Below are 57671 nucleotides of genomic sequence, written 5' to 3'. Positions count from 1 at the left end.
TCAGACTCGGGAAATAGGACCTTAGACAAGCTCTATTCTTCCTGGTCAGAGGGGCATTTCTGCGTTACGACGCCAACTCAGCAAGCCTCCCCATCGGTGGATCGAGGCTAAGGGAGTAGGGCTTGGACTTCACCGGGCCGCGCGCGTGATGCGACATGTGGCGGCCGGTATTGATCGAATCCATGCAGCGGGCATGATTCACCGCGACATCAAGCCGGGAAATGTACTCGTGGACGGTGACGACGTGCGCGTCTCTGATCTCGGTTACTGCGCGATCCTGGACGACCACGGGACGGCATCGCCGAACGGCACGTGGCAGACGGTTGCGCCAGAAGCGGCCTCGGGGAACAGATGCTCGATAGCGTCTGATGTCTATTCGCTTGGCGCGACAGCCTTCTTCACCTATAGCGGCGAGTACCCAGTTTCGACCTACATGGGACTGGAAGACCAGGTGGCGCGAATTAAGGCGGGCCACCTTCGGGAGCTTCGCGACCTTGCTCCACACGTTCCTCAGTCGGTTGCGAATGTTATTCGGAAGGCGCTTCAGTTAGATCCTAAGGATCGGCACCAGTCGGCTGACGAGTTCGGTAACGCTCTTGTCGGCGCGATGGAGGGGCGGCGCGACTGGTCAAGGATTAGCCATGCAGGCCATGTGCTCTGCGTCCGTGGTGAGCGGTTTAAGACGAAAGCTAGCGTGGTCATCTGTGGTGAGCCTGATGGTCCGAATGTGCGTCTGATCGCCCGTCACCAGGCTTCGAATCGGCGCGTGCAGGGGCTCAGTGACCGTGTGGTTCCCCATGATCGCGTGCCAACAGAGCTCCGCACGATCGTGGCTACTTTGAGCTAACCGCCCCCCGTAGCGTGATCTTTAGCCTGCGGGGGCGGACACCGGCCGGTTCCTGCGCGTCGGTTCTGACGCGTTTGCTCACGTGCGGCGCGGTGCGGTGCGAATCGGGAAGGGTGCGAGCCAGTGTGAGTTCTCTTCCAATCTTCACTGATGCAGGAGCTTGGCGTGCGGTTTCCCGCCCGACCTGTCCCCGACGAAGTCTAAGCAAGCCGTCCTGATCCTTCGATATCCCACACATCGTGGCCATCCGTCAATGCCGCAGCCGGCGGAGACGTAGACGTGGCGCCGCACTTGAACGAGGACCTGGGGAACGTGACGCTCTCGACGAGGATTTCCGGTGCCATTCAACCTCGATCCACCGATGGGGAGGCTTGCTGAGTTGGCGTCGTAACGCAGAAATGCCCCTCTGACCAGGAAGAATAGAGCTTGTCTAAGGTCCTATTTCCCGAGTCTGAGAGGCATCTCGTAGGTGCAATTCAAGCATGCTCCCGTTGCCGTGTCGGCTGTGTTCGATGATCCGAATCTCGTGTCGGTCGCGGGGCTGGTCCCGATGCTCCGTCTTGCCCGTTCTGCGGGGCTTGATGAGCTCGCGCAGTCGCGATTGAGCGTCCCGACGGACAAGGGTGCGAACGCCGGCGGCAAGGTGATGGCGCTGGTCGCGGGGATGCTCGCTGGCGCGGACTCGATCGACGACATGAATCTGCTGCGTCATGGCGGGATGGGCCGGTTGTTCGATCGGACGTATGCACCGTCGACGCTGGGCTCGTTCCTGCGGGAGTTCCGGTTCGGGCACGTCCGCCAGCTCGATGCCGTCGCCTCACGGACGCTGGTGAACCTCGCATCGGCCGCGCCGCTGCTGCAGATCCGGGACGGTGAGCGGGTGATGGTCGACGTGGACGACACGATCATCGAGGTCCACGGGTACCAGAAGCAGGGAGCGTCGTTCGGGTACTCCGGCGTCCGCGGCCTCAACGCCCTCGTCGCGACAGCGTCGACGACGACCTCAGCGCCGGTGATCCTCGCCCAGCGGTTGCGGCAGGGGAAGACCGGTTCCCCGAAAGGCGCGGCCAGGATCGTCGCCGACACCCTCGCCACGCTTCGCCGCATGGACCTGGGCAGCAGTGTTCGGCCGTTGCTGCGGGCGGACTCCGCGTTCTACGGCCACGCCACCATCGGCACCGCGATCAAGGCCGGCGCGGACGTGTCCATCACCGTTCGGATGGACCCCGCGGTGAAGACGGCGATCGCGACGATCCCCGAGGACGGGTGGGAGACGATCGAGTACCCGAACGCGATCCGTGACGAGGTCACGGGCCGGTGGATCTCGAAGGCCGAGGTCGCCGAGGTGCCCTTCGTCGCGTTCCGTTCCCGGAAGATCGCCGAACGGGTTGAAGGACGACTGGTGGTCCGACGGATCCCAGACCTGAACCCCAAGCAGGTCGAGCAGCCGACCTTGTTCGACAGCTACCGGCACCACGCGTTCTTCACCACCACCGACAAGCAGACAATGGGAACCGTCGCGGCGGACAAGACCCACCGCGGGCACGCGATCATCGAGCAAGTTCACGCCGACCTGAAGGCGGGCCCGCTCGCTCACCTGCCCTCGGGAGTGTTCACCGCGAACAGCGCATGGCTCGTCCTCGCCGTGATCGCATTCAACCTCACTCGCGCCGCTGGACTCATCGCCGACCGAGGCGGGCGGCTCGCCCGGGCAACGACCGCGACGATTCGCCGCACCCTCATCTCAGTGCCGGCACGACTGGCACGGACGGCGCGCCGCATCATCCTGCACCTGCCGGACGCCTGGCCCTGGCAGACCGCGTTCGACCGACTCTTCACCGCGACGCACGCACCACCACCACCGGCCGCGGCCAGCTGACCACCGCCGCCACCAGCGGCACGACCGAGAACGAAGTGGACAACCGGGATGAGACGCCCGGAACTCACCCCTGCCCGCAGCCGATCACGCCGCGCCCATCACGCCGACGCCACCCGCCGAAGGCTCATCGGTGGATCGAGGTTCAATCTGAGGCACGAGTAGGGCCCTGAGCTTCGTTCCTCAGAAATGTGGCACGACGGCTCGTTGATGTTCGTGCCAGGTTCTTTAGGCACTTGGACGTCGGGCGGTGACGATGATCTCCGAAAACACGCAGGTAGATCGACGGTCCGACTCAACTTGATGGCACATACGCTGCATTTGCCTCAGGTGCTCTGGTGTGAGACGACACGAAAGTGTCAGTAGGTAGTCGACACGAGAATGTCAGCACTTCTGGTCTTCTTACCGACCGGTACGTGGTCGAATTTTCGGAGGACGTGGTCGACGGGCTCACGGTGTTGGGATGCGGCCCGGGGATTGCTGGAGGCTGTTGCCGTGGTCGACGCGAGCGTGCGGGCCCTGCGGCAAGCTGCGATGGACCGGTTGGCGCAACTCGATGCGTCCGATGCGTTGTCCAGCGATCACGTCCGGTTGACCTCGCAGACTCTGGGTGTCGCCGAGCGGACGGTGTGGCGGTGGCTGGCGGCACGCCGTGCGAAATCGGTTCCGGCGCAGCGTCCTCGGTTTCGTATCGACGACCGGCTTCGGGTGCGGCTGGCCTATTGGCGGGGCAACGCGGCAGCGGTGCATCGGGAGCTGGTCACCGAGGCCGAGCACGGTGGTCCGCCGGCGCCGGATCTGCGGACGGTGCAGCGCGCGATCAAGCGGGATCTGACGGCGGGGGAGTTGGCGGGGCTGCGCGGCGGTGAGCGCGAACGCCGGAAGTTCGATGTGTTCCTGCAGCGCCCGGCGTCGTTCCGGAACGCGGCGTGGGAGGGCGACCACGTCGAGGCTGCCGTGCAGGTCGAGGTCGACGGGCGACTGGTCAAGCCGTGGGTGACCTGGTTCGTCGACGCCGCGCACGACGTGATCCTCGGCGTGGCGGTCACACCGCAGACGCCGAGCCGCGAGAGCATCCTGACGGCGTTACGGGCGTCGATCGCGCGCAGTGAGCCGTACGGTCCGGCCGGTGGCCTGCCCGCCGTGGTGCGCATCGACCGGGGCAAGGATTTCCTGTCGCGCACCGTGGGGGAGGCGCTGGGCGCGTTCGCGGTGCGCGTTGTCGATCTGCCGGGCTACACCCCGCACCTGAAGGGCACGGTGGAAACGATCAACGGCGCCGTCGATCGGATGCTGTTCGCGGGTTTGCCGCGCTACACCCACCGCCAGACCCAACGCAGCGGGATGTCGATCGATCCGGACCAGCCCGCGTTAACGTTCGGGGCGTTCGTCGCCGAGCTGCTGGCGTGGGTGCAGTGGTGGAACCGTGAGCACACCCTCGCCGAACTCGGAGACCGCACCCCGTTGGGGTCGTGGCTGGAAGATCCGACACCGATCCACGACGTCGACGAGACCCGATTGTGGATGTTCACCCTCGAAGACGACCGACGCCGACGCACGATCACGACCAAGGGCATCGGGTTCGGTCGTGGCCGCCACTATGTCGCGGACTGGATGGTGGGGCGGGTCGGCACCGCAGTGCGGCTGCGGTACATGCCGCATCACGACCACGAGGTGGAGGTCTTCGATGCCCGCACCGGTGTCCACTTGGGCACCGCCGAGCTGGCCGACCGAGCCTCGGAAGCCACCAAGGCCGCGGTCCGGCGCACCCGCAACCGCACGGCTCGGCGGCTGCGAGCGGATCTGGCGGCAGCCGAACGTGCCCGACGAGTCCGCTACGCCGCCACGACCACACCGGACCCGGCCCGGCGACTCGATGCGATGACCACCGCCGAAGCCGAGCGTGAGCGCGGCGACGAGCAGGACGCGGACCTGGCGCGGTGGGCGCGTCCCGATCTGATTCCGTTGCCGCCGCCGGCACCGGGATGGGTGCTGCCGATCGATCCGGATGACGGACACCGCCGTGGCGGAGAAAGCGGGGAACCGTCGTGACTGGACCTGGGAGCCCGGGAGGGGACATCGGCGTTCCCGGCGACCATTTCCTCGGCCTGGCCGGTGCGCACATCGTGGCCACCGACGCGTTGCTGCTGATGAAGGACAACCTCACCGACGTCATCGAGGCCAAGGCGATGATGTGCGTGCACGGCGACGCAGGAGTCGGAAAGACGCTGTCGGTCAACGCCACGCTCCGCGAGCTCGCCCCGGATACGGTGTGCCGGGTGCAGTTCCGGGCGCGGCCGACACCGCGCGATATCCGGCACACGCTGTTCGATGCGCTCGCCGTCGGCGGTGCGCCCCCGTCGAAGCCGATCGAGTTCGATCGGGTGCTCAAGGACGTGCTGGCCGAGCGGTTCCGGGTCCTGGTCTGCGACGAGGCACAGTGGATGTCACGGGAATGCTTCGAGTACTGGCGGCACCTGTGGGACGACCTGCGCACCGACATCGCGATCGTGTTCGTCGGGGGTGGGGACTGCTACCAGGTGCTTTCCCGCGAACCGATGCTCAGCTCGCGGGTCTATGTGTGGCAGGAGTTCCGGCGCATGACCCCGGAACAGGTGCTGCGGGTGATCCCTGCGTTCCATGCGGTCTGGCAGAACACCGATCCGGATCTCATCTCCTTCGCCGATGCGCACGCCGGGCACGGCAACTTCCGGTCCTGGGCCAAACTCACCGCGCATACCGTCCGCGCGCTGCAGCGCCTCGACCGCGACCGGATCGACCAGGAGGTGATGGGCTGGGTGTTCGCGAAAGTCTCCGGTCGCAGCGGGTGAGGTCGGTGACCGACAGCGGGGTCGACGACGATGCCCTCGTCCCGGTCACGGTGCTGCTCGACCGCGAGGACGACGCCCACCTCACCCACACCCTGCTGCGGGCCCACACTCTCGCGTCCGCAGTGGTGACCGTGCACCCCACCCCCGGCGCCTCGACCGCGGCCGCGCTGGCCGACGACCTGCTGCTCGCGCTCGGGCACTCGCTCGATCGGGCCGGGGCCGACGGCGCCAGCGGCCCGGACTCGGTGTGGCGGGCGGTGACCGCCTGGATCCGTGGCGACGAGATCCGGCACCTGATCGTGCTGCGCGCCCACCGGCTGTCGGCCGCTCAGCATGCCCGACTGTTTCGGCTCCGCCACGACGCCGGTGTGCACCTGGTGCTCGTCTGGCACTCCCGCGACCCGCTCGCACCCCGCCTCGCGATGCCGGCCGGGGTGCGCCCACACATCACCGACGACCTGGTCGCCCTCACCGGCCGTCTCCCTCCGCCGCGCCGCGACACCCCCGCACCGACGGACGCGGCGGAACTGCCCGCAGTGCCCGACAGCGACTGCGCCACCTTCCTCCCCGCGGCCGCGGCCGCACTCTCGCGCGCCGACTACACCCGCGTCGCCGCGGTCTACCACCAGGCTGCCGAGACGACCAGTCGACGGCTCACCGCCTGCGGCCGGGACCCCGACCTGGCCCGGCGGATGCTCGGCTACCTGCCCGCGCTCCGGTCCCACCTGCGCACGCTCTACGGCACGATCCCGCCCGGTCGGATCCACTACTGGCATGCCGCCGTCGGCCTGAGCAGGCTTCTCGGTGATCTCGTGGCCGACAGCCCCGGCCGCAACTACACCCTCACCCGGCTCCGCGGCGCCCAAGCCGCGTTCGAGCGGCACGGTGTGCCGCTGGTGTTGCCGCCGCACCTGAACCACATGGTCGGCGTGGGGCTGACCACCACCCCGATCACCGAGCAGATCATCACCCGGATCCGGACCCAGGTCGCCAACCCGGCACACGCCGCCGCACTGGCCACCCTGTTGTTCACCGGCACCACCTACCGGGAGCTGAACTTTCTCCCGCGGCGCGCCCTCATCGGCGACACCTTGGTCTTTCCCGGCACCCGCCGGGTCGACCACCCGGCCGACCTGCGAGTCTGGGTGATCCCACCACCGGCGCGACCCCTGCTGCACGCCGCCGCGCTCTTCCAGGAAGCACGCACCGTACCCACCGCTCGGTTGTTCGCCGACGCGATCGGACCGGTCGGCAGACTGAACCGGACCGCCCGGGTCTGCAGGGCACGACTTCCGGGTCTGCACCCCTGGCGCGAGGGATGGATACGCCACATCGCCGCCCTCAACCTCGACCCCGGCCAGCCCTGAGCCGCGTCCTGTCGCCCGGACGCTCCGTCCGACCAGCCTCCTTGCCGCCATCACCCCAGGTGAAAGCGCCGAGAACTCTCTGTCGCGTCCACTGACATCCGATGTCGCCTGCCGCTGACATCCACTGTCGTTTTCCCAGCTCGGGCCACTGACATTCCGGCGTCGCCTCTCATCAGATGTTCTGGCAATGCTTCGGATCGAATGGCACAGGACACCACAAATGGGATTAATACGACAAATCAGTCACCTGGGGCTATGTCACTCCTGGTTTGTGCGGAGTCGGTGACGAAAATTGCCATTAGCGCACCATCTCCCCCGAAACCCCTGCTGAGCGCGTTTTCCGGTGAGAACCTGTCCGAACGGGACGGTAGGCTCCGTGTTCGTGCCCGATGACAGATGGACGGCATCGTCTCAGCTCGCCTCGGACGTTGCCGAACTGTTCTGTCCGGGATCGTCGTGGGGGTGGCGCCGCGCATTCACCGCCTGGGCGGCGATGATCACTGCTGCCACCGCGGTGGTGATCGCCACCGTGAACCAGTCGCTGCGTGCTTTCATCATGACGAACGGCACGAGCACGAGCACATCAAGTGCGATGGCCACCGCCGGAATCCACACGGTGAACTCGACCCGGTGGCGCAGTCGGCGGATCATTCCCCAGTGGATGGCGATGTCCATCGACAGATAGAGCATCGCTCCGAGCGCCGCGATCCGGCTCAGGTCGAACAGGCTCGCCGTCACCAGTGCCAACGCTGCGGTGATGAGCAGAGACTGCCGGTTGAGCGACACCGGCACACCCGGGACTTGTTTCATCTCGCGCAGCATGTCGTACAACCTGGAGACGGAGAACAGGCTCGCCACCAGACCCGACAACGTTGCTACAACGGCCACTGCCACCGTCAACCACACCCCCCACGAACCGAACAAGGGTTCGGCGGCCTCGGCGAGGGCGTAGTCGCGGGCGGCGAGGATCTGCGGAACCGACAGGCTCCCGACGACGGCGACGGTCAACAACAGGTAGATCACGGTGCATACCGCGATCGCGATCACGATCGAGCGAGCGATATTGCGCTCGGGATGGCGGATGTCCGCACCCTGATTGGTGATAGTGGTAAAGCCCTTGTAGGCCAGGATGCACAGGGTTGTGCCGGCCAGAAATCCCCACAGTCCACTATCCGGCGGCGCTCCGCCGGGACGTCCCACCAGCGCATCCGACAGCGCCGACATCCCGGTGGCGATGATTCCGGCCACCGCCAGCACGCCGATACCGGCGATCTTGAGCGCTGCGGTGACCGTGGCCGAGCCTTCCACCCATCGGTTACCCACCAGATTGACGACCGTCGCCGCCACGATCGCCGTCACGGCGAGCACCGGCACCCACACCGGGGAGTTCTGCATCCCGAACGGGCGCAGCAGATAGGTACCGAACGTTCGAGCCAGCAAACTCTCGGCCAGGATCATCGAGACGTACATGAACAACGAGAACGACCCGGCAATCACCCCGGGACCGTAGGCGGCGGTGAGGATCATCGCGATTCCTCCCGAGGAGGGATCGGTACTCGAATAGCGCACATAGGAATACGCACTGAATGCCACCACGACCGCGCCGGCGACGAACGCCCACGGTATCGCGGAGCCGGCCAGTTCGGCGACCTGACCGACCAGGGCGAAGATGCCCGCCCCGATCATCACGCCGGTGCCCAGCGCGATCGAGCCGATCAGCGACAGTTTCTTGGTCTCGCCGGTGCTGGAAGACATCACAGATCCCCTCCGTTCCGCGTGCGCGCCTCCGGTGCGGAGATCGCCCGCTGTGCCCGTCGCACCACAGGCCGATCCGCTCTCGCGGCTGCGCCCACGGTGCCCCGATGACTCGACACTCGATCCGGATACACGAGCGCCGTCCTAGCGAAACCTTCGGCTCGGCAATCGCCTTCACGACGACCAGGGTGTTTGGGCTTCTCGCGTGTGGCCCGTAGGGTGCAGGCCCATGGCACTACCCTCCTTCGACATCGATACCCGCATGGCCTATCACGTTGCGCAACAAAATATTTTGCAACGACTCGACGCCGGCGCCGACATCGACGACGTGCGTGCACAGTGGCGGCAGACCATCGACCGCATCATCGACCACCGGATCGCCGGCGAGGATGCACTGGTATTCGTCCGAGCTCCCGAACTGGGTGCCGACCGTTAGACCTCACGGTGCGTCGGAGATCGGCGGCCGATGGGGCAGACGCACTACGTGCAGGAAGAAGTTGTCGATCGTGCGGATCACGCCCGCGAACTGATCGAAGTCGACGGGTTTGGTGATGTAGGCGTTGGCGTGCAGCCGGTAGCTGCGTAGCAGGTCTTCTTCGGCTGTGGAGGAGGTCAACACCACCACGGGGATGGCAGACAGTTCCGGGTCGGCCTTGATCCGGGCTAATACCTCGCGGCCGTCGAGACGGGGCAGATTCAGATCGAGCAGGATCAGATCCGGGCCGGGTGCCTCCCTGTACGGGCCCTGCCGGTACAGGAATTGCAGGGCCTGCTCGCCGGTACGCACCACGTGCACGACGTTGGTGATCTTGTGGTCGGCGAAGGCTTCCCGGGTCATCAACTCGTCTTCGGGATCGTCTTCGACGAGTAGAACGACGATGGGATCGGCAGGATCGGTCATCGTCTCTGCCTTCCGGTGGGGAGGACACGGCAGGGTGCACGCACGCGGTCGACGGTACGTCACCGCCGGTGCACCTGTCTTGAGTGCCCATCCCGGTGAAGACACCAATTGCGGCAATCGGGCGCGAGCGCGAGCGTTGGCTGTGTCAGACTGCGGGCATGGCTGTCGATCCGCGGGGTGCCGACCTGAAACGATTTCTTGCCGAGGATCCCGGTGGGCCGGTGGTGATGCTGAATCTGTTGCGTTTCGCCGACGGCGGACGGGAACTCTACGACCGGTACGCCGCGGCGCTGCACGAGAGGTTTCTGCCACGCTACGGCGGGGAGGTCCTCTACGCCGGGGACGGCTCGACCGCGCTGGTCGCCGAGTCGGGCCAGCAGTGGGATGCGGTGCTGCTGGTGCGCTATCCCTCCCGCAGCGCGTTTTCACAGATGGTCGCCGACCCCGACTACCAGCAGGTGACCACCTGGCGCACCGAGGCACTGACCGAAGCGGTGCTGCAGGCCACCGTGCCGTGGCCCGAGCGCTCCTGACCAGCAGCGCTCCTGAGCAGCAGTGACCCCCACCGTCCGGCTCGGCCCGGCAGCCTTCGTCGTGCAGCTGCCGGACGGCACCGACCCGTCGGGGCACCGTGATGGGCGAGGAGTGGCGCGCGGTCATCGGTGCGCACCGCCGAACCGCACACCACCCCCGCACAGCCCATTGTTACCCGCTGTCCACAGCGGTGTCCGGTGAACGACCCCACCTGACCTTTCGATTCTCCTGGGCTGGTCCACCGCGGCGGCACTTCCGGGCACCGAAAAATCTGTACGACATGTTGAGAGTGTGCTTGTTCGGGTACGCGACAGACGAAGCGGAACTTGCTGTTCCGTGAGAATCCGTCACCCGAGGAAAGGAGCACTGTCATGGGCACTGCAGCGAGCATGCTCGAGAGCTACCCGAAGAATGTGGGCGACATCGACACGGGCGTGTTGGCCGCCTGCATCGAGGCGTGTACCGACTGCGCGCAGACGTGCACCGCCTGCGCCGATGCGTGCCTGGCCGAGGACACCGTCGCCGACCTGACCGCCTGTATCCGCACCGACCTCGACTGCGCCGACCTGTGTGCGGCGACCGCCCGGATCCTCTCGCGTCAGACCGGTAACAATGCGACGGTCACCAAGGCGATGGTCGAGGCCTGCGCCACCGCCTGCCGGGTGTGTGGCGACGAATGCGACCGGCACAGTTCCCATCACGAGCACTGCCGGATCTGCGCCGAGGCGTGCCGGCGCTGTGAGCAGGCCTGCCGCGATCTGCTCGCCGCCCTCGACTGACCTGCTCACGCAGCATCGCCGGCGCCGGGTCACCGTGGTGTGGTCCGGTGCCGGTGGTCGGCGGCGTAGGCAGCGCAGATTTGTTCGATCGATCCTCCGGTGTGCAGATAGCGGCTATCGAGATAGCTGGTGAGCGACCCGAGTTGCTGCTCGAGCCGCACTGCGGCGCGGCGCACCTCCATCGCCGTCGATGCCTCCCCGGCCCGAACCAGAGAGGGAGCGTGCCCGAGCATCGCGGCCAGGGACCGATCGGAGTTGGCGTCGCGGAAGAAGTACGTTTCGCCGTACTGCCGCAGATCGAACTCCACGGTGGTCAACGCCTCGGTGAGCCCGTCGAGTAGCGCGCACGCGATGCTCGCCTCTCCACGGCGGGCAACCTCGGTCGAATCGGTCGAGATCAGCAGATGCACGGTCCGGGCAGCGGCGCGGCGGCGGATCAGCGCCGGATAGATCTGCAGGATCCACGAGATCGCCGCGGTGAACAGCACGAACCCGATCAACGCCTGCACCGGGAGCAGCAGCCGCAGCACCGGATAGACGGGAGTGATGTCGCCGTAGCCGAGGGTGGCCACGGTCACCAGCGACAGATACAGCGACGCCACCGCATCGGATGACGACTGCGGCTGCAGCGCAGAGGCGAAGAAGAAACCGCCCGGCATGTGCGGAAGGTAGATCAGCGCCCACCCGGTCACGATCAGCGCCGCCCACAGCAACACCGCGGCGATCATGCCCAGCGGTCCGGCCGAGCCGAGCGCCCGACCGTGCCGGCGGATCCTGCCGGCGACCCACCAGATACCCCGGAACACCCCTCGGCTCAGCGTGCCCAGCCCGTGCGGATGCCACAAGGTCGCATAGATATCCCGCAGCGCCACCGCGACGAGCGTCGCGCCGAGCACGCTGAAGATCCACGTCACTGGCGCCGACCTTCGGGTGTTGTCCTACGCCGATCGAGGAGCTCGAGGAAGCGGTGTCCACGATGCGATCGCTCGATCGGGTCCGGGCACGTCGTAGTCGGCGTCTGCATGGGCGGCGCGTACCCGCCTCGCCGTACGCCCAACCGCTCGTCTCCGGCGGCCCGCGTAAACCGACGTTCTCAATGGACGTCGGCCCCGCGCGAACGGTTCTCACTGCTACACGTCCGGACGTAGAGGTTGCGCCCGGCTGCGGCGGTGAGACCGAACGCCACTGTGCTCGCGGTCAGCACGAGCGTACCGGCGCCGAGCACGGCGTCGTCGACGCCGAGACGTTCGGCTTCCATCGTCAGATAGAAGAATGCGGATACCCCCACAGGCCCGAACCAGCCGAGATACACCGCGTCGCGCAGCGGTAGGTGCAGTGGCCGTCGCAACAACAGCACGATCGGGATCCGCCGCAGAAGCAGGACAGCGACCATCAAGGCGGGCGCTTTCCAGCCCAGCTCGGCCCATTGCTGCCACGGCAGGGCGGCGCCGAGCAGGAAGAACAACGGCAGGACTGCGAACCTGTTGACGGCCTCGTCGATCTCGACTTCGGAAGTCCGTTCGGCGCCGGTGCCGACGGCGTTGAAGGCCAGGCCGCCGACGAATACGGCGAGCACCCCGTCGACGTGCAGCAGACCGGCCACGCCGAGGATGCCCAGGGCAAGCACAACGGTGAATAACAGGGCCGGGCCGTGTGCGGTGGCGCCGTGCTTGTCACCCAGTCGCAGTGCTGCACCGCCGACGACGCCGAGGAGTGCGCCGGCGACCAGGGCGCCGAGGACCTGCCACAGTGATTCGGTGACCGCCGCACCGGCGCTGAGTGGGCCGGCGACCGCGATCGCGGCGACCACCAGTGGCAGCGCCAGGCCGTCGTTCGCGGCGGATTCGAGCGAGAGCAGCTGTCGGTCCCGGGCGGGAAGGTCACGTTCTGCAAGATCGCCGGTGACCACACTCGAGGCCAGCACCGGATCGGTGGGACAGATCGCGGTGCCGAACAGCAGCGCCGCGGCCAACGGTAAACCGGCCATCGCCCATCCGAGTCCGGCCGAGATCGCCGCCATCGCGGGCATGACGATCAACAGCAACACGGCCAGTGCGCGGCGGTGGCGACGCACCGCGGCGATGGGATAACGCAACGCAACCGCCATGACGGACACGGCCAGCAGGATCCGGGCGAGTTCATGGAACAGGCCGTGCTCGACCGTCACCGGCGCGATCGGCACGGCGTCGAGCAGCTGGGGGCCGAGCAGTACCCCGGCGACCAGACCGAGTAAGGGTTCGGACAACGGCAGGCGTCGCATCGTCGAGGAAATCGCTGCCACGATTACCCCGAGTCCGCCGACCACGGCGAGAACGACATCGATGTGCATGACGATCGCATTCCCGGATCGACGCATCGCAATCGTCACCCATCCGAACGATGGTGACTCGGGGGAGTGCGGGCCGAGATTCGGAGAATCAGTAGTCGTAGTCGCGGTCGGTGGGAGCGGAGCGGTGTCCCAGCCGCCGCAGATGCGTGCGCCGGCTCAGGCGGATCACGGGCCGGGCGAGAAAATCGAGCGAACCGAGCAGGAACAGCCAGGTGCCGGCGGTCTGGGTGGAGTCGAAGAAGAACAACACGCTGCCGACGGTGAAGAACACCGCGATCAGGACGTCGTTGACGATCGAGGCCGTCTCGTACCGGTTGTCGATCACGACCTGCTCCCGGCCGACGGACAGTCGCAGCGACGGATCTGCGTGGGTGCGATCGGTGGCCATGGCCGGGCGAGTACCCGTCTGCCGGTGCGGGTATGCCCGATGAATGTGGTTCGGAAGCTGGTCCGATCTGATGCGGGTGGTGCTCGTCGGTGCGGCCGCCTATCTCTGGCTGGTGGTCGTACTGCGAATCTCGGGAAAACGAACCCTGGCCAAACTCAACGCCTTCGATCTGGTCGTGACCGTCGCGCTCGGTTCGACGCTGGCGACGATCCTGCTCAGCTCCGATGTGTCGTGGTCCGAGGGCGCGGTGGCACTGGTGCTGTTGGCGGCGCTGCAGTATCTGGCCGCGTTCGTCTCCTCCCGCCGACCCCGCGTGCGCACGGTGCTCACCGCCGATCCCACCCTCCTCGTCGAGGATGGAGTGCTGCTCGACCGGGCGCTGGCGCAGCAGCGGGTCAGTCCCGGGGAGGTGCGCCAAGCGGTGCGTGCCTCCGGGTTCGGAGACCTGGCTCAGGTCGCGGCGGTGGTACTCGAAACGGACGGCAGCTTCAGTGTGATCGCCTGCGAGCAGCGCGGTGACGGCTCGGCCCTCCAGGACGTGGCCCGCCCCGCAGACGACGACCGGCGACCCGATACGCATGATGGAGACCGTCGATGACGCCCCGGAGGCTCCCATGACCGGCGAGAGCACCGGGCACACGAATCCGCTCGAGGTGCTACGTCGGCGGCGCCGCGTGCTGGCCGAGGCCCTGCGCTCGCGCCTGTGGCCGTTGCCGGCCGTGGCGGTGCTGCTCGCGGTCCTCGCCGGGATCGGCGTGCCCGAACTCGACACCGCCGTCGACGACCACATGCCCCCGGCGGTGGCCGGCTATCTGTTCGGTGGTGGCGCCGACGCGGCCCGGGAGGTGCTCGGCGCGATCGCCGCCTCGCTCATCACCGTCACTTCGTTGACGTTCTCCCTCACGTTGGTGACCTTGCAGCTGGCCAGCAGCCAATACTCGCCGCGGCTGCTGCGTACCTTCGCCGCCGACCGGGTCGTGCAACGCACCCTGGCTTTGTTCCTGAGCACCTTCATCTACGCGCTGACGGTGCTGCGGACAGTCCGCAACGAGACCGGCACCGACACCAACGAATTCGTGCCCCAACTGGCCGTGACCCTGGCGTATGCCCTGACCGTCGCCAGCGTGGTGGCGCTGGTGCTCTTCCTCGGTCATCTGGTCCGGCAGATCCGCATCGAAACCATCCTCGATCAGGTACGTGCCGACACCTGCGCGACCGCCGCGCACATCCTGCCCCGGGCCACCGCCGACAGCGGCCCTGCACAACCGCTGCCCGAACCGCCACCGCACGCCCACCTCGTCGAAGCGACCGGTTCCGGATTCGTGATCGAAATCGACGAACACGCCGTCCTTACCGCGGCGGTGCACGCCGACGCGCTGGTACGGATCGATCGTCCGGTGGGCAGCTCCCTCGTGGCGGGAACACCGATCGCGCGCTGCTGGCCTGTGCACCCACCACACCCCTTGGCCGGCGAGACATCTGACCGGCTCGCCGACCGGATCCGCGACGCGGTGCGCACCGGCAGCGAGCGGACCACCGCCCAGGACGTCGGCTACGGACTGCGTCAGCTCACCGATGTGGTGGTGCGGGCCCTGTCCCCGGGTATCAACGATCCGACCACCGCGGTGCACGGACTGGTTGCGTGCACCGCAGTGCTCGTCGAATTGCTGCCCGCCCGCCTGGGGCCGTATACGGTGTGCGACTCCGATGACCGGGCCCGCGTGGTGATCGCGCGCCCGACCTTCGCCGACCTGCTGGATCTGGTATGTACGCAGCCGCGGATCTACGGCGCCACCGACCCCGATGTCGCCGGGGCACTGCTGTCGATGCTGCACCTGTTGGTATGGAAGGCGACCACCGAGGAGCACCGCAGCGCAATCCACGATCAACTCGTCCTGGTACGTGAGCGGATCAACGCCCACGACGGCACAACCCGCCTCCATCTCGAGCGCCGTGCCCGCGATGTCGAGGAAACCTTCACACACCGTTGGGCATCCCCTGGCCCCGCACCGCAGCCGTCGGATACACACTGATGGTCCTCGACCTACGCCGTCCCCGGCGGTTTGGTGCTGAGCGACGCCGGAAAACCTATACGGAAGAAGCGCATGCTGCATCGACCGTGCGAAAGGGGGCGCATGATGACTTCTCCATCGTCCCGCCCGACTCGACGCTCACTCACCGCGACCCCGGTCCAGACCGCCGCGCTGGTTGTCGGCGCCGTCCTCCTGCTCGTCGGCATCCTCGGATTCATTCCAGGTGTCACCTCCGACCTCGACCATCTCGCCGGTGCCGGACACAGTTCCGGCGCAATGTTGTTCGGACTGTTCCAGGTGTCCGTGCTGCACAACCTCGTCCACGTGCTCTACGGCATCGCCGGTATCACCGCGGCCCGCGTTCCCTCCGCTGCAGGGATCTACCTGCTGCTCGGGGGACTGATCTACCTCGGGTTGTGGGTGTTCGGACTGCTGATCGACAAGGGCGGTGCGATCAACTTCATCCCGCTCAACAGCGCCGACGACTGGCTGCACTTCACTCTCGGTGTCGGCATGATCGGACTCGGCATCCTGCTTACCCGCGGACGCCGCACCGACGAGCGTGCACTGTCCTGAACGAACACCACTCGATCGGGTGAAAAGGTACTGGTCAATGAACATCTAGCGTGGAACGGTTCAGCGCCGGCATGCCTTCCGCGACGTTTTCCGACCCGTGGGGATCCAGAAGTGGTGGCAACTCGCATCCACCAATGAGCTCGGTCATCTCGAGTGGGGAGTGCTCCGGGCCGCAGGACGGCGCTGATTGCCGGCGCCAACCTCACACAGTTCTCCCGCAGCGATGGATCATGGATAACCCCGATTATCCATCAAGTTCCGGTGGGTAAATGCGGTCTACGAGGAGGGGCCGTCGCTGATGCGCTTCGACGAGTACTGCGGGCCGGCCGGCGCGTCCTCGGTGGCATACCGCCACCCAGATGGTTCTGTCGTCGCCGCGAATCAGGGGCCACCTGCGAGGCACACGTCCGCCCGACTGCGGCGCCAGTCGACGTCCGCCCAGGGCACAGACATCCGGTAGCTGGGGAGCCCTGGCGCGCCGACAGGCTGTGCGATCGGATCGGTCGCTGGAGCACCGTCATCCGCAGTAAGAGGGCGAGCAAAGTTGCTAGTTAACATAACGCCTGGTTATCGGTATCGCCCTGCAAGCCTGGAACTCAATCCACCGCAATCGAGTGGCTGGAGAGCTCTCCTGAATTCGGGGAGAGTGCGGCACTAGTATTGGAGGTGTCAGTCGCAGAGCAGGCGTTGTGTAGGACTACTGCGGTGACAAACAACGTCATTGACATTGTCACGATTGACCGGGTTAACGATCTTCCAGTCCTCGTCATCGTTGAGCCTCCTTTCTGTTGACGTTATTGTGTTGGCCTCGCGGTCAGCTCAGCCGAGGATCTGACGCGCCATGACCATGCGGTTGATCTGGTTGGTGCCCTCGTAGATCTGGGTGATCTTGGCGTCGCGCATCATGCGCTCGACCGGGAAGTCACGCGTGTAGCCGGCACCGCCGAACAGCTGCACCGCGTTGGTGGTGACCTCCATCGCCACGTCCGAGGCGAAAGTCTTGGACGCGGCGGCCATGAAGCCCAGCTTCTCGCCACCGGGCGCGCTGCCGCGCTCGGCGTTGGCGGCGGCGGTGTAGACCATCAGACGCGCGGCCTGCACCTTCATGGCCATCTCGGCCAGCATGAACTGGGTGTTCTGGAAATCCGAGATCGCCCGGCCGAACTGCTTGCGCTCCTTGGTGTAGGCGATCGCCGCGTCCAGGGCGCCCTGAGCGATACCCACCGCCTGCGCGCCGATGGTCGGACGGGTGTGGTCCAGCGTCTGCAGGGCGGTCTTGAAACCGGTGCCCGGCTCGCCGATGATCCGGTCACCCGGGATCCGGACGTTCTCGAAGTACAACTCGGCGGTGGGCGAGCCCTTGATGCCGAGCTTCTTCTCGGTCTTGGACACCCCGAAGCCCTCATCGTCCGCGTGGACCATGAACGCCGAGATCCCGCCGGCGCCCTTCTCGGGGTCGGTGACGGCCATGACGGTGTACCAGGTGGACTTGCCGCCGTTGGTGATCCACGCCTTGGAGCCGTTGAGGATCCAGTCGTCACCGTCGGCCTTGGCGCGGGTGCGCATCGACGCGGCATCGGAGCCGGCCTCGCGCTCGGACAGCGCGTAGGAGGCCATCTTGCCGGCGGCGATCTCGGGCAGCACCTTGCGCTTGAGCTCCTCGCCACCGGCCAGGATCAGGCCCATGGTGCCGAGCTTGTTGACCGCCGGGATCAGCGAGGACGAGCCACAGACACGGGCGACCTCCTCGATCACGATGCAGGCCGCGACCGAGTCCGCGCCCTGACCGCCGTACTCCTCGGGGATGTGAACCGCGTTGAAGCCCGAGGCGTTGAGGGCGTCGAGCGCCTCCTGCGGGAACCGCTCGTTCTCGTCCACGTCCGCGGCGTGGGGCTCGATCTCCTTTCCCGACAGTGCGCGGATCGCGGCGCGGAACTCCTCGTGCTCCTCCGCCGGGCGGTACAGCTCGAAATCGGGGTTACAGGACATCAATCGCTCCAGTGTTGTGACTGGCCGCCAAGTGCGGGCCAGGGGAGGGGTTTGTGATCTTCTTCCGCTTGTCGCGTGGGTGCCGCGAAACTTGATCAACTGCGCCGCCACAGGGGGCGAAAGAGATAGCGGTGGTGGCCGGATTTGCGCTTGTGCGGTCAGCTCGGCGAGACGAAGCTGGCAGTCAGAGCACCGTCAACTGGCAGAACTGCGCCGGAGATGTACTTCGCGCGATCGCTGGCGAGAAACAGCGAGGCATTTGCTACGTCCCACGCCTCTCCCATATGTCCCATTGGGGTCTGCGCATCACGCTTGGCCCACATCGCCTCGACGTCTCCGTCCGAGTAAGCGTCGGCGATACCGGCTGAGCGAGCGACCATGGGTGTCTTGATGAGCCCGGGCTGCACGACGTTGACTCTCACACCTCGTGTAGCGAACTCCACTGCGGTTGTTCGGGATAGATGCTCAAGACCCGCCTTCCCCGCGTAGTAGGCCGCATAGGGAACGCCGCTCCAGCCTGCTGCCGCGGCGGACGAAATGTTGATGATCGAGCCACCGCCGGCTGCCACCATGTGGGGGATCGCGTGCCGCATGGATAGAAAGGCGCCGGTCAAATTGAGTTCGAGACCTTTCGCCCAGTCGGCAACGGCGAGGTCAGTGACACCGCCCGCTGCAGCGATCCCCACGTTGTTGTGCAGGACGTCCACTCGGCCATGGGTCCGGACCGCGGTGTCGATCACCGACTTGACTTGCTGTTCGTCGGTTACGTCGAGGCGCACTGACTCTGCGCGGTGACCTTCGGCGCGGATCATCTCGGCTGTTCGTTCTGCTGACTCGGCTGATACGTCTGCGCACACAACATGCGCACCTTCGCGGGCGAAGGTGATCGCGGTAGCGCGACCCAGTCCCATACCGTCGCCGTCGGTGCCAGCGCCCACTACAAGTGCAATTTGATGCTCAAGCTCTCGCAAAGGTTTCCCTCTCTATCCCTAGGTTCTAAATTCTCTGAGCGGTGTCTGTCCAGAATGCTTCTCGGACGTCCTTTTTGAGCACTTTCCCGTTCGCGCTGCGCGGCAGATGATCCACGAAGACGAAATCTTTCGGGGCGCGGACTGGGCCCAGTTTTGTGCGGCAGAGCTCGCGCAGTTCTGCTGAGGTGACGTCGTATCCTGGCTTAAGCTCAACGACTGCGGTTACTCTCTCGCCCCAATCGGGGTCGGGGGCGCCCACCACCGCGCAGTCCGACACGGACGGATGCCCCCAAACGACCTGCTCGACCTCTCCTGGATAGACATTGAAGCCGCCACTGATGATGAGGTCTTTTTTGCGATCGGTGAGATAGAGGTATCCCTGATCGTCGATATGCCCTAAGTCGCCGGTGTGTAGCCAGCCGTCGACGATTGTCTCTGCTGTCTTGTCGGGGTCCTTGAAATAGCCCTTCATGAGCAGATCGCCCGATACGCAGATTTCGCCTGTTTCCCCTGGCTTCAGCGTCGCCCCACTTGCTGGATCCTTGATCTGGACTTGGACGAGGGGGTACGGGCGACCGCACGACGCGAGCCTGGCATCGGTAGCCGGCTGATCTCCATCCATGTGTTCTATCGGGCGCAGGAACGAGATGGCTGCCGGGGCTTCCATCTGTCCATAGCACTCGATAAACACCGGGCCCAATCGGTCGATCCCCTCTTTGAGTTTCTCCACCGACATGGGCGCGGCAGCGTACATCAGATAGCGCAGCGAGGAGGTATCGAAGTGTTTCTGGGCGAGCACCTCGAGCAGGCGATAAACCACGGTGGGCGGCAGGAATAGCTCAGTGATCCGGTCATCCTGGATCGCCGGCAGAATGACGTCAGGCGTCGCTCGGTCTACAACGACCACGGTGCCACCACGGGCAGTGGTTTGCAGACTGAACATGCCGGCGGTGTGCGTCATAGGTGCTGCGGCGAGATTGATCGCCTCCCCCTCGCGCTCGTATTGCAGAGCCATCATCTGGTGGGCGACCATCACGCCGATGTTCCGGTTGGTGTTCATCACCCCCTTCGGCTCGCCAGTGGTCCCTCCTGTGGGAGAAAGCATCACCACAGCTTCGGGGTCATGGATGAGATCCGGGACGGAGTCCGGGGCGTCTGCGGTCCACGCATCCAAGTCGGGATCCGTGGCGCCGGGCCCCAACCCGATCATCCGCGGAGCGACGCAGCCGCTGATCTCCTTGATCTCATCGACCATGCCTGCCAGCTGGGGATGGTAGATGAGGACATCCACGCCGAAACGCGTAATCAGTGCGGCGTTCTCCGCGGGAGGGTTCCCGGGATTTAAGGGGACCCAGGGGCAGTCCGCTCGCCACGTACCAAGCACGCAGATCCACGCCTTAGGCGAGTTGGGCGAAAGAATCGCCACCGTGGTCTTACCCTCACCGGGCTCAGCGAGCAGCCTGTTGGCGATACGGCAGGAGAGTCGGCCCGCATCCTCATAGGTCCACACTTCGTCTGCGCTGCGGTAGGCGACCTTCGAAGGACTAATTGACCAGCCGCGGTCGAAGAAGTCGATTGCCGCCATCGCTACTGAGCTCCCTTGAGGATCGTGATTGCCGTGACTGCTTCCTCGCCACGATGGAAACCCCCGCCGTTCTCAGCCAAGGCAATGCGGGCTCCGGCCACCTGGCGGGGCCCGCACTCACCGCGCAGTTGCTGGGTGAGTTCAAAGATCTGAGCCAGGCCGCTGGCCCCAATGGGATGGCCCTTGGATTCCAGTCCACCGGATGGATTGACCGGTATTCGTCCTCCGAGGGTGGTCTCCCCGTTGGCTGCTGCCGCCCCGCCTTCACCCGGTGCTACCAGCCCGAGCATCTCGGTCTGGAGGATCTCTGCAAAGGCGGTAGCGTCGTGCACCTCCGCGACGTCCACCTGGTCGGGAGTGATCCTTGCACGCTTGTAGGCAAGATCCGCGATGCCCTGGCTGAGATGGCCGTCGAATGTGGTGATGTCACGGTCTGAACCGGTGCCCACAACTGAGGCCAACACCTGAACCGGCCGTGCGTCGGACAGTTTCGACAGTCCTGCGTCGCTGCAGACAATGACCGCGGCGGCCCCATCGGTCACAGGAGCGCACATGGGCACGGTCAGAGGAAAGGACAGCGGTCGCGCTTGGAGCACCTCGTCCACGGTCAGAGCCTTGCGATAGTGAGCACGCTCATTTTCTATGGAATGAGCGTGGTTCTTAGCGGCAACGGCGGCGATTTGTTCTTGTGTGGTTCCGTGTTGGCGCATGTGACTACGCGCCATTGCGGCGTAGATGTCCATGAAAATGGAGCGCTTGCCGAGGTCGGGTTCGTCGATTTCCCCACCCAGCGCATCGAGGGTTGTCTGAAGAGCTTTGGGTCTGGCCACGTCGTAGCCCATGTCGAACACGGACATCGTGAGCTCGGGATCCCCGACATTCATCTTTTCAGCCCCTGCAGCGAGTACTACATCGGCTTCTCCAGCTTTGATGTACGCGGTGGCGAGAGCGAAGGCAGAGGCGCCTGTGGCGCAGGCGTTCTCGACGTTGAACACCGGAATCCGTTGAATTCCCAGTTCACGCAGGGCGATCTCGCCGGAGATCATGGCCTGGCCTTCGAGGGGGCCGTGGGTGGCGGTGCCGTAGAAGGCGGCATCGACTGCGCACGGGCCCAGCCCGGCGTCGTCGAGGGCGTCGGTGATGGCGCTGCCAGCGAGGTCGTGAACGCTCGAGTCAGTGTGCTTGCCGAAGGTGGTCATACCGATTCCGACTATCCAGACGTTATTGCTCATGGGGCCCTCCAGGGCATGTCGCTATGTGATGTCAAGACGGGGTGCCGATCGGTCACTGCAGTGGCTTGTGGGCAGTTTCGGGCAGCCGGAGGAACACGACCGTGCTGATGACAGCAACGACGGTGACGTACCAGCCGAACAGTTCGATCCGGTTGATATCGACCAGCCAAGTGGCGATGTACGGTCCGGTGCCACCAAAGAGAGCAACGGCTAGGGCATACGGGAACCCGATGCCCGAGCCCCTCAATCGAGCGGGGAAGAGCTCGGAGGCGATAGCCGACGAGATGCTGGACCACAAGGCGATGAACACTAGTCCGGTCATTTGGACGATCAGCAGGCTTGTGAAGCTTCCCGTCAGGCTGTTGAGCAGCGGCACGGTGCCGAAGACGAAGAATAGGCCGAACACGATGAGCAGGGGTTTGCGGCCGACCTTGTCAGACAACAGCCCAAACAATGGTTGGAGCACCAGGAACACGGCCAGAGAGATGGAGCCGGTGACCAGCCCGATCTTCACGTCGAGATCGACGGTGATGCTGGCGTACGTGGGCAGGAAAGAGCTCCAGATATAGAACACAAGTGCCGGGGCGGCAGTAAGGCCAAAGACCTGGAGCGCTTGTTTCGGGTGCTCGCGGAAGAAGTCAAACATCCCGACCTTCTTGCGGGTCTCTCCCGCTGGAGCTTCCTCCAACGTCTCGGAGGCGTGGCGCCGGATCAGGTAGCCACCGATCGTGGCAAGGGCTCCGGCGATAAACGGGAGTCGCCAGCCCCAGCTCTCCATGTCCTCGGTCGACAGAGTGTTGGCAAGGACTGCGGCGACCACGATCGCAGTGAGATTGGCGACGGTGGCAGCAATGTAGAAGAAGCTGGAAAAGAACCCACGCCGCCCCTGCGGTGCGGATTCGATAAGAAATGCCGATCCAGCAGCGTACTCACCGCCGGCCGAGGCGCCCTGCAGGAGTCGGGCAATGACCAGTATGGCCGGAGCGAGGACTCCCACCTGGGCATAAGTGGGCGCAAGGCCGATCATGAGGCTGCCCACACCCATTCCAATGATCGTTGCGCTGAGCGTTGCTTTTCGACCGAACCTGTCGGCCAGCATGCCGATCACCAGTCCGCCCATTGGGCGTGCAAAGAAGCCCACGGCGAAGATCGCCATCGCGCCAAGCAGAGGTACGAGGGTGTTGTCGGTCTCAGGGAAGAACTGCGGTGAAAAGTACACCACGAGCATCGCGTACACGTACCAGTCGAACCACTCCAGCGTGTGCCCCACCGAAGCAGCGAGAAGCTGCCTGAAGTGGAACCTTCTTGCGTCCGGCCCCTTGGCCGGAGATCCTGGATCGGTAGGTGGGTGCGCCTGCCGACCTTGAACAGTTGACACAGCGGCTCCAATCTCATAGGCAGACGGTCCCCGGAGGGAAAACGTCGCGGGATGCCACAAGTCTGAGACTCAAATCACACGAAAGCTACGTGTGCAGTACCAACCGCGCTCTACGGATCTCGTATCCAGCTACGAAAGCCTGGGCTTGCGGTAGAGTAGGAGCGCGAGCTCGACGATGGTATCCGTAGATTCCAACGAACAGCCCGTCACTTCCTCGAACCTGGACAGTCGGTACCGCAAGGTGTTGACGTGGATGTACAGCGATTCAGCTGCCTTAGGAATGCTGCGACCGTGAGCGAGGTAGGCCTCAAGGGCCTCGGGAATCAGCTCTTTGAGAGCTCCCGACACATCGAGGGGTTCGAGATACCGCTCTCGCAGAACTTCCAGGGTGGCTGGAATGCGGGATACGGCCATCCGCCACCCGAGTGAGTCAACAGTGACCACGCCGCTCTCGATAGTCCCCTCAGCGGCAGCAAGAACGTCCTCGGCCACAGTGAAAGACTTCATTGCCTCGCTTAGCCCCCCTGATTCATGGGGTGTGGGAGATTCGGTTCTCTACGGATGTCGCGTCCTGATTGGCGAGTAGGCGTGCGGAAGCTCCGGCTAGCGCTGCCGGTGGGCGGGTCTCCGGGTGGTGCTGTCGTGGGCGGGCAGGTGAGGTCAGGCGGGTTTGGGGATCGCGGCGATCGTGTGGAACACCGCCTCGATGGCGACGGCCCACGGCCAGGTTTCGGGGATTTTCACGCGTCGTCGGCGGCTGCTGCGGGTCAGCAGGGCCGCGACGTGCAGGAATCGGTAGCGCATCGCTTTGGGCTCGCACAAGGCGAGAACGGCGGCCTCGCCGATGCAGGCCAGCAGCCGCGTCCACGCGATGAGGTCTGCGGCGATCATGACCGCGACGAGCCAGGCCTGGTTGACCGCGAATTCCCGCGAAGGAAGGCGGCCGAGTCCGGTGTCTTTGGCGTGTCGGATCCGGTCCTCCACGCGGGCGTGCGCCCGATGCCGCGCTTCGAGGAACTGCAGTTGACCGACGGCGGTGTTGGTCACAAATGCCTGGTAGCGCCACCCGTCGAGTTCCTCGAACATCGACAGTTGGGCGCCAGGGTGGGGTCGTTCGCGGCGGACGATGACCCGCATCCCGTCTGGCCACTTGGCGAGCATCCGTGGGGAGAGGAACCCGGTCAGCTCGGCGACCTCAGCCCCGGGCCGCAGGTCCCCGCCCTGGTTCAACGCCGGCCCCCACGTTGCCTCGGGAGCCATCGCGATCGCCCGCCGGATCGGGTTGGTGACCGCGAATCCGACCGAGTACTCCACCTGCCGACCGCGGACGCGGTTCTGGTCGGTGATCCATTCCAGCAGGGCGTGGGAGGCGCCGGCGCCGTCGGAGCGGATCAGCACATCACGCCGGTGAGCGGCGGGGACCTGCGCAATCGCCTGGCCCAGGACATCGATGTGGTCGGCAGCGGTGTTCGACCCGGCGTTGCCCGGCCGCAAGCTCGCGGCGAGGAACTCTTCTGTGTTGTCGCACCACACGCCGATCGGGTGATACCCGAACGTGCGCTTATAGGTTGGCGCGGCCTGCTCTTTTTCGCTGTGGGTGGCCACGATGGTGGCGTCCACGTCGAGCACGATCGTCGATCCCAGGTCCCGGCCCGCGCACTTCGAGGCGGGCACCCCGCCGGGCAGGTGGGACCACACGTGCCGCCGGGCACGAGCCCGCGCGACCTGGATTTTCTTGCGTTTACCGGCGGTGACCTCATCCAGGGTGCGCCACACCGTCGGGGACGAGGCGACCGGCCCCAGGACCGTGGATTGGTGGCGCAGGACGCGGATGTCGGCGATGGACTCCCCGCCACCCGTGAGCATCACCGCGACATCGGTCAACACCCTGCCACGGTCATGGATCGGGATGGATCGGCGCTGCGCCATGGCCCCCGACAGCTCGGCGGTCAGACCGACGCGATCCGCCAGAAGGCGTGGCGCGATGGTCCCGGCGTGAGAAATCACCGCGACATCATCGACACAGAACGACAGACCAGACGACCACGAAGTACGCTTCACCTACCGAGTGCTTTCTGCTTGAGGAACTGTAGCTCTAGACAAGTCCCAGTTTCCCCTGTTCAGGGAGCACTTCGGTCTATTTGCGCCCAGCGATCCGCAGATCCCCATGAAACACCGGGGCTAGCCCCCCTGATTCATGGGGTGTGGGAGATTCGGTTCTCTACGGATGTCGCGTCCTGATTGGCGAGTAGGCGTGCGGAAGCTCCGGCTAGCGCTGCCGGTGGGCGGGTCTCCGGGTGGTGCTGTCGTGGGCGGGCAGGTGAGGTCAGGCGGGTTTGGGGATCGCGGCGATCGTGTGGAACACCGCCTCGATGGCGACGGCCCACGGCCAGGTTTCGGGGATTTTCACGCGTCGTCGGCGGCTGCTGCGGGTCAGCAGGGCCGCGACGTGCAGGAATCGGTAGCGCATCGCTTTGGGCTCGCACAAGGCGAGAACGGCGGCCTCGCCGATGCAGGCCAGCAGCCGCGTCCACGCGATGAGGTCTGCGGCGATCATGACCGCGACGAGCCAGGCCTGGTTGACCGCGAATTCCCGCGAAGGAAGGCGGCCGAGTCCGGTGTCTTTGGCGTGTCGGATCCGGTCCTCCACGCGGGCGTGCGCCCGATGCCGCGCTTCGAGGAACTGCAGTTGACCGACGGCGGTGTTGGTCACAAATGCCTGGTAGCGCCACCCGTCGAGTTCCTCGAACATCGACAGTTGGGCGCCAGGGTGGGGTCGTTCGCGGCGGACGATGACCCGCATCCCGTCTGGCCACTTGGCGAGCATCCGTGGGGAGAGGAACCCGGTCAGCTCGGCGACCTCAGCCCCGGGCCGCAGGTCCCCGCCCTGGTTCAACGCCGGCCCCCACGTTGCCTCGGGAGCCATCGCGATCGCCCGCCGGATCGGGTTGGTGACCGCGAATCCGACCGAGTACTCCACCTGCCGACCGCGGACGCGGTTCTGGTCGGTGATCCATTCCAGCAGGGCGTGGGAGGCGCCGGCGCCGTCGGAGCGGATCAGCACATCACGCCGGTGAGCGGCGGGGACCTGCGCAATCGCCTGGCCCAGGACATCGATGTGGTCGGCAGCGGTGTTCGACCCGGCGTTGCCCGGCCGCAAGCTCGCGGCGAGGAACTCTTCTGTGTTGTCGCACCACACGCCGATCGGGTGATACCCGAACGTGCGCTTATAGGTTGGCGCGGCCTGCTCTTTTTCGCTGTGGGTGGCCACGATGGTGGCGTCCACGTCGAGCACGATCGTCGATCCCAGGTCCCGGCCCGCGCACTTCGAGGCGGGCACCCCGCCGGGCAGGTGGGACCACACGTGCCGCCGGGCACGAGCCCGCGCGACCTGGATTTTCTTGCGTTTACCGGCGGTGACCTCATCCAGGGTGCGCCACACCGTCGGGGACGAGGCGACCGGCCCCAGGACCGTGGATTGGTGGCGCAGGACGCGGATGTCGGCGATGGACTCCCCGCCACCCGTGAGCATCACCGCGACATCGGTCAACACCCTGCCACGGTCATGGATCGGGATGGATCGGCGCTGCGCCATGGCCCCCGACAGCTCGGCGGTCAGACCGACGCGATCCGCCAGAAGGCGTGGCGCGATGGTCCCGGCGTGAGAAATCACCGCGACATCATCGACACAGAACGACAGACCAGACGACCACGAAGTACGCTTCACCTACCGAGTGCTTTCTGCTTGAGGAACTGTAGCTCTAGACAAGTCCCAGTTTCCCCTGTTCAGGGAGCACTTCGGTCTATTTGCGCCCAGCGATCCGCAGATCCCCATGAAACACCGGGGTTTACTCAGGACCCTTCAATCCCCAAGCATGGCACCGGGTCGCTGTCGAGACCAAGGCGAGTGTGCTCGCGACGGCACCATCGGCGATCCGTCGGCTGGCTCCGGTGTTTTCGGAGATCGGGGTGCCTCAGACGCTGCGCACAGTCGCCGCCGCAGGTGAACCGCTCACCGCTACTGTGGCCAGTTCCTGGGAATCGACCGGCGCGCCGATAGTCCGCAACGGATACGGTCTCTCGGAGGTCGGCATGGTTCTAGGGGACGCTTTCGGGCCCGGCCCGACAGCACGACCGGGAATGCTCACCCACCCGATTCCGGGCTTCGATCCCTTTCTAGTCGGCCCAGACGGTTCGCCATCGCTTGCAGATGAGCCCGGGCTCATCGCCGTTCGTCGACCGCGGCATCAGATGTCCGCAGGTTACGAAAATGCCCCTGCGCAGTGGCAGCAAAGTTGGCACGGTGAGGTCTTTGTCACCGAAGACCGAGCCCGCATCGACGGCGAGGGGCGATGGATGATCGAGGGACGAGCGGACGACATGATCATCACCTCTGGACATAACGTGAGTCCGGTCGAGGTGGAGGATGCGATTCTCAAGCACCCCGCAATCACAGAAGCTGCCGCGGTCGCCTACGCCGATCATGCTCGCGGTGATGTGGTGCGAGCCGTCGTAGTGGCTCCACAACCCGGAATAGACGTCGACGAACTAACCCGCCAACTCAAAGACCTTGTCGCACAACATGTGGGCAAGTATGCATCGCCGCGTGTCGTTACCTTCGTCGATGCGCTTCCGCGCAACGAAGTTGGAAAGCTGCGACGAGCCTCGCTACGGCCACAGTAGCGAAACCTCACACTGGAAGGACATCAACAATGCCCGATAACATAGTTCGCGCAATTCTGATAGCCCACGTCCAGCCCAAGGACAATCTGGAGGACGAGTTCAACCGCTGGTATGACGACATCCACATACCGCAAGTCGTTGACCGAATTGCTGGTGTGGTCTCGGGAAAACGTTACCGGTATGCCGAAGAACAACTTGTCGATGCTTCTGGCGCCCCGCCGACTAGGTATCTGACAATGTACGAGATCGAAACCCACGATCTCGCCGACACCGTCGACCGCCTCGGAGCAGCGCTTACCGACGGCACCCTAGACATGTCGGAGTCGCTCGATACCGAGAACCAGCCGCCGATCCTGCACTTCTATGGCTCGGTCAGCAGCTGACTCTGCACTACCTCCTGGAAAGAGGCCTACCTTGACCATCGACGATTTGGACCACGACCGGCGTCCTGTAGCCGAGCGGTAGGGTAAGTCCCCTGGGGTGGTGTGAAACCGGGCTCCCGAATCGGGACCGTGTCGGTCCTGAACGTAGAAGGGCCACCGCGTGAAGCTGTGTGGGTAACGACCAAGAAACTCACACGAGAAAGACACCGCGATGGCCCTGGACCAGTCTGCCCTACTCGAGCTCACCGAGTCGCTACGCACCGCCGACGGCGGCGACATCATGCGCACCCTGCTCGCCACGATTCTGCAAGCGTTGGTCGACGCCGAGGCGACCGCCCATATCGGTGCCGGACGCTACGAACGGACCGACACCCGCACCACCAGCAGAAACGGTACCCGCGACAAGACTGTCTCGACCACCAGCGGCGACGTGACGGTGAAGATTCCCAAGCTTCGGCACGGCTCGTTCTTCCCGTCGCTGCTGCACCCACGCCGTCGCATCGACCAGGCCCTGCATGCGGTGATCATGGAGGCCTACGTGCACGGCGTCTCGACCCGCAAAGTCGACGACCTGGTCGTCGCACTGGGTGCCGACACCGGAATCTCCAAGTCCGAGGTATCACGGATCTGCGGGGACCTGGACGACGAGGTCCGCTCGTTCAACACTCGTGAACTCGATGTCCACGCCTACCCGTACGTGTTTCTCGATGCCACCTACTGCAAGGCCCGCGTCGGTGGGGACAACCGCGGCAAGGGCGCGAAGGTCGTGTCCCAAGCGGTGGTCATCGCCACCGGTGTCGCCGCCGACGGCCGGCGGGAGGTCCTCGGCTGCGCGGTCGGCGACAGCGAGACCGAGGTGTTCTGGGCCGAATTCCTGCGGAGCCTGCGCGAACGTGGTCTGCACGGGGTGCAGTTGGTGATCTCCGACCACCACCGCGGTCTGATGAACGCGATCGACAAGGTGTTGGTGGGGGCGGCGTGGCAGCGGTGCCGGGTGCATTTCCTGCGCAACGTCGCCGCCCGGATCCCCAAAGGCCAGTTCGAGATGGTCGCCGCGGCGATACGCACCATCTTCTCCCAGCCCACCGGGATGCTGGTGCGCGACCACGTGGACACCGTCGCCAGCACCTTGGAGTCGCAATTCCCGACGGTGGCAGCGATGCTGATCGAGTGCAAGGAACAGATCACTGCGTTCGCCGACTTCCCCGAGGCGCACTGGAAGAAAATCTGGAGCACCAATCCGATCGAGCGGCTCAATCGGGAAATCAAGCGCAGAACCGACGTAGTCGGGATCTTCCCGAACCCCACCGCACTGTTGCGGCTGGCCACCTGTGTGCTCATCGAAGCACACGAGGAATGGCAGGTCAGTGATCGTCGCTACCTGTCGGAAGAGTCGATGACATTGCTGTCCCCGCCGGCACCGACCGTCCTCGACGCAGTCCGACCCGCCCGTCCCGGAGAGGTGGTGGACGAGCAGACGCCCCTTACGGCATAATCAACACAGCCTCACAGCGCAACGCGCACAACGGTTTACACCACTTCACGGGGCTCAATCGAGCGATAAGTGGCCCTTCCGGATCCGGAGTGCGTAGCTGGGGTTCGCCGGTGATGCGGTGAGGCACAAAATGTAGGGGTCCTGGGGCGTGTGACGATGCAGGTTCTCACGCCACGCATCGAACACCCCAGGACCCGCTTTGAACGCTACCGCCAGCCTGCTTGCCGACACCATCTGCCGCACCGTCGAGCTCGGGGTGACGATCACCGACGCCGCCGTGGCCGACGAGCTCACGCACCTGTTCTGCGCCCCGGTCACACTCGACCCGATCTGCGCCGAGTGCGGGATGGCGGGGCGCCTGCGCGACCACGTCCAGCGGAAGGTCACGGATCTACCGATCGTCGGACATCCCACCAGACTGCACGTGCGGGTACCACGCTTTGTCTGCGACAACGATGACTGCGGCACGAGGATCTTCCAGCAACGCATGCCGGCGTTGGCCGAGCCGCGGGCCAAGACCACCCGCCGCTGCAGCCGCTGGATCCTGCAGCGTCTGGCGATCGACCGCACCAGCGTGTCCGCGGTCGCCAAGGCACTCGGGCTGGGATGGGACCTCGTCAACGACCTGGCGGTCACCGAGACTCGCGCCATGGTCTACGACCAGCCCGGACACTTCGTGGCAGATAGGGCTTGTCGGTACCGCGGGTCCGGCGAGTTGGTACCGCTGTTCCGGCGACCCGGAACCGGCCCGCGCGTGAGGCGGGCCGGCACCGTCGGGGGTTACTCCCAGTAGCCGGTGGTCGCCCGGGCTTGGTCGTCGCGTTGGCGTCGCATGTCGACTTCGCCGAGGTTGATCTCGCGGGCGTTGTTGGCCAGCCGGTTGACGATGGAGTCCGCGGCCACCCGGTCAGGTAGGGCCTCGAGCCAGTACGCCGGTCGGGATTGTGAGGCGATCATCGTCGGCAGCCGGTGCTCCCGGTTGGCCAGCACGGCGAACAGGTCGTTCGCGGCCTCGGGGTCGATGCCCACGGTGAGGAAGTCGTCGATGATCAGCAGTTCCACGTCCGACAGGTCGTTGAGCATTTTTTGGTGGCGGATGCCGTCGCCGCGGGCGATGACCAGCCGCCGGGCGAGTTCGTCCATGCGGGCGTAGGTGACGGTGTGCCCGTTCTGGCAGGCGGCGATGCCGATCGCGCAGGCCAGGTAGGTTTTCCCGCCGCCGGTCGGTGAGAGGACCAGCAGGTTGGTGGGGTCTTGGCGCCAGTGGTGCCCGGCGTAGCGTTTCATCCGCACCGGGGTGATCCCGCGTCCTTCCTGGTAGTTGATCTCCGCGATCGAGGCCTGCGGGATCGGGAACTTCGCGGCGCGGATCAGCTTGTCGATCCGGTGGGCTTGGCGCTGGTCTAGGGCGTCGTCGACGGCGGTGAGGAAGATCTGCTCCGGGGTGAGCTCGTCATTGGCCTCATCGCTGATGAGCTCCTCGAACCGGGTCGCCACGTGCGTGATGCGTAGGTTGCGGAACTTCTGGTGATCGATCTCGGTGAACATCACACGCCCTCCCCGCTGCGGCCGCGCGCATAGTGATCGGCCGAGCGGACTTGAATCGCGCCGTCGTCTCGGGCCCCGGCCGGTGGCGGCGGTTTTCGTGTGGCCGCCGCCGGGACCACGGGCCGGGGCGCCTTGTGGTCGGAGTCGATGCTCGCCATGACGCGTTTGAGCACGCTGTAGCTACCGGCACTGTTCTGGTTGAGCAGTACCTGGCAGGCTGCCTCGAGCCGCTGGCGACTGCGCTTGCCGAGAGTTTCGAGGATGTTCTGGCAGTCCAGATAGCCCTGCGCCTCGATCACGTGACGATCAAGGATCTGGGCGATCACCTGCTCAGTGGCGGGGCCGAACCCGCGGGCACGGTCGGTGAACCACTGCCGGGACCACAGACCGTCGATACCCTGGTGCTCCTTCGGGGCGTGAGCGAGCACGGTCGAGTACTGGCCTTTGCGGCCGTGGCGCCGTGGGTGCTCGCAGACGACCTGGTCACCGTCGAAGAGCGTCACCGACTGCGCGGTCAACCGGACTCGCAGCAGTTGACCGGCGAAGGTGTACGGCACCGAGTAGTACTGCGAATCGCAGGAGACGTGATAGTTCCGTCCGACCTTGAGCTGCTTCCACTCCACCGTGGCGAACCCGTCGTCTGGCAGCACCGCCAGCAGCGGCGCCTCATCGGACTCGAATCGCTCCCACCGTGTCGTACCGTCAGCCCGGCGAATCTGGGTGTTGATCTCGGCGACGCGGTCATCAATCGCCGCGTTCAGGGCCTCGACGGTGGTCCACACCTCCTCGGCGAGGTAGCCGATCACGCGCTTGTTGACCACTTCCACTGCTGACTCCACGGCCGCTTTGTCGCGGGGTTTGCGGACCCGCGCCGGCACGATCGCGGTGCCGTAGTGGTCGGCCAGTTGCTGGTAGCGGACGTTGACAGCCCTGGCCGCCTCGCCCTTGGCCTGCCGGTGGGTGGCGGTGGTCGGGTTGTCGGGCACCACCATCTGCGGCGTCCCGCCGAAGAAGTCGAACGCTGCGACGTGAGCGTCGATCCACGACGGGGACTTCATATCCGTAAAACCGCGACAGAACACCGCACCGGAGTACGGCAGCACCGCCACGAACAAGTACAGCTTGGTGACCTCACCGGTGACCGCGTCGAGGACCTCGAGGGTGTCGCCGGCCCAGTCGACCAGCATCGTCCTGCCGGGTTCGTGATGCAGCGTGGCCACGACGTCCTTGATGCGGGCGTGGTCGGCGAACAGGGCGCAGTACTGGGAGTACCCGTACTTCTTCCCGGCCCCGACGGGGTCCGCGAGATATTTGCCCCAGGCCTGCTGGATGGTGAAGTGCCGGTTGAACTTCATCGACGCCAGCACCCGATCAAAATCGGGCTTGGTGTAGTCCTCCGAGACGCGTTTGCGCCCGTCGGGGAACATCCCGGCGATCTCGGCCGGGTTCATCGACGACGCTTGGCCGGCGGTGATGCCGTACGCGGTGATCGTCTTCTTCACCGCCGCGATCTCCCGACGCGAACACCCGACGGCGGCGACGATCTCGCTGTAGCTATGCCCGGCCAGCGCCAACGTCATGATGGCCTTGTACTCGGCCACATCAGCCTCCTCAAATAGGAAGAAGCGGCGCAGTCGCGCCGCCTCACCCCGAGCAGACCACCCCGCCCGCCCTAAGGAGTACCGAGTCGCCGGAATCGAAGTACCGGATCGCCGGACTAGGCGTACCCACTAGCCCTATCTGCCACTTCGACGGCGTCCGCGTTCTCGGGGTCGATTAGCACAAGCGGAAACACGTCCGCGGCGACGGTTCGTCTTCGTTCGTCACCGTCCTGGTCGACCTGACCCCGGTGGTGGACGGCACCGGCCCGTCGCGCCTGCTGGACATGGTCCCCGGGCGCTCGGCGAAGGTGCTCACCGAGTGGCTCGATGCCCGCGACCAGGTGTTCCGTGACCGAGTCAAGGTTGTCACGATGGACGGATTCGCCGGCTACCACGCCGCCGCCGCCAAAACCGTGCCCGCTGCTCGGACGGTGATGGATCCATTTCACGTCGTGCAGCTTGCCGCCGACAAGCTCACCGTGTGCCGCCAACGCATCCAGCAGGCCACCACGGGGCACCGCGGCCGCACCGGCGATCCCCTTTACGGGATCCGCCGGACCCTGCGCACTCGGGTCGAACTGCTGACCGACAAACAGAAGGTCCGCCTGTTCAAGGCGTTCACCGCCCACGATGCGCACGCGGCGGTGGAGGTCACCTATGGCGTTTACCAGCGACTCATCACTGCATACGAGGCCTCGGGCAGACGGGAGGGCAAGATTGCGATGTACAAACTCCTGCGCTCGATCCGGTCCGGCGTACCCAAGGAACTCCCGGAGCTCGCGCAGCTCGGACGCTCTCTCTGGAAGCGCCACCGCGAGATCCTGGCATACTTCGACACCCGGGCTTCCAACGGCCCGGTCGAGGCCATCAACGGTCGCCTCGAGCACCTGCGCGGAATCGCCCTGGGCTTCCGAAACCTCAACCACTACATCTTGCGGTCACTGATCCACTCCGGTCAGCTTCAGGACCGGATCAATGCACTCTGATTCCGGAAGGGCCGGTTAACTGGAGGGGTCCGCCGGGGCGAGACGGATCGAGAGTGCCTCGCAACGAAGTTTTCGTTGCGAGGCACTCTCAGTGGGTCAGAATTCCGAACAATTCTTCTTACGGGATAGTAAGTCCCCACGCCGCGCGGGCATCGCGGCCCGAGTAGTCAATTGCAATCGACTTCTCATTGGTGTACTCGTTGATGGCATTCGGGCCCATCTCACGGCCGAATCCGCTCTGCTTCACACCTCCGAACGGCAGTTGGCCTGACAGGGCGTGCCAGTCATTGATCCATACGGTGCCAGCCTCAAGTCGATGCGCTAGGTCCATTGCGACCGTATAGTCGGTGGTCCAAACGCCGGCCGAGAGTCCGTACTCACTGGTGTTGGCCTCTGCCACGACGGCATCGATATCGTCGTATGCCATCACTGAGACCACAGGGCCGAAAATCTCCTCCGTAGTGATCTTCATGTCAGGTGTGACGTCGGTGAAGATTGTCGGAGGAACCCACATGCCTTCCCTGTTCAGGTCAGCAGGAAGTTCGGCCTGGAATGCGACGGTTGCCCCATCCTTCTTACCGCTGTCAATGAACCCTTCCACGCGTTCCCGCTGAGCTCGGTTCATCAAGGGTCCGATGTCGGTGCTCATATCTGTGGGATCACCGATAGTGAGCTGCGATGCGCGCTGGACAAGGCGATCAACGAACTCGCGATAGATGGTTCGGTGGACGAACAACCGGGTGCCGGATTCACATGCTTGGCCGGCGTGGACCAAGAAGGCCCAGAGTGATCCGTCTACCGCCAGGTCGAGGTCGGCGTCGGGGAGCACGATGTTTGCTCCCTTTCCGCCGAGTTCCATGGTGACCTTCTTGACACGCTCTGCAGCGTTCGCCATGACCGTCCGTCCAGTGGCAGTGGACCCCGTGAATGAGACCTTCCGGACCTTTGGGTGCTTGGTAAGATGCCCACCGACTTCGGCTCCATCACCAGTGATGACATTGAATACGCCATCGGGCAATCCCGCAGCCTTGAGCACCTCGGCCAAGATGAGAGCCGTTGACGGCGTCTTCTCGTCGGCCTTGAGCACGACAGAGTTGCCCGCTGCGATTGCCGGGATCGACTTCCACACCGTGAGGAGCAGTGGAAAGTTCCACGGAACGATTCCTGCGACGACGCCAATCGGTTCACGACGAATGATGCCGACTACGCTGCCGCTTACCATGGTCGGCTGATCGGTGACGTGTCGTCGCGCCAGGTCGGCAAAGTAGCGGATATGCATGACTGGGAAGCCGACAGAGAGACCTTGAGCGAGCCTGACCGGTGTGCCGTTCTCTCGCGAGGCGAGCAAACTGATTTCTTCGGCGCGGGCTTCGATCGCATCCGCTGCGCGGTCGATTACCGCCGCCCGCTCATGCATCGGAGTTTCGCGCCAGCCGCTGCTGGCGAAAGCCGCTGCGGCGGCTTCGACCGCAGCGTCGACCTCCGCGGTTCCTCCCTTGGCTAGCGTGGCAATCACCGTGCCATCACCCGGGCTGACCACGTCATAGGTTTCGTCGGTATCGACAGACTTGCCGTCAATGAAGAGTGAGTAGTGCGTCATGTTCCCAGAACCAACTTTCTGAACTTGAATGTGTACTCAGCTTCCTTAGCCCAGGAAAGTGTCCTGTGGTGTGTGGTGCTGGTCATGAAACTCAAGCCTCTTCGTAGGTGATGATGCCGCGCAAATTTTTGCCATCCAACATGTCTTTGTATCCTTGGTTAACCTGGTCGAGGGTGTAGGTAGTAGTGACCAGTTCGTCGAGCTTGAGTTCTCCCTCCATATACCAGTCGAGCAGGCGGGGGATATCAATGCGGGGATTCGATGATCCGAACAGACCGCCGCGGATTTCCTTCTCGTACAAGGTGAGGGTTAACAGATCCAGGTCGACCTTGATTTGATCGCCCGGTGCACTCGAGGTCAGAACCAGCACTCCCCGTTTGCCGACCAGCTTCAGTGCTGGCTCCACCAGCTCGCCCTCAGCAACGCTGGTGGTCAGGATGGCCCGATGCGCCAGGGTGCCCCGAGTTAGCTCCGCGATAAGGGGCAGGGCTTCCTCCATGCTTGCGGCCACATGCGTTGCGCCGAACTCCTTGGCGCGCTCTCGTTTGTAAGCCACAGTGTCGATCGCAATGATGTTCTTGGCACCTGCGAGGCGGGCACCTTGTACTGCGTTCATGCCGATTCCGCCGACGCCAATCACGGCCACCGTGTCTCCGGGCTGGGTGCCCGCGGTGTGAAATGCCGAACCCCACCCCGTCGTGACGCCACACCCTACGAGCGCGGCCCGATCAAGCGGAACATCGTCACGGATCTTGATGACATTGTCCTCGTGGACAACAACATACGGGGAGAAGGTTCCCAGCAAGCACATCGTCCCTACGCCTTTGCCACGCGCTTGGACCCGGTGGGTCCCGTCCGAGAGCGCCACTCCTCCGAAGAGGTGGGCTCCGAGATCGCAAAGATGCGAATGTCCACTGACACAGGAGTAGCAACGGCCGCAGGAGGGGATAAACGCCAGCACGACGTGGTCGCCCGGCACGATTCCCTTGACTGCGGAGCCGACTTCCTCAACGATTCCGGCGCCTTCGTGTCCACCGACCATAGGCTCCAAGCCGACAAAGATGCCGGAGTCGATATGGTCGTCCGAATGACAGAGCCCCGACGCTGCGAGTTTGACTCGTACTTCATCAGGCCGAGGATCACCCAGTTCGATCTCTTCGACTGACCAACCCTTGTTCGCGCCAGGCTCCCAGCAAATCGCGCCTCGTGTTTTCATCAGAAAAATCTCCTGTCTCTTCTCGATATTCCTCAGTCGCTCCGCGCGGCCAAGGAGGTTGATAGGAACAAATGGGGATGTCAAAATTTGCTACACGCTGGCCGATTCAGTGTGTGGAGAACCACCATCCCTGATAGCAGTCGCTGTCATAGCCAACCTTCTCTCGCTGAGGTTGTTTGAGCGAACAAGCCAGGCCCACTCGGCTGACCCACCACGCGCTGCCACTCCCAAACGGACGACTGTGTCCTGCGCCACAAGTAGAACACAGACCACATCTTGCCGCAAGCAATATCGTACCGATTGGCCCCCCTGATTCATGGGGTGTGGGAGATTCGGTTCTCTACGGATGTCGCGTCCTGATTGGCGAGTAGGCGTGCGGAAGCTCCGGCTAGCGCTGCCGGTGGGCGGGTCTCCGGGTGGTGCTGTCGTGGGCGGGCAGGTGAGGTCAGGCGGGTTTGGGGATCGCGGCGATCGTGTGGAACACCGCCTCGATGGCGACGGCCCACGGCCAGGTTTCGGGGATTTTCACGCGTCGTCGGCGGCTGCTGCGGGTCAGCAGGGCCGCGACGTGCAGGAATCGGTAGCGCATCGCTTTGGGCTCGCACAAGGCGAGAACGGCGGCCTCGCCGATGCAGGCCAGCAGCCGCGTCCACGCGATGAGGTCTGCGGCGATCATGACCGCGACGAGCCAGGCCTGGTTGACCGCGAATTCCCGCGAAGGAAGGCGGCCGAGTCCGGTGTCTTTGGCGTGTCGGATCCGGTCCTCCACGCGGGCGTGCGCCCGATGCCGCGCTTCGAGGAACTGCAGTTGACCGACGGCGGTGTTGGTCACAAATGCCTGGTAGCGCCACCCGTCGAGTTCCTCGAACATCGACAGTTGGGCGCCAGGGTGGGGTCGTTCGCGGCGGACGATGACCCGCATCCCGTCTGGCCACTTGGCGAGCATCCGTGGGGAGAGGAACCCGGTCAGCTCGGCGACCTCAGCCCCGGGCCGCAGGTCCCCGCCCTGGTTCAACGCCGGCCCCCACGTTGCCTCGGGAGCCATCGCGATCGCCCGCCGGATCGGGTTGGTGACCGCGAATCCGACCGAGTACTCCACCTGCCGACCGCGGACGCGGTTCTGGTCGGTGATCCATTCCAGCAGGGCGTGGGAGGCGCCGGCGCCGTCGGAGCGGATCAGCACATCACGCCGGTGAGCGGCGGGGACCTGCGCAATCGCCTGGCCCAGGACATCGATGTGGTCGGCAGCGGTGTTCGACCCGGCGTTGCCCGGCCGCAAGCTCGCGGCGAGGAACTCTTCTGTGTTGTCGCACCACACGCCGATCGGGTGATACCCGAACGTGCGCTTATAGGTTGGCGCGGCCTGCTCTTTTTCGCTGTGGGTGGCCACGATGGTGGCGTCCACGTCGAGCACGATCGTCGATCCCAGGTCCCGGCCCGCGCACTTCGAGGCGGGCACCCCGCCGGGCAGGTGGGACCACACGTGCCGCCGGGCACGAGCCCGCGCGACCTGGATTTTCTTGCGTTTACCGGCGGTGACCTCATCCAGGGTGCGCCACACCGTCGGGGACGAGGCGACCGGCCCCAGGACCGTGGATTGGTTGTTTGGGACGCCTTTCGGAAAGCGCGGTTCTGATGATCGGGTAGCGGTCGGACGGGCATCGGATAGCGGCATCTGCCCGTCCGACCGCTGGGCCGCTATGGCGTTGCCGTGGCGAGGTGCCGTCTCATGTTCGGGCCGTCGAGGGCGATGATCTCGGCGCCGGCGACGATCCGGTTGAGGATCGATTCGGCGATGACCGCGTCTTGGAGCGACTTGTACCAATCTGGCGGATCGAACTGCGAGGTCACCAGCGTCGAGCCCCGCCCTTCCCGAGCGGCAAGGATGTTGAGCAGCTCCGCCGCGGTGTGCGGAGCCACCGGCGTGGTCAGGAAGTCATCGAGAACCAGCAGGTCGCAGTTGTGCAGATCAGTGAGGAAGTCCAGCCTGCGCTGCGAGGTCGGCTCCAGCACGGCGAGCCGGTTGGCCAGGTCGTCGAGCCGGAAGAACCTCGCGGTGTAGTACTTTCGGCACGCGGCATTGAGCAGCGCCTGGGCGAGGTAGGTCTTGCCCACGCTGGACTGGCCGAGCACGACGAGATTGCGGGTGGCGTCGATCCATTGACAGCTGGAAAGTCGTGCGATTAGCTCGCGGTTGACGTTGCGGTCAGGCAGGTAGCGGATCTCTTCTACGCAAGCATCAGGGTTTGGCGATCTGGAGGCCTTGAGTAGTTTCTGGGTCCGGCGTTCCTGCCTGGCCGTGATCTCTTTGTCCAGGGCGTGGAAGATCTTCTCCGAGAAGGTCCACTCGTCGCAGGCGGGATCGTTGGCCAAGTCGATGACGGTCTGGCCGAACGCGGTCATCCGCAACTGGGTGAACAGTGGCATGTCGGCGTCGGTGAGATGACGATCAGTCACTGCAGCTCCTCCCGCCCCGCGGTGCCGCTGCTCGGGCCTCCGGTGAGGACGGCGAGGCTGAACTGCTCCGGCCCGGCCAGATGCGCCCCGGTGGTATCTCGCCGATCCGGCGGTACCGCTACAGGCGTTGCGGTCGCCGGCGTCGTCGCTGCGGTCGTGGTGGTGGGTCGAGCGGCGGCCTGGGCCCTCAGGGCCGCCAGCTGCTGCTTGACGGCGGTGTAGCTGATCGCCCGGCGTGAGGTCTCGGAGACCAGCTGCCCGCAGGCCCGCTCGAGCAGCATCTTGTTGTCCCCGCGGGCCAGGGCGAGGATGTTCTGGCACGAGCGGTAGCCCTGAGCCTCGATCCGCTGGCGATCCAGGACCTCACTGATCGCGGCCACGGTGTGCGGTCCGATCTTGTGGGCCTGGCGCACGAAATACGCCCGCGACCACAGGTCCGATGACTGCAGATGCTGCGCGGGAACATGGTCAGGGTCGGTCACGAAGGCGTGCCGCCTACCGGAGACGGCGTGGGAGGCGATGACCTCCCCGCCAGCCATGACAGTGAGCGTGGGGCCGGTGATCTTCACATCGACGTGCTGGCCAGCGAAGGTGTAGGGCACCGAGTACTTCACCGTGGCGATCTCCACGTGGTAATCCCTGTTGACCTTGGACTTCTTCCAGATGACTGGCTGCCAGCGGGCCTCGGGAAGGTCGAACAGTTCCGACTGCTCGTGCTCGGTGAACAGCTCCCGGCGGCTGGTCTTCTGGCCGCGGAACGGGGTCCGGTCGTTGATCGCCTCGACCTCGGCGGCGATCGCCTCGTTCGCATCATCCAGGCTAGCGAACCGCCGATCGGCCAGCCGTCCGATCACCCAGTTCGTCACCACCTTCACCCCAGCCTCGACGTGCCCCTTGTCTGTCGGGCGCACCGGCCGAGTGGGCACGGCAGCGGTCTGGTGATACTCGAGGAAGTCACGGTACTCACGGTTGACCTCGCGGGCCCGGTCACCGCGGGCGATCTGGTTCGACGCCGTCGAGGCGTTGTCCGGGACGATCACCTGCGCCGCGCCGCCGAAGTACTCGAACGCCTGCAAGTGCGCGTCGAGCCAGTTCGGCATCTTCTCGTCCAGGCAGCCGCAGGCGAAGACCATCCCCGAGTACGGCAGCGATGCCACGAACACCGACACTGTGGTCTTGGTGCCGGTGACGGGATCGAAGATGGCCATCTTCGTGCCCGCCCAGTCGACCTGCATCGTGTGCCCGGGCACGTGCGTGATCCGCATCGTCAGCTCGTTGACCTCGACGTACTCGCCGATGATCTGGCAGAACCGCTGGTAGCTGTAGTGCCGCTGCCCCGGCGTGCCGTCAGTGTCGAGGTAGTTGGCCCACAGCACCCGCAGCGGCAGCTTCTTCTTGCCCGTGCGCTTCTTCACGGCAGCCGCCACGTCGAAGGCGACGAACTCCTTCGACGGCGTCTTGCGCCCATCGGCGAACAAGACGTCGATCTCCTCGACGCTGAGCGCCTCGACCTGGCTCGTGGCGGTCAACCCGTGCTCGTGGCAGACCTTCTTCGCCTTCGCGACCGTGCGATGCGAGCAACCCGCGATCGCCTCGATGTCCCGGTAGGACCTGTCCTGCAGCAGTAGCGACATCACCAATCGGTAATCAGTCACCCGTGCCTCCTGTTCGGATCCACGCGCAGCCTGGTTGCCACGCGTAGAACCGACACGAGCACACGAGGACCGGCACCGCTATCCGATGCTCATACTCGCGCTACCCGATCATCAGAACCCTGCTATCCGAAGCACGTCCCTAACAGATTGGTGGCGCAGGACGCGGATGTCGGCGATGGACTCCCCGCCACCCGTGAGCATCACCGCGACATCGGTCAACACCCTGCCACGGTCATGGATCGGGATGGATCGGCGCTGCGCCATGGCCCCCGACAGCTCGGCGGTCAGACCGACGCGATCCGCCAGAAGGCGTGGCGCGATGGTCCCGGCGTGAGAAATCACCGCGACATCATCGACACAGAACGACAGACCAGACGACCACGAAGTACGCTTCACCTACCGAGTGCTTTCTGCTTGAGGAACTGTAGCTCTAGACAAGTCCCAGTTTCCCCTGTTCAGGGAGCACTTCGGTCTATTTGCGCCCAGCGATCCGCAGATCCCCATGAAACACCGGGGTTAGTGCGCGGGGAGGCCCTAATGCCAGCGTTCCGAGGGGAAAGTCGGTGGGTGCTTCGCGAAGAAGGCCGATGAGCCGGCCTTCGGACGGCAAGATCAACTCCTCGCGGTCACTGGCAAGTCGGCTGCGAATTGCTTCGAGTTCGTGCACTGGGTGTGCAGAGGTGCAAAAAGCTCGATAGGTCATGTCGCGGGGCAGGTGATACATGACTGCGCCCTGGTCGATCTGCGCAGCCGACAGGCTCCCAGTTAGAAGGTCGTGAAGCCACGAGTCTCGCCGTCGCCGCTCGGCGAGGGCCACCTCGAGACCATGGGTGCGATAGGCAACTGCCGCTCGTGCAGAGAATGCATCGCTCAGCTTCCACAACAGACCAGTCATCCACACGATGTCCCGCTCTGGAAGGCCGCACTCCTCAGCGAGCACAACAGCCCTATCGAGGATCCCCGTCATGGAGACGCGAAACCCTGCCAAGATATCTTCGATCGGCAACCCGGCCTGAAGTCTCTGCAAGGTAGCCGTTTCGGCCTCCCATATATCGCCAGGCGAGGGGACCTCGCGTTTGCGTAGCGTCTGCACGGACAGCCGAAGATTTCGTCGAACGCTGTCCTCAAGTTCGGTATCGGCGGTGGCCCGATAAGATTCGAGCTCTTGCCGAACCCTCTCGATGGTAGGGCCGATCATCGTCTCGTCGAGCTCAAGCGAACGAATAAAGGCACCTATACGTTCCGGGTCGGTAGCTCCCACCATGGCGAGACTACTGGCCGGTCGTTACTGACGTCGATAACGACTGGGCAGGTGTTTCTCCAGGATGGAGCCCTCGTCTGTCGTGGGGCTTGGATGAGAGCCGACTGTTCGGGTTGAGAGTGCTGGTCAGAGGCAGGGCGAAGGGACGGAGTGATGATTTATGCAGGATGAACGGTTAGGCCAGCTGTACCCCGGCGTCCGTGCCGAACCCGAGTGGTCAGGTCGTCCGAGGCGGTCTGCCCCTTGGGGGGGCTGTATCTCGAATTGCGCCCGAGGGGACCGCTGGAGGCTCGGCGAATGATTCATCCGACGCAATACGCAGACTACTAGTTTACATAATATCGCTTATCGGCGTTTCGTGTCACATTGCGACACAGCACTTTTCGTGGATATTGGCGCAGCCTCTCGCGGGAACGAGGTGCGGGACGAGCACACATGCACGGTCCGGTCGGCAGTGTCGACACAGCCCTGGCGCTGTTCGCTGCCGCCGACGCTGCCGGATTGATCGAATGGGACAGTTGCCAGCCACGAACGGGCCTGAACTTGTGGTCCCGCGCGAAGTGCGGCACCGGCGCCATGGCATCGCACGCAGCCCATCGTTCCGTGCAATCCTAATGCACCGCAACCATATTGGTGGATAATCGAAATTATCCATCATGGTCGGTCGGTGCGCGCGGGCGATCCCTCTCCCGCTACTCCCCGCCTGGCGTGGATTCCCGGCTCGGGACTGGATGACGAATCGGCACGGCCGAATCTGCTCCGACATTGGAGGGCGGCGCGTGACTTCGGCGCTCCCGACCGGAGAGCGGGATTAGAGCTCCCGTCCTGATCCGGGTCATCGAGCGCGGCCCGTATTGGTTGAGGTCACCGAGATCGGCCAGCGGGGAGGTGCGCGACGTTGACGATGCCGCGCAGGACCGAGTTGATCGCGACAGCGTTCTCTTGCTCGAGAGCCTGGTCGAGTCGGATGAACAAACCGTCGAAGGTGCACGTCGGTCCGCGAACGCGTGCTCGAAGGTCTCATTTTCGGAAGAGCTGGTTTCATCCTCCGCACGCGCGTAGTGTAGGCCCGTCGATTCTGCACATTGCCCAGTTTCCGTTCCATTCCGGCGGGGATTCCGAGTTGCTGTCGAGCAACATCGGCGTTCCCTCTTCGTCAATGAGGTGGAAGTATATCTTCTCTCCGGGAGCGTGCGGCGATTCGATGTGCCTACTTCCGAAATGGTTGAACATTTCTCCAAGGGTGGCTTCGGCAACCTGGCCATGGTCTGTCCACGAAAAAGTCCACTCCTGTGCTGAAGCCGCGAAACCGTCTCGCCACGTGCCGCTACCATCTGCGTTGAAATGGACATTCATTCCTCGACCAACCCACTTTCCGGTGAACCCGGACCCGTCTTCGGGCACGGTTGGGTTGGTCCCGTATCGGGTGCCGTCACCGCCATTAAGTCGGACTTCGCCCCTGCTGATCATGAATCCTTTGTGGGTAGCTTCCTCAGTGCAGGTGATTCCATTCTCTGCGCTCGAACACCGGAATCCGCTCCATTCGACGGATGTTCCGTACGGCAGGACTCTAAAATCTTCCAAGGCTGCATTCCAAGGCCACCCTCCGGTGCATACGCCACGTACAGCATCGTGCGATCGAGTGATTGCCGCACCACCAGGAGTGCTGTTGAGCGTCTGGGAGCACGGCGGTGGTACCGGTTCCTTTCCGACGTACTCGCTGGCCATGCAAGCGACTTGAGGGTTATCGCTCAATCCCCCCCACGTGCCGGCTTTCTCGGCATCACTCATTTCGCACAAGATATTTCCTGACGGGCTTTGGAAATAGACTTCTCGCAGACTTTGTGGATCGGTAGCCCGGCGTTCGATGTTGACGACCGCGAGGTTACCGCCATTCAGCTCGTCGAAAACGCCGCGGAGATTTTGGACAATTGACGGTATTCCCTTGGTCAGAACACCAAGTACGAAATTTGCTGCACGGCCGGCAAGGGTGTCCTGGAAACCCGGAGGGACGCCTACGCCCTTGCTGATCGCGGTCGACATACATGAAGTAACTGCGGTTGCGAGCTTGCCGTGCTCTCCAGATTCCGCGGTGGATGTTTCGACAGCTGACATGATGCATTCGACGTTCGCTGGTTTTTCGAGAATATCGGACACCCTGTTGGTGTTGCCTACGAGGCCAAACGCTGAGTCGATCACGTACAGCCACGTCGTCGCATACGAGATTTCAGCGGACTGCATCACAGCCGCACGGACCGGCAACTTGTTCGAACTGAAGTCGAAGGAGATCTTCCCATTCGGCATGAGGATGCTGGCGCCGTTGTAGGACTTGCTCATGGTTGAAAGGAACAGCGCTTGTCCGGCGAGGTCGCCGGCGTTGCTCACAGTGGAGTAGGACGTGCCCACATCGGGCTCGGTCTTAACTAACCACGGTCTTCCGTCGTTCGAGTGGAGGGTGAGGCGCGCACCACTTGATGTCGGCTCCAAGCAGGGCCACACGACGTTGTGCTCCGTGGTGTCCTGCTTGACAGCGCGATTGGCCACCAGCGTTGTGTCTGACAGTTGCGCAGCGCGGCCGACGCAGTCGGGTGGAGTGGCGGCCCCAGTACCGAGCCACTCGTGGAGATTGTCCTGGAGATATGTACGGACCGCTTCCCAGTTCCACCACCTGAACTCCCCCTTGGAGAAGTGGCTCATCATCACCGAAGCTGAGTCGATTACCTTCTCTTCGCTGTTCTCATATTGGTCGTAAACAATCTCTGGCTGAATAACCTCCAGCTCATTGGTGTCCGATCGAGCCGTGATGAAGAAGAGGGTGCTCGGTGTGTCGGGTGTTGGTGATTCGACACCAGCGAATTTCCTCAGAAAATTGTTCTTCTCATCCTGGAGGTAGGTGACCTTGACTGGGGTCTGAGGCTGCTGGCCGTTGTCCAGATAGATATCGAATCCCATGCCCAGGCGCGTCGTGAGATCGGCGGGATCGTTCAGGAAACCCTGACTGTTGGACGTTGTAGATAGGACTATTTTGGTTCCGGCAGGTGCGACACCGCCGTCGGCCTCGACTTGTACTCCGTTGTTCACAAGGGTTGCACCATTCTCGGTGACAACGGTTTCGACCGTGTGGTACCCACGGATGGTGTCGGTCGTGCCTCGTAAGCCAGACACGTCGAAAGCATAGAGAACGACAACGATGAGCAGCAGAACGCTCACCAGGGCAAACAGTTTCTTCATTGGTTTTCTGACCCCTACTCACTGAGGACTGTCACCCGTGGTCACCTGATGCCCCAGTATAATGAGGCGTACGTATTTTGCCCGAAATGGGACAATTTCGGGTGGTGAACCTGTGGGCGCACTTCTCTTTGGGTCGCTCCCGGTGTTGCTGTGGCAACGTAAGCGCAGTTCAAGGACACTTCCGCGTGCAGGGATCGAGTCAAATTGATCTTGAAACATTGCAGGAGTCGGGGAATTGCGCCTAGAGCCGGGCGTAGTCGAGGAGGTGGGGTGGCGGACGAGGACATCAACCAGGGCATGTTCGGAATCGCGTTCGGAGTGTTCGGCACCAGAATGCGGCGAGCGGTCGCCGGCAGCGTGAAGAAGGCCTCCGCCGCATGGCGCCTGCTCACCGCTACCGTGATCTGGTCTTCGGTGCTGACACCGACCTGATGCAGGTAGTGATCCCACACCTCTGCACACCGAGCCGGCACCCGACCGTTGCAGAGGTTTTCGATGTCGATCAGATGCAGCGCCGGTCCTTGCACCACGTTCCCGGCGATTACGGCCCCAGTCATCGCTACTCCGATCGTTCGGCGCCTTCCATCGGGCGCGGTGCCCCATGGAACCGAACATCGGCGATCATGAGAAGAGCAGACCTGCTCCCCCACCAAAGACCAAAATGCCAGGTCAAGTCCCTGGAGGTGGTGTACGACGTCGTCGCGTGATTCCTCGTCGGTGGATCAGGCGGTCAAGGCCGGTGTCACCTCCTCGGTGTCCTCGGTGACGCTGTCGGCGGGCTTGTCGGTGCGGGAGCGGGCGAGTACGTCGAGGCCGAGGTAGCGGCGGCCTTCGATCCACTCGTCGTGCTGTTCGGCCAGCACCGCTCCGACAAGTCGGATCAGAGCGGTGCGGTCCGGGAAGATCCCCACCACGTCGGTCCGGCGGCGGATTTCCTTGTTGAGCCGCTCCTTTATCCGGCCCTCGGGGCCGGATCAACCCCTGGTTGTCGACTCGACTCAGCGGTCGAGGCGGTGGAGGTGGTCGGTGAGGGCGTCGGTGACGCGGTGGTGGCGGGCGGCTTCGTCGAGCCAACCGCGGTCGCGGGCGTCGGCCTCGAGAGCCTGGATGTCGGTGCGTTGCGCCTCTAGTGCGCCGCGGAATTCCGGTCCGGTGGCGAAGTTGTCGCAGGTTTCGCAGATGTTGGCGTAGGGGCAGGCGCCGGCCGCTTCATGGCGGGAGCAGTAGCCATGGGCAACACGTGTTTTGAGCATCTCGCTGCCGAGCCAGCTGACGGTGTCGGGGACGATGGGTTTGCCGACCGGAGTGAGGGTGAACCGGCGGCGCATCTTGCCCATGGCCTGGTCGTAGGCGCCGGGCAGGGTTGCGCCGATCGCCGCCACGAGACCGGCGTGCGCATCGGAAGTCACCAACTTCACCCCGGTCAGGCCGCGGGCGACCAACCCGCGGAAGAAGGTCAGCCAGCCGGCGCCGTCCTCGCTGGAGGTGACGTCCAGGCCCAGGATCTCGCGGTAGCCGTCGGCGTTGACGCCCACCGCGACCAGGGCGTGCACGTTCACCACCCGTCCGTTCTCGCGCACCTTGAGCACCAGGGCGTCGGCGGCGACGAACGTGTACGGCCCCTGATCGAGGGGGCGGTTGCGGAAGGCCTCGACCTGGGCGTCGAGATCTTTCGCCATCACGCTGACCTGGGACTTCGACAGCGAGGTGATCCCGAGGGGGTCGATGAGTTTTTCCATTCGGCGGGTCGAGACGCCGAGCAGGTGGCAGGTCGCAACGACCGAGGTCAGGGCACGTTCGGCCCGCTTGCGCCGCCCGAGCAGCCAGTCCGGAAAATAGGACCCTTGCCGCAGCTTGGGGATGGCCACGTCGAGGGTGCCGACGCGGGCATCGAAGTCCCGATGCCGGTAGCCGTTGCGAACGTTGACGCGTTCGTCGGAGCGTTGGCCGTAGCCGGCGCCGCACAGAGCGTCGGCCTCGGCGCCCATCAGGGCGTGGATGAACATCGTCAGCAGCTCGCGCAGCAGGTCGGGGCTGGCGCCGGTGAGTCGGTCTTCGACAAGCCGGCGCAGATCGATATCGTAGGCAGTGGTCATCGCGTGCTCTTTCCTCGAGTCGAGTTGGTAGCTCTCTCGAAGAATCACGCGGTGACCGTCTTTCGTCCGGTTACGACACGCCGGTCATCGGGATCCGATCCGGCTCGTACACCATCCTGATGGACGCAACCAAATGCCAGGCGCCGAATAGGCAAATGGCCCGACAGGTGTCAATAGCCATCGTGATGTGAATCTGGCGCACTTTTCGTGACGACGCTGTGCGTGTCGCTGGCCTGCATCGACGTCGGTAATTGAAGCTCTCTCGGGTGCGCTGAGGATGGCGGGAGGAACTTGCTGTCGATGTTGTCGATGTCCGTCGGGTCGGATCGGTGATCCGCATCGAGGCTCGGCCGCGGGATGAGGGCGCGGTGTGCCCGCGTTGTGACGGCGAAGCGCGGCGAGTGCATTCTCGGTATCGCCGCCAGTTGGCCGATACCGCAATCGGTGGGTATCCGGTCCTGATCGATACTCGGGTCCGACGGTTTTTCTGCGACACGATCGAGTGCGCCACAAAGACCTTCGCCGAACCGGCTCCGACCTGCTCCGCAAACGAATACTCCTCAGCCGATGACGTCCTCGGGATCCGTCACGGAAAGTGGGCCAGATCCAAGATTCACCCGCCGTTGACAGGATCGACAAGGCACTGCACGAAGTGATGGTGGAGCTCAGGTGCACGGCGTCTCCCGCAGTGTCGATGTCCTCCCCGCAGAGTCGGGAGTCAGCTCGGGGATCTCGAATCCGAAGGTCTCGAGGATCTGCGCCGGGCTCGACGCCGCGGTCGCCCGGTTCCGGAAACGCACCTTGACGCACAGCGCCTTCCCGTACGTGTATCTCGATGCCACCTATTGCAGGGTGCGAGTGGGGGAGCAGGTCTGCTCTTCTCATGATCGCCGATGTTCGGTTCCATGGGGCACCGCGCCCGATGGAAGGCGCCGAACGATCGGAGTAGCGATGACTGGGGCCGTAATCGCCGGGAACGTGGTGCAAGGACCGGCGCTGCATCTGATCGACATCGAAAACCTCTGCAACGGTCGGGTGCCGGCTCGGTGTGCAGAGGTGTGGGATCACTACCTGCATCAGGTCGGTGTCAGCACCGAAGACCAGATCACGGTAGCGGTGAGCAGGCGCCATGCGGCGGAGGCCTTCTTCACGCTGCCGGCGACCGCTCGCCGCATTCTGGTGCCGAACACTCCGAACGCGGCGGATGATGCGCTGCTTGAGTCCGTGCAGACGGACCGGGTCGGCTGTCGGCACCGCTCGGTCGTCATCGCCTCGGGTGACGGTGCGTTCGCGCCTTTAGCCCGCGCTCTCCGGGCGGCGGGAATCCGGGTGACCCAGGTGGTCACCGAGGGTGTCGGGGTCAGCGGTGCGCTCTATCGCTCGTGCGAAGACCTCATCCGTCTTCCCGAACCGGGCCGGCCCGTTGAGATTGCGGCGGACGATCCGCGAGATCTGCAGCGGGCCTGTCCCGTACGTGTGGCAACCGAACCACGTGAGCGACGGGCCCCCACGTGCAGGCAATCTTCGGAGGGTGGTTGCGGGCGGTCGGTGCACGGTCGGCAACTGCGCGAGCAGAAACATTCGTCGACAACGACGCGATGGGGATCGCGAAGGCATGGCACAAGGTACGACACATTTCTGATTTCCGCGAGTGCAAGGAGATCGGCAGCAGGCGAACCATCTCGATCGCTTGCGTATACCGGACAGGAGCATTTTGGTGAATGACCCGACATCGGCAGTGCCGAATGATTCCTCGGAACCTCCTGCGGGCGAGGCCGGGCACGGAGCGGATCGACGGGTCGAGGACGACGCACCGTTCGCGAGATTCATATTGTGGTGTGCAGGTGCGAACCCCGCGCATCTGCACGAGAAGGCGGAGCAGCGGTGGTATCACAGCCTGGGGGCTTCGGTGATCTTCACCGCGCTCGTGGCGGGGGCCTCGGCATACGTCCTGGCGATGGCCAGCTTCGATCTCGCGTGGCAGGTGTTGACCGCGATCGCCGTGTTCTGGGCTCTGCTCGTGTTCAACCTCGACCGTTTGATCGTCTCGCGGGTTCTGGGCAAACCCACCTTCTGGAACAAGGTCGGTTTGTTCGTCTCGCGGTTCGCGCTGGCGACCTTCGTCGCTCTCACGATGGCGGTGGGCATAGAACTGCTTTGGTTCAGCCCGGAGATCGAGCAACGGATCGTCGAACTCAACGTCGAGGACCAGCAGCGAGCCGAACGGGAAACGCGCACTCGGGCCGAAGCCGAGTACGCAGTCCACCTCGGAGCACCAGGACTGCAGGAAGACCAACTCGACACAGCGGTGAAGGCCGCAAAAATAGCCCGTCAGGAGGCCGACCGGCGGGTGAAGTGCGAAACGCAACCGGCACCCGACTGTGAGAGTGGCACCGGGGTACCGGGAGTCGGAGCCGAAGCACTTCAAGCTGTCGCGGATTCCGCGGTGGCCACTGATCGGTTGGCCGAGGCGCAGGCTGCCTACGACAACTACGCCGTCATCGCGCGACCGACCACGCTGACCGCTGCCGAACTCGAGACCTGCGGATATCCCGCCCAAGTGTCGTTGACCCGCCAGCAGGAGGACAGCTGCAAGGCCCAGCAGCTTGTCGAGGCCCGCGTGCAGCAGTTGGCGTCCGCGGTCACTCCCAACACCGACGGTATGATCCGTCGGCTGGTCGCTCTGTCCGACCTGGCCGGCGGTGAGCACGGCGCCGCGGTCGTCTGGGGCCGGGTCCTAATCTTCGGGATTGCCTTCATGATCGATCTTGTACCGCTGAGTGCGAAACTGTTCGGTGGCGCCACCGGCCACGACATGCGCGCCCGGCGAGACTCCATAGCGGCAAGCAACGAATATCTGCGAGAGTTGAACAGCTCGGTCCGTAAGGAACCGCACTTTCTGGACAAGACCCGAAGGACGATCACCCCCCTTCGCGCTCTCGGCTTTGCTCCCGATTACGACGACGTAGCCGCCCAAAAACGAGCGAGTCACTACAACGAGCTTTTCGAGAGACAGCACGAAATTCAAAAAAGCTACTGGGCGACCGTTCCCCCGGCGCGATTCAAGGCAGCGAAGAACGCGGAAGACGGTGCCATGGATGACGAATACCACCAAGGTGCAAGTGATGCAGGGTATGTGGCAGATGGCGAAGATGCGCCAACTCGGAGGAACGGTGCTCAACGAGAGTTGTTTTCCGAATCAAACCCCGTTCATCCCCCTGAGCAGACGTTGAGGAAAGGTCAGGTGCTGAAGACGAAAAAGGGGACGGAGTATATTATCGAGAAATCGCTTCAAACCCGAATGAATACCGGGAACGAATTGTGGTACTGCAGAAAGCCTGGCGTCGAAGACGTCTACTACGTGGCTAAAGTCAGCGACGACAGGGGATATCCCGCACTCAAGCGGGATTCAGTTGTGTCCCAGTTTCCGAGTCCATATGTAATCCACCTGGACAGTGGGAGTTCCGTCGATCGCGACGACGAGACTGGACTCTATTTCATTGTGATGCCCTACTACTCCGATGGCGACCTGAAGAGGTATCAGAAGAAGTGGAATCGTAGAATTCCTCTGTCGGTCGCTCTCAATATCACCGAACAGCTGCTCGAGGGGTTAGGCGATGCGCACGGTTCGGGAGCTATTCACTGTGACATCAAGCCGGAGAATATTCTCCTGGATTTATCAAGCGGAGACATCTCCCCCAAAATAGTAATCACAGACTTTGGTGCGTCGAAAATGATGGAAGAGCACGGCAAATTTGGTGTCACCAATGCTTTCAATGGCACGCGGGAATACGCGCCGGTCGAGCAGATAGTGCCGGGAAGCAGATTCGGTAGTCGTAGCTATGCGACCGACTTATGGTCGGTGGCAGCAGTCCTGTACATGATGCTCGTCAATTTGAAGCCTCGTGCGCAACTGGAGCAAGAACTCGAACTCAATCCCGCAATTCCGAAGACGGATGACGGGAAGGTGAACTTCGAGAGCTATCAGTACCAGCAGTGGCTCGTAGATGAGATGGCCGAGATTCCCAGGCTGGATACTGTCGATCCGACGATTCCCCGGCCCGTTGCGGATCTTGTTGCGCTGTGGTTGTCAAAGGATCCGGCGGAGCGGGCTCCCGGATTCGATCTGTTCCGCAAGAAAGACCGTTCTGTGATGGACGATGCCCTTGAACGCCTGAAGAACGCAAGGGTGATGTCACGATGATGGACCCGTCGAACGCTGATCCCGAAAGGTTGGCTCCCTAGTGCCCTTTCTCCCCTTCGAAGCCACCATCAGGGCTGCGCTACAACGGATACGAACTGGCCGAGAAGCAATGAGACCAGTCGAGAACGATCACCCAGTGCCGGCACAGTCTCCAGGCCCGATGGGGGTACCCCCGGGATCAGAGCCAGAGGCGCGGTCTAGTAAGAGTCGACTGCCGATGGCGTTGGGATGGGCGGCGTTCACGGGACTGCTCGTATATATCTGCGCCGCCATACCGTTCGTTCGCGACCACGCGCGCCTTGTGGTCTGGATTGCGTTGATGGTCCTGCCGGGATTGACACTCGCGTGGCACACGCGCCGTAGCAAAGTCGCTCATGATCATTCCGATCAGCTCACCACCGGTGACGAGCGCCCGACTGAAGCAATACAGTCGCAGCGTCATCGTGACCCGTATGGACCAGTGTCGAGAGTCGACCGTTCCACACAGATTCCGGGCGCGGATCACAGCAGTCCCCCTAACCATACGGGTAGAGCGCCGTCGAATGTTGATGACGACGACTCGACCGTCAGCTACCGCGTCGATCGTCCTACTGCGGAATTGAGTGCACGAGTTGATGGCGCACAGTCCGGTGCATTCCTGAGTACGAGCATGCCAGTCACCGATCGCCGCCGGTTGATACTCGACCTTCCCGCTCTCCAGCGTCGTCCTGGAAGCCTCGTGTTCTCAGCTTATTCCGCGACACACGAGGGAATGAGAACCAGCAATCAGGACTTCGCATTGGTGACCCCGGTCCTTCTCGGGATCGCCGACGGCGTAGGTGGTCGGTCGCACGGTGCACAGGCATCGAAAGTTGCCCTGGAATCGGTCGCGCGGTCACTGACCAAGGACCCCGATGTCAGTCTCACCGATGCGGTGGACACTTCCAACTCCGACCTCCGACGACTTCTCGGTGATCAGAGCGACAATTCACCAGCCACCACCTTGGATCTGGTCCACCTCGACGAAACCGGTGACCTGACAGGTGCACATGTGGGCGACAGCCGTGTGGGAGTGTTGGCATACCAGAGCAACCATGTCGATTGGCTCACAACCGATCATGCCTCGGGAAACAACCTGACCCTTAGTGTCGGTTCCCGACCGAACATCCGGCCCGACATTTGGCTCCACTCCGTGGAGCCCGGTGACTTGGTGATCGTTGCGACAGACGGACTGTGGGATACGCCTCACGGAGCTTCGGATGCTGAGCATCTGCTCGTCGAGCATCGTCGACACGCCCCCCAGGAGATCGCACATGCTCTCGTACAGGCAGCGGTCCGCGGTGGAACTCAGGACAATGTCACCGTGGTGATCGGTCGGGTGGAGCGTGTCGCGAGGCGATAGAGATCAAGAACAGCCCTGTTCTTTCCTTCTGGCGTCCTTCTGTTCATCCTGAGTGAGTTGTCGCCGGATCAAGGAGTTATGCCGTGGCTGTCGTCGTAATCGCAGCTCTAACAGCACTGATAATCGGGGGGTGCCTTGCATTGAAATCCTTTTTCGGAGGGGACATGCGTGACTGGTTCTCGCCACGAAAGCTGGCCCGAGGAATTCAGGACAGGATGCCCGCGCCGTCCACGGAGTCAATCCTGCGCCGCGGATTGGATCAGCTCCAGCGCCGTTCTCTCACGACCATCAATTCGAAGGTGTTGCCGACGCACGCGGTTCTGGAGGTTCATCCCGACCTGTACCGGCGGATCGCTCCTGCCTGGCCGAGGATAGCGTGCGAATTATCTACCGCTGCTGCCGAGATGGCTCAACGGGAAGGTTGGGAGAGCAGCGGGGTCTCGTTCTCCCTCAGGGGGAACCCTATGCTCGGCAAATGGGAGGTGGACGTTCGTCCGGACTACCCCGAGGACGATGATGTGATCACCGTCCACACAGGTTCGGTCTTCAGCACGTTCCCTGACGATGAACCGACGAAGGTCGGGGGGATCCCATGGGAGACCCAGTGGTTCGTTGAGTTGCCGGACGGAAGTTCCCGGGAACTGAGCGCAGGACGGCCTCTCATCGTCGGCAAGTCGTCGAACTGTGACATCACGGTTCGTTCCCCGCACGTTTCGCGCCAGCATGTACGTCTGTTCTTGAATCCGGCGATCAACGCGGTGGAGATCAAAGATCTCGACAGCACGAACGGTACGTCGGTTGACGGGCGTGCCGTCGCCTCTCACACGGAGGTGGTAGTCCGGAACGATACGGTGATCGGTCTCGGCGACTCTGATCGGATCAAGCTGGTCTACCGCGCGGTGAAGGCGAACCGTCGATGATTGCTTCGTTGCTCGCGTTCGTGTCCTTGGCTGTCGCGAGCGTGCATGTTCTGCTACTCATGTCAGGGCGCAATCCCGTCCGGTCGCAGATTCGGCGAGACGTTCTCGTCGCCGCTCCGCCTGCGGTTCTGGTGCTGGCCTCGACCGCGCAGCTCAACTGGTCAATTCTTCAGGCTCTTCCGTACGTCGTCGGGGCTTCGCTAGGCGCGGTTCTTCTGCTCAGACTCGCCCCCGTACGAAGCACGCCTGCATCGGGGGTTGCCCTGGCGCAGTCGGCTTGGATGCTTACGTGTCTGGGGGCGGTGACAGCGGAGCGCCTGTACCGCGGGGCCGGCCAGGGGCAAGCGGTGTGGGCTGTTCTCGGGTTGATGGTTTTCGCCTTGGCGTCTTGGTTCGGTGCCAGGTGGAGATCCACCCCGCCTGCGCAGCTCGGTGCCATTGTTGCCGCGGTTGGATGCGTCGGCATCGTTCTCCCTCTCGTTCCGGGGATCGGGGTGGATATCAACGGTGCGCGGGGATGGGTGCAAATCGGGCCGCTGCTCGGTCAACCAGGCGAGATTGCACGGGTGTTCATCGTCGTCGGAATCGGTTTGATGCTGTGCGCGGCAGGGCCTGCACTGCGGTTCGGTCGAATTGCGCCTGCGTGCCTCGCCTGTTCGCCATTCCTGGTCGCCGCGGCGATCGGCGCCTACACCGCCGATTTCGGTCCGGTTCTGGTACTCGGCGCGGCAGTCGGAGCCATGGTCCTTCTGTGCCGACCTCGACCTCGACACGCGCTTGTTCTCGTCGCGGCCGCCGGTGGCGTCACGTTCGCGCTGATGATGGGGGTGAGTCGACTGCGTGCGCGGGTTGAGCAGATGCTCCACCCCGCTACCCCTGCTGGTGACCTGCACAACACCGGTGCCGCACTGCGCGCCTTTGCCAACGGAGGTCTCTTCGGTCGCGGGTTCGGCGACGGTGACCCTCATGCCATCGCGAATGTGGAGAACGATTTCGTTCTGGCGGCAGTCGCCGAAGAGCGTGGACTCGTCGGGATCGTTGCCGTACTCATCCTGTTCGGGGTGTTGACCACGGCGTGTTGGACGGTTGCACTTCGAGCGACCAGCGAGGGCCCCCGACTGTCGGCTGCGGGCCTGGTCTCGATGCTCACAGTCCAGGCCCTGTACGTAGCATCGGCCACACTGACCGTCGTTCCCGTCACCGGCATGGTTGTTCCTTTCCTTTCCCATGGCGGCAGCGCACTCGTAGGGATGTGGATTTCGATCGGCCTGGTCCTGGGAATCGGTTCGCATCCTGTCGTCCCACCGACAGGCGGAACCAGTGGAGCGAAGTTGGCGCATCGGATGACGTCGGCGTCGAGAATCTCAGCTGCTGCTTGGGCCGTGGTCGCGGTCATCGCCACGGTCGTGGTTACGACTCAACCTGTGGCGGCGTCCAGTACCAGCCAGACGCGGTGGAAGAGCGCGCTCGTCACGCGGGATGGGACCACGCTCATCTCGGCGACGAACGAACGCCAGCCTGACCGTAGCCCGGTCGCGCAAACGGCCTTCGCCCCGGACTTGGTGAATTTCGTCGACAACGCGACGGGGCAGCAGTCCTGCACGAAGTCATGGCTTCAATCCTTCGTCGCAGGTCAGTGCATCCCTCAACCGGTCGTGACGTCGCTTCGGGACTCGGTCCAGGGAGCGGTGGAAGCGAGTATGACCGTACCGGGTGATGCTGTAGGTCTTGATCTTCACAGCGGTGAGGTGATCGCACTCTACGAACGACCCCGACCGAATACCTCCGGCGGGATCGCGACATTGTCACCGGTCGAGCGTCCCTCTGCCCCGGGATCTACCTTCAAGACCGTCACTGCGGCAGCAGCCTTGTCCCATGGAATCGACGGTTCGACGCCACAGCGTGAGATCTACACTCCCCCCGGCGGAGTCGGCGATGTCGTCAACGCTTGGAGAGGACCCGGAGGGGGATCTTTGCCGACAGCTCTTGCCGAATCAAGCAACACCGCGTTTGCCGAAATCGCGATTCGAGCCGGCGGTCCCGTCCTCACTGAGACGGCCGAGATGCTGTCATCTTGGTACCGGTGGGGAACCGATGACCACGGGCTCGGCATCGATGTGGGTCCGAACCTTGACGATCCGGATGTCCTTGCTCGAAGTGGATTCGGCCAGGAAGGGGTGCGTGCAACGCCGTTGGCTATGGCTGTTGTCGCAGGGAAGATCGCCTCGGGCGGGACAAGTCCGAATCCCACTTTGGAGGCCGGCACCTGCTCGCGCTCCGGTCAGTTCGTTGCAAAGACACCACTGGCCGATGACAGTTGGACCATCGGCGACCACGTCACCGATCCGATTCGAGAAGGCATGACGAGGGCAGTGACCGAGGGCCACTCCGGAGTTCTCGACGCCATGTCGTTCTCCGTTGCGGCCAAGACCGGAACTGCCGAGGATCCAGAAGGTTTCTACGACGGCTGGGTCATTGCCTATGCACCGGTGGAGACCCCGCGTTTCTCCGTTGCAGTCAGGATCTGGGCAGACCACGAGAGTCTGACCTCTCGCACCGGTGCCATGGACGCTGCACCGGTGGCTGCAGCCCTGCTCAATGCCGCGATGAACACTGCCGAAACGTCCAATCCCTGCACAAGTGAGTGAGAAAGTGAGGTTCCTGCCGATGCCCAACGGACAACTGGAGACGGTGGTGGAAATCTGGGAATCCACAGTAGTGCGATCCGAAGGCGTCCCGTTCGGATCCTTCAAGACCGAATTGGCCGAGATATCCCCTCCTGTCAAGCAGAGAGAGATAGAACTCCCCCTGGGAATGACGGTGGATATTGGAAGAACACCAAAATCGACCATGAAATCGAGGAATCGAATCAACATCACGGGGATCGACGAGGTCTCGCGTGTAGCGCTGACGCTCACCGAAGGCTCTGCCGGCACAACCGTCGAAGTAGGACAGTTAGGCGGAGTGTTCATGCAGTACTGGGGCCACCAGGGCTCGTGGTCAAGGGAACAGTATTCGAGCTTCGAAGTTCGATCCGTTCCTGTTTCCTTCAGGATCGAGACCATCGATCGGTACTTCTGGGTCCTGATCAACCCGTGTGCACGCTTCATACCCGATGAGTACGCTTCGTTCGCAATGGACAACGATGTGACGGACGGGCAAAGGCTGACCATCCCAAACGATGCACCGGCGATCGCAAAGTTCGAAGCACACAAAAATTCTGTGAAGGAGTACTTTCACCAGTTCCTTGAGTGGCCACCCAGAATCTCCCCCGTAGCCGGAGTGCCAAAAGGGCAGAGTGATAAGCGCAAGCAATTCCTCGCGGTGGCATCCGCGCTCACGGAAGTAGGATTCCCTAGGTACTCCGAGTATTCCCGAGACGTTGAATTGATTCAGAGGTTGGTCCAGCACGGGCTGGTCTCACTGAACGCAGACAGGCGGGGTCGCACAGAATCGGTCACGCCGAAAACGAGTCAGTGACCAAGGCGCTTCATGGCCTGTCGCAGGCCATCTCACGGTTGAGGATGGGGCGCGATCGGTCATTCGTTCGCTCCAGCACACGCGGGACACGCCGCGTGTGCTG

46 protein-coding genes and 3 pseudogenes are annotated in these 57671 nt (G+C 63.9%); 25 read left to right on the top strand and 24 right to left on the bottom strand.

Annotated features, from left to right (window positions below; translation table 11 throughout):
- Positions 1 to 157: 157 nt before the first annotated feature.
- The 5 genes from KXC42_RS25955 (at position 158) to KXC42_RS25935 (ending at position 6921) form a co-directional block, all read left to right on the top strand.
- Positions 158 to 847: a protein kinase gene (locus tag KXC42_RS25955; RefSeq protein WP_257606246.1), complete on the top strand. Its 690-nt coding sequence runs from the start codon at positions 158 to 160 to the stop codon at positions 845 to 847.
- Between the two features lie 469 nt (positions 848 to 1316).
- Complete coding sequence (locus KXC42_RS25950) at positions 1317 to 2726, top strand: IS1380 family transposase (RefSeq protein ID WP_102032069.1); 1410 nt, start codon at positions 1317 to 1319, stop codon at positions 2724 to 2726.
- Between the two features lie 531 nt (positions 2727 to 3257).
- Positions 3258 to 4775, top strand: a complete 1518-nt coding sequence (locus tag KXC42_RS25945; protein WP_306840100.1) for a transposase — start codon at positions 3258 to 3260, stop codon at positions 4773 to 4775.
- On the top strand, positions 4772 to 5554 hold the full coding sequence (locus KXC42_RS25940) for an AAA family ATPase (RefSeq protein WP_257606245.1): 783 nt from the start codon (positions 4772 to 4774) through the stop codon (positions 5552 to 5554). Before KXC42_RS25945 ends, KXC42_RS25940 begins: the two co-directional genes overlap by 4 nt.
- Positions 5555 to 5559: 5 nt before the next feature.
- Positions 5560 to 6921, top strand: a complete 1362-nt coding sequence (locus KXC42_RS25935) for a hypothetical protein (RefSeq protein WP_219130595.1) — start codon at positions 5560 to 5562, stop codon at positions 6919 to 6921.
- Positions 6922 to 7332: 411 nt separating this feature from the next.
- On the opposite strand, the gene KXC42_RS25930 is transcribed toward KXC42_RS25935, so the two are convergent.
- Entirely contained in the window at positions 7333 to 8676 is a 1344-nt protein-coding gene (locus tag KXC42_RS25930; RefSeq protein WP_219130594.1) for an APC family permease, read from the bottom strand.
- Between the two features lie 229 nt (positions 8677 to 8905).
- Between KXC42_RS25930 and KXC42_RS25925 the strand changes: the two genes are divergently transcribed.
- Entirely contained in the window at positions 8906 to 9112 is a 207-nt protein-coding gene (locus KXC42_RS25925) for a hypothetical protein (protein ID WP_088898131.1), read from the top strand.
- A 3-nt stretch (positions 9113 to 9115) separates the two neighbouring features.
- On the opposite strand, the gene KXC42_RS25920 is transcribed toward KXC42_RS25925, so the two are convergent.
- Positions 9116 to 9577, bottom strand: coding sequence for a response regulator (locus KXC42_RS25920; RefSeq protein WP_088898130.1), 462 nt, complete (start codon positions 9575 to 9577; stop codon positions 9116 to 9118).
- A gap of 158 nt (positions 9578 to 9735) precedes the next feature.
- Here KXC42_RS25920 and KXC42_RS25915 point away from each other — a divergent pair, with 158 nt between their 5' ends.
- Together KXC42_RS25915 and KXC42_RS25910 are read left to right on the top strand one after the other, a co-directional pair.
- Complete coding sequence (locus KXC42_RS25915; RefSeq protein WP_088898129.1) at positions 9736 to 10110, top strand: DUF1330 domain-containing protein; 375 nt, start codon at positions 9736 to 9738, stop codon at positions 10108 to 10110.
- A 372-nt stretch (positions 10111 to 10482) separates the two neighbouring features.
- Complete coding sequence (locus KXC42_RS25910; protein WP_219130593.1) at positions 10483 to 10890, top strand: four-helix bundle copper-binding protein; 408 nt, start codon at positions 10483 to 10485, stop codon at positions 10888 to 10890.
- A gap of 29 nt (positions 10891 to 10919) precedes the next feature.
- Here the strand turns inward: KXC42_RS25910 and KXC42_RS25905 are convergent, their stop codons facing one another.
- The 3 genes from KXC42_RS25905 to KXC42_RS25895 all read right to left on the bottom strand — a co-directional run bounded on the left by KXC42_RS25905 (position 10920) and on the right by KXC42_RS25895 (position 13607).
- The gene (locus KXC42_RS25905; RefSeq protein WP_219130592.1) at positions 10920 to 11804 is read right to left on the bottom strand and encodes a potassium channel family protein; all 885 of its coding nucleotides are present in this window, start codon (positions 11802 to 11804) and stop codon (positions 10920 to 10922) included.
- A gap of 179 nt (positions 11805 to 11983) precedes the next feature.
- Positions 11984 to 13219, bottom strand: coding sequence for a cation:proton antiporter (locus KXC42_RS25900; protein WP_219130651.1), 1236 nt, complete (start codon positions 13217 to 13219; stop codon positions 11984 to 11986).
- 88 nt (positions 13220 to 13307) lie between these two features.
- A complete protein-coding gene (locus KXC42_RS25895; protein WP_219130591.1) occupies positions 13308 to 13607 on the bottom strand; it encodes a YrhK family protein in 300 nt (99 codons plus the stop codon).
- A gap of 43 nt (positions 13608 to 13650) precedes the next feature.
- On the opposite strand from KXC42_RS25895, the gene KXC42_RS25890 reads away from it, so the two are divergent.
- The 3 genes from KXC42_RS25890 to KXC42_RS25880 all read left to right on the top strand — a co-directional run bounded on the left by KXC42_RS25890 (position 13651) and on the right by KXC42_RS25880 (position 16216).
- Positions 13651 to 14205, top strand: coding sequence for a DUF421 domain-containing protein (locus KXC42_RS25890; protein ID WP_219130590.1), 555 nt, complete (start codon positions 13651 to 13653; stop codon positions 14203 to 14205).
- Between the two features lie 16 nt (positions 14206 to 14221).
- Positions 14222 to 15640 carry a DUF2254 domain-containing protein gene (locus tag KXC42_RS25885; RefSeq protein WP_219130589.1) on the top strand — a complete coding sequence of 473 codons (1419 nt, stop codon included), beginning with the start codon at positions 14222 to 14224 and terminating at the stop codon, positions 15638 to 15640.
- 105 nt (positions 15641 to 15745) lie between these two features.
- Positions 15746 to 16216 carry a DUF4383 domain-containing protein gene (locus tag KXC42_RS25880; protein WP_088898147.1) on the top strand — a complete coding sequence of 157 codons (471 nt, stop codon included), beginning with the start codon at positions 15746 to 15748 and terminating at the stop codon, positions 16214 to 16216.
- A gap of 819 nt (positions 16217 to 17035) precedes the next feature.
- On the opposite strand, the gene KXC42_RS25875 is transcribed toward KXC42_RS25880, so the two are convergent.
- The 8 genes from KXC42_RS25875 to KXC42_RS25840 form a co-directional block, all read right to left on the bottom strand.
- Positions 17036 to 18205, bottom strand: coding sequence for an acyl-CoA dehydrogenase family protein (locus tag KXC42_RS25875; RefSeq protein ID WP_067715179.1), 1170 nt, complete (start codon positions 18203 to 18205; stop codon positions 17036 to 17038).
- Between the two features lie 158 nt (positions 18206 to 18363).
- The gene (locus KXC42_RS25870; protein WP_156523551.1) at positions 18364 to 19176 is read right to left on the bottom strand and encodes an SDR family NAD(P)-dependent oxidoreductase; all 813 of its coding nucleotides are present in this window, start codon (positions 19174 to 19176) and stop codon (positions 18364 to 18366) included.
- 25 nt (positions 19177 to 19201) lie between these two features.
- Positions 19202 to 20761 carry a class I adenylate-forming enzyme family protein gene (locus KXC42_RS25865; protein WP_067715184.1) on the bottom strand — a complete coding sequence of 520 codons (1560 nt, stop codon included), beginning with the start codon at positions 20759 to 20761 and terminating at the stop codon, positions 19202 to 19204.
- A gap of 2 nt (positions 20762 to 20763) precedes the next feature.
- Positions 20764 to 21993 carry a thiolase family protein gene (locus KXC42_RS25860; protein WP_067715187.1) on the bottom strand — a complete coding sequence of 410 codons (1230 nt, stop codon included), beginning with the start codon at positions 21991 to 21993 and terminating at the stop codon, positions 20764 to 20766.
- 52 nt (positions 21994 to 22045) lie between these two features.
- Positions 22046 to 23263: an MFS transporter gene (locus KXC42_RS25855; RefSeq protein ID WP_244971999.1), complete on the bottom strand. Its 1218-nt coding sequence runs from the start codon at positions 23261 to 23263 to the stop codon at positions 22046 to 22048.
- A gap of 237 nt (positions 23264 to 23500) precedes the next feature.
- A complete protein-coding gene (locus KXC42_RS25850; protein ID WP_219130588.1) occupies positions 23501 to 23863 on the bottom strand; it encodes a helix-turn-helix domain-containing protein in 363 nt (120 codons plus the stop codon).
- Positions 23864 to 24031: 168 nt separating this feature from the next.
- Entirely contained in the window at positions 24032 to 25432 is a 1401-nt protein-coding gene (locus KXC42_RS25845; protein ID WP_006898364.1) for an IS1380 family transposase, read from the bottom strand.
- A 265-nt stretch (positions 25433 to 25697) separates the two neighbouring features.
- Positions 25698 to 27098, bottom strand: a complete 1401-nt coding sequence (locus tag KXC42_RS25840; RefSeq protein WP_006898364.1) for an IS1380 family transposase — start codon at positions 27096 to 27098, stop codon at positions 25698 to 25700.
- A gap of 182 nt (positions 27099 to 27280) precedes the next feature.
- Here KXC42_RS25840 and KXC42_RS25835 point away from each other — a divergent pair, with 182 nt between their 5' ends.
- The 4 genes from KXC42_RS25835 to KXC42_RS25820 all read left to right on the top strand — a co-directional run bounded on the left by KXC42_RS25835 (position 27281) and on the right by KXC42_RS25820 (position 30725).
- The gene (locus tag KXC42_RS25835; protein WP_082924098.1) at positions 27281 to 28054 is read left to right on the top strand and encodes an AMP-binding protein; all 774 of its coding nucleotides are present in this window, start codon (positions 27281 to 27283) and stop codon (positions 28052 to 28054) included.
- A gap of 29 nt (positions 28055 to 28083) precedes the next feature.
- The gene (locus tag KXC42_RS25830) at positions 28084 to 28437 is read left to right on the top strand and encodes a hypothetical protein (protein WP_006898361.1); all 354 of its coding nucleotides are present in this window, start codon (positions 28084 to 28086) and stop codon (positions 28435 to 28437) included.
- Positions 28438 to 28648: 211 nt separating this feature from the next.
- Positions 28649 to 29932 (top strand): IS256 family transposase, encoded by a 1284-nt coding sequence (locus KXC42_RS25825; protein WP_071936707.1) that lies wholly within the window; start codon positions 28649 to 28651, stop codon positions 29930 to 29932.
- A gap of 199 nt (positions 29933 to 30131) precedes the next feature.
- Positions 30132 to 30725, top strand: a complete 594-nt coding sequence (locus KXC42_RS25820) for a transposase family protein (RefSeq protein ID WP_233500122.1) — start codon at positions 30132 to 30134, stop codon at positions 30723 to 30725.
- Here KXC42_RS25820 and KXC42_RS25815 read toward each other — a convergent pair.
- The gene (locus tag KXC42_RS25815; protein WP_006898359.1) at positions 30713 to 31480 is read right to left on the bottom strand and encodes an ATP-binding protein; all 768 of its coding nucleotides are present in this window, start codon (positions 31478 to 31480) and stop codon (positions 30713 to 30715) included. The genes KXC42_RS25820 and KXC42_RS25815 overlap by 13 nt on opposite strands.
- Complete coding sequence (gene istA, locus KXC42_RS25810; protein ID WP_006898358.1) at positions 31480 to 33081, bottom strand: IS21 family transposase; 1602 nt, start codon at positions 33079 to 33081, stop codon at positions 31480 to 31482. Before istA (KXC42_RS25810) ends, KXC42_RS25815 begins: the two co-directional genes overlap by 1 nt.
- A gap of 146 nt (positions 33082 to 33227) precedes the next feature.
- On the opposite strand from istA (KXC42_RS25810), the pseudogene KXC42_RS25805 reads away from it, so the two are divergent.
- Positions 33228 to 34067 (top strand): annotated as a pseudogene (locus KXC42_RS25805) (ISL3 family transposase); the annotation flags it as partial.
- 118 nt (positions 34068 to 34185) lie between these two features.
- Here KXC42_RS25805 and KXC42_RS25800 read toward each other — a convergent pair.
- From KXC42_RS25800 to KXC42_RS25765, 8 genes are all read right to left on the bottom strand, one after another.
- Positions 34186 to 35667: an aldehyde dehydrogenase gene (locus KXC42_RS25800; RefSeq protein WP_006897513.1), complete on the bottom strand. Its 1482-nt coding sequence runs from the start codon at positions 35665 to 35667 to the stop codon at positions 34186 to 34188.
- A gap of 91 nt (positions 35668 to 35758) precedes the next feature.
- Positions 35759 to 36883 carry an NDMA-dependent alcohol dehydrogenase gene (locus KXC42_RS25795; RefSeq protein WP_006897512.1) on the bottom strand — a complete coding sequence of 375 codons (1125 nt, stop codon included), beginning with the start codon at positions 36881 to 36883 and terminating at the stop codon, positions 35759 to 35761.
- A gap of 445 nt (positions 36884 to 37328) precedes the next feature.
- Positions 37329 to 38444 carry an IS1380 family transposase gene (locus KXC42_RS25790; protein ID WP_306840037.1) on the bottom strand — a complete coding sequence of 372 codons (1116 nt, stop codon included), beginning with the start codon at positions 38442 to 38444 and terminating at the stop codon, positions 37329 to 37331.
- Positions 38445 to 38581: 137 nt separating this feature from the next.
- Positions 38582 to 39340: an ATP-binding protein gene (locus KXC42_RS25785; protein ID WP_007633699.1), complete on the bottom strand. Its 759-nt coding sequence runs from the start codon at positions 39338 to 39340 to the stop codon at positions 38582 to 38584.
- Entirely contained in the window at positions 39337 to 40995 is a 1659-nt protein-coding gene (gene istA, locus KXC42_RS25780) for an IS21 family transposase (RefSeq protein ID WP_257605819.1), read from the bottom strand. The genes KXC42_RS25785 and istA (KXC42_RS25780) overlap by 4 nt, the downstream gene beginning before the upstream one ends.
- A 111-nt stretch (positions 40996 to 41106) precedes the next feature.
- Positions 41107 to 41337 (bottom strand): hypothetical protein, encoded by a 231-nt coding sequence (locus KXC42_RS25775; RefSeq protein ID WP_306840035.1) that lies wholly within the window; start codon positions 41335 to 41337, stop codon positions 41107 to 41109.
- Between the two features lie 130 nt (positions 41338 to 41467).
- On the bottom strand, positions 41468 to 42256 hold the full coding sequence (locus KXC42_RS25770; protein ID WP_219130587.1) for a hypothetical protein: 789 nt from the start codon (positions 42254 to 42256) through the stop codon (positions 41468 to 41470).
- Positions 42257 to 43297: 1041 nt separating this feature from the next.
- Positions 43298 to 45466 (bottom strand): hypothetical protein, encoded by a 2169-nt coding sequence (locus tag KXC42_RS25765; RefSeq protein WP_219130645.1) that lies wholly within the window; start codon positions 45464 to 45466, stop codon positions 43298 to 43300.
- Between the two features lie 291 nt (positions 45467 to 45757).
- Here KXC42_RS25765 and KXC42_RS25760 point away from each other — a divergent pair, with 291 nt between their 5' ends.
- Complete coding sequence (locus tag KXC42_RS25760) at positions 45758 to 45919, top strand: hypothetical protein (RefSeq protein ID WP_219130644.1); 162 nt, start codon at positions 45758 to 45760, stop codon at positions 45917 to 45919.
- A 290-nt stretch (positions 45920 to 46209) separates the two neighbouring features.
- On the opposite strand, the pseudogene KXC42_RS27860 reads toward KXC42_RS25760, so the two are convergent.
- Positions 46210 to 47583 (bottom strand): annotated as a pseudogene (locus KXC42_RS27860) (IS256 family transposase).
- Between the two features lie 329 nt (positions 47584 to 47912).
- On the opposite strand from KXC42_RS27860, the gene KXC42_RS27540 reads away from it, so the two are divergent.
- The 8 genes and pseudogenes from KXC42_RS27540 to KXC42_RS25715 all read left to right on the top strand — a co-directional run bounded on the left by KXC42_RS27540 (position 47913) and on the right by KXC42_RS25715 (position 57568).
- Positions 47913 to 48239 (top strand): transposase family protein, encoded by a 327-nt coding sequence (locus KXC42_RS27540; protein ID WP_306840099.1) that lies wholly within the window; start codon positions 47913 to 47915, stop codon positions 48237 to 48239.
- Positions 48240 to 48252: 13 nt separating this feature from the next.
- Positions 48253 to 48480: pseudogene (locus KXC42_RS27535) on the top strand (transposase); the annotation flags it as partial.
- A 54-nt stretch (positions 48481 to 48534) separates the two neighbouring features.
- Complete coding sequence (locus tag KXC42_RS25740) at positions 48535 to 49308, top strand: NYN domain-containing protein (protein WP_257606254.1); 774 nt, start codon at positions 48535 to 48537, stop codon at positions 49306 to 49308.
- Complete coding sequence (locus KXC42_RS25735) at positions 49301 to 51787, top strand: DUF4407 domain-containing protein (RefSeq protein ID WP_219130642.1); 2487 nt, start codon at positions 49301 to 49303, stop codon at positions 51785 to 51787. The genes KXC42_RS25740 and KXC42_RS25735 overlap by 8 nt, the downstream gene beginning before the upstream one ends.
- Before the next feature lie 217 nt (positions 51788 to 52004).
- Entirely contained in the window at positions 52005 to 53168 is a 1164-nt protein-coding gene (locus tag KXC42_RS25730) for a PP2C family serine/threonine-protein phosphatase (RefSeq protein ID WP_219130641.1), read from the top strand.
- Between the two features lie 164 nt (positions 53169 to 53332).
- A complete protein-coding gene (locus tag KXC42_RS25725; protein ID WP_219130640.1) occupies positions 53333 to 54088 on the top strand; it encodes an FHA domain-containing protein in 756 nt (251 codons plus the stop codon).
- On the top strand, positions 54085 to 56736 hold the full coding sequence (locus KXC42_RS25720; protein ID WP_219130639.1) for an FtsW/RodA/SpoVE family cell cycle protein: 2652 nt from the start codon (positions 54085 to 54087) through the stop codon (positions 56734 to 56736). The genes KXC42_RS25725 and KXC42_RS25720 overlap by 4 nt, the downstream gene beginning before the upstream one ends.
- A complete protein-coding gene (locus KXC42_RS25715) occupies positions 56729 to 57568 on the top strand; it encodes a hypothetical protein (RefSeq protein ID WP_219130638.1) in 840 nt (279 codons plus the stop codon). The genes KXC42_RS25720 and KXC42_RS25715 overlap by 8 nt, the downstream gene beginning before the upstream one ends.
- Positions 57569 to 57671: the final 103 nt, after the last annotated feature.

It is taken from the genome of Rhodococcus sp. LW-XY12, from assembly GCF_019317345.1.
Classification (GTDB): domain Bacteria; phylum Actinomycetota; class Actinomycetes; order Mycobacteriales; family Mycobacteriaceae; genus Rhodococcus; species Rhodococcus pyridinivorans.
Note: the sequence above shows the minus strand (reverse complement) of the source record. Positions and strands in the feature narration are given on the sequence as shown.

Bases quoted from the DNA above. Each gene is read 5' to 3' on its own strand.
- KXC42_RS25945 (WP_306840100.1), top strand. From the start codon at position 3,258: ATGGACCGGTTGGCGCAACTCGATGCGTCCGATGCGTTGTCCAGCGAT.
- KXC42_RS25930 (WP_219130594.1), bottom strand. From the start codon at position 8,676: ATGTCTTCCAGCACCGGCGAGACCAAGAAACTGTCGCTGATCGGCTCG.
- KXC42_RS25925 (WP_088898131.1), top strand. From the start codon at position 8,906: ATGGCACTACCCTCCTTCGACATCGATACCCGCATGGCCTATCACGTT.
- KXC42_RS25920 (WP_088898130.1), bottom strand. From the start codon at position 9,577: ATGACCGATCCTGCCGATCCCATCGTCGTTCTACTCGTCGAAGACGAT.
- KXC42_RS25915 (WP_088898129.1), top strand. From the start codon at position 9,736: ATGGCTGTCGATCCGCGGGGTGCCGACCTGAAACGATTTCTTGCCGAG.
- KXC42_RS25910 (WP_219130593.1), top strand. From the start codon at position 10,483: ATGGGCACTGCAGCGAGCATGCTCGAGAGCTACCCGAAGAATGTGGGC.
- KXC42_RS25900 (WP_219130651.1), bottom strand. From the start codon at position 13,219: ATGCACATCGATGTCGTTCTCGCCGTGGTCGGCGGACTCGGGGTAATC.
- KXC42_RS25895 (WP_219130591.1), bottom strand. From the start codon at position 13,607: ATGGCCACCGATCGCACCCACGCAGATCCGTCGCTGCGACTGTCCGTC.
- KXC42_RS25890 (WP_219130590.1), top strand. From the start codon at position 13,651: ATGTGGTTCGGAAGCTGGTCCGATCTGATGCGGGTGGTGCTCGTCGGT.
- KXC42_RS25885 (WP_219130589.1), top strand. From the start codon at position 14,222: ATGACCGGCGAGAGCACCGGGCACACGAATCCGCTCGAGGTGCTACGT.
- KXC42_RS25880 (WP_088898147.1), top strand. From the start codon at position 15,746: ATGACTTCTCCATCGTCCCGCCCGACTCGACGCTCACTCACCGCGACC.
- KXC42_RS25875 (WP_067715179.1), bottom strand. From the start codon at position 18,205: ATGTCCTGTAACCCCGATTTCGAGCTGTACCGCCCGGCGGAGGAGCAC.
- KXC42_RS25865 (WP_067715184.1), bottom strand. From the start codon at position 20,761: ATGGCGGCAATCGACTTCTTCGACCGCGGCTGGTCAATTAGTCCTTCG.
- KXC42_RS25860 (WP_067715187.1), bottom strand. From the start codon at position 21,993: ATGAGCAATAACGTCTGGATAGTCGGAATCGGTATGACCACCTTCGGC.
- KXC42_RS25830 (WP_006898361.1), top strand. From the start codon at position 28,084: ATGCCCGATAACATAGTTCGCGCAATTCTGATAGCCCACGTCCAGCCC.
- KXC42_RS25825 (WP_071936707.1), top strand. From the start codon at position 28,649: ATGGCCCTGGACCAGTCTGCCCTACTCGAGCTCACCGAGTCGCTACGC.
- KXC42_RS25815 (WP_006898359.1), bottom strand. From the start codon at position 31,480: ATGTTCACCGAGATCGATCACCAGAAGTTCCGCAACCTACGCATCACG.
- KXC42_RS25800 (WP_006897513.1), bottom strand. From the start codon at position 35,667: ATGACGCACTACTCACTCTTCATTGACGGCAAGTCTGTCGATACCGAC.
- KXC42_RS25795 (WP_006897512.1), bottom strand. From the start codon at position 36,883: ATGAAAACACGAGGCGCGATTTGCTGGGAGCCTGGCGCGAACAAGGGT.
- KXC42_RS25740 (WP_257606254.1), top strand. From the start codon at position 48,535: ATGACTGGGGCCGTAATCGCCGGGAACGTGGTGCAAGGACCGGCGCTG.
- KXC42_RS25730 (WP_219130641.1), top strand. From the start codon at position 52,005: ATGGCGTTGGGATGGGCGGCGTTCACGGGACTGCTCGTATATATCTGC.
- KXC42_RS25725 (WP_219130640.1), top strand. From the start codon at position 53,333: ATGCGTGACTGGTTCTCGCCACGAAAGCTGGCCCGAGGAATTCAGGAC.
- KXC42_RS25720 (WP_219130639.1), top strand. From the start codon at position 54,085: ATGATTGCTTCGTTGCTCGCGTTCGTGTCCTTGGCTGTCGCGAGCGTG.